Origin of the sequence: Nitrosomonas sp. (assembly GCF_019635155.1) — a bacterium.
In the GTDB taxonomy this organism is placed as follows: Bacteria; Pseudomonadota; Gammaproteobacteria; order Burkholderiales; family Nitrosomonadaceae; genus Nitrosomonas.
In genome coordinates, this window is the sequence record NZ_JAHBZY010000019.1 from 1 (window position 1) to 57,671 (window position 57,671).

The window sequence follows — 57,671 nt, forward strand, 5'->3', positions numbered from 1 at the left end:
GGCCAGTGCCTTCCGGGCAGTCTGACGGCGTTTTTTCATAGCTTCGGCATTGGCTTCATCTGGCCAGACATAGCCGCAAAGCGTGTCCAGTTCCACGCGCCCGGATTTGCCGGGGTCGATCCAGCCGCATAGCCGTTGGTGCATCAGCCGTGCCGGATCAGTCTGTAGCACCCGCACTTCCGCCATGTCGATACGGGCATATGGACGATGCCCCAGGATCGCTTCGGCAATACGCGGATTCAGGGCAACCCATAGCCTGCCGTCCGTCTCGTCAAAAGCATGACTCATCAGGTGGAACGCGGCTTGCCGCCGTCCCTTCGTCACAAGGATGGTGACGTTCGACATGCGCAGCAGGCTGGCTTTGAGCGCCTTGATGTTGTCGCCGCTATCCGTCATGCCCGTTTCTGAGAGCAGTTTGGTCAGGCTCTCACGAACCACCAAGCCGTCTTGCTCAATGGCTTCGAAACGGGGTTCAAGGAATAGCCGTAGCTGTCGCCCCGTCTCACTGGTCGGTTCCGGGGTTAGCAAGATGCCGTTCGGGCCGCCAAGGGCCACGATGCCTTGCAAAAGACGCATATCATCGGCCCCGAGAGGTTCGAATCCGACGAAACGCATGGATTCGTCCTCGCCAAAGGTGTAGGTCACGTCCAGCTTGCAGCGTTTGCGATCGCCACGCTTGAGGCTGCGGAACAGGCCAGGTGCCAAACAGTGCGCGGGATCATGTCGGACGTGGGTCAGGTCATGCTTAGGCTTCTTCACGCTGTCTCCTTTTCACCTTGCACTGCCGCTCCAGTACAGCAGGCTTCAACACGCCGCCGTCGTGCCGTCTAAACCAGAGTTCTTGAAAAGGTGCGCCATAGTTGGCCTTGCTGACGCCAAAGCGGACAAAATACCCACGCTGACAATCATCGACCCCCAGTATCTCGGCCTCGCCTTGCGTCATGCCGGATAGGTACGATTGCCAACGGATGTTATCAACCAGTACGGACGATCCACGACTGGCCTGCTGTTGATCGCCCGACCCCATCATGGCTGCGCTTTTACTCGCGTGGTGCAGAAACACAATGGAGCAGCCTGTATCAGCGGCTATGGCCTCCATGTGCCCAACAACCTGCGCCATCGGCCCGCTAGCGTTCTCCTCCTCAATGTGGAAGCGCCGCAAAGTGTCCAAGATCATCAAGCGACGACCTTCAGCGGCTCGTTTGAGAGCATCGAACCAGCTAGCAGCCATGATGTTTGGGCATTTACCGATCAAGGGTTCAATGAGCAAACCATCAGCCACGGCTTGCCGTTCCGCTGCGCTGAGGTGTGCCCCAAGGGCGTGCAGACGATGGTGAATAGCGGCCGGTGGATCTTCAGCAGGCAGATAGACCACTTGCCCGGTGGGAAACTCGCCTATTTCAAGTAAATCAGGCCCGCCTGCAATCTGTGCAGCCAATTGAAGGGCCAACATGGATTTACCAGCCCCACCAGGCGACACAAGAGCACCAACAGTGCCAGCAACCATATTAGGCAGAACATAATCAATGGGTGGCGGCAATTCCGTGAAAGCCGCCATAAGATCAAGAGCCATATAACTAGCCCTCTATAGGGCCAGGTCGCGCAGCTTGATCACCCGATGATTTACGTGCCTCAATCCACTCTTCGACCTCTGACAAATCCCAGGCGACATTTCTACTGGTTAACGCGATACGGCGTGGAAAATCCCCTCGCTGCTCCAGGTTATAAATTGTTCGTGTCGAAAGCGGGATCATCTCCAGGAGCTTCTTCCTGTTGATGAGGGTCTTTATATTTTGCATGGGTCAATACCTCTCAAATGAATAGTTGCTATTCATCGAGTAGCTGCGCGAAGCAGCTAATCGGTAATTGACCTGCCCGATGCCAATGGCGGCCTTATTTATAAATTCACGGCATCAACTTCAATGCTATCAAAGATAGCAAAAACATCAACCCTTACTGCCTCCCGAAGTCCACTCATCAATCATATCGGCCCAATCCTGCAACATCGCCGCCCGCTGCTCGCGGTACTCAGCCTTGTTGTAGACAGCCCTCACGCCCTTCTGCTCGTGCGCCAGGCACTTCTCGATCCAGTCGGTGTTGTAGCCGGCCTCATGCAACAGCGTGCTGGCTGTGCGCCGCAAATCATGCGGTCCGAACTTGGTAAGTGACTTCCCATCTTTCTGCGCCGCCTTGTAAGTCAGCGTCAGCACCTGGTTAAGTGTGGCAGCGCTCATCGGCGCATCCGAGTCGTACCGTGATGGCAAAACGAAGTCGGAACCACCGGCAAAGGTTTTCATGGCAATGAAAATATCCAGAGCCTGCTGGGACAGAAATACCAGGTGCGGGTTACGGCGTTTCATCCGCTCCTTTGGAATCGTCCACAACGCTTCGCTGAAATTGATCTCGCTCCAGGTCGCATTGGTCAGCTCGCTCTTGCGCACCATCGTCAGCAATAACAGCTTGGCCGCCGCACGGTTTGTTGGGCTTGTGCCCACTCGCTCCATGTACTGGTACATCAGCCCAATTTCTTCTGGCGTCAACGCTCGGTCACGTGGCTCGAATCGAGCGATGCTTGTTGGGCGCACCAGTTCTGCCGGGTTTTCGACCTTCTGCCCACGCTCGATGGCCCAGCGAAATACCTGCAACACGATTTCACGCACATGAACGGCGGTGGCCGGTGCGCCTCGCTCAACAATGGCATCAGCCAGCGCCCGCAAGTCTTCGTGGGTGATCTCCACCAGCTTCTGATTGCTGAATTTCGGCTTCAGCTCACGCTCATAAACCGAGCGGCGCATATCGCGGGTGGAGTCGGCCATCTGGTAGCCACGCAGCCACTTCTCCGCCCAGGCACCGAACGTCTCTGCATCTTTCACCCGCGCCTTGTCTCGGGCTTTCTCCTTGGCCGGCGACTTGCCCGCCGCAACCATCTTCTTGGCGTCACCCAACAGCTCGCGGGCTTCGGCCAGGGTGATGCCACCGACACCATAACGCCCAAAGGTGATGGTCTCCTGCCGACCGTTGATTGAGTAGTTGTAACGGAACGAGATGGAGCCGGCTGGAGTCACTGCCACATAGAGACCTTCCCGGTCATTCACTTTGTAGAGTTTGTCCCTGGGCTTGAGATTGCGCAGCTTGGTATCGGTCAGCATGTACCTTGTCCTTCTTCGTCTCCGATACCATGCTGAAAAAATCTCGAATTTATCGTATTTTTTCTTACGAAACAGTAACTTATAGAATATTAATACCATGAACACACAAAAGAACGCAGCATGGTATCGGCATCAATCATGGCATCGCCAAACCATAATACCAGCTTTAATGCCATGCTCAAACGGTGCTTGGCGCTTCCTCCCGTTGCCAGATCGTGCCAAACACAAACAAAAAAAAGCCCGCAATTACGCGGGCTTAGCGGCATTTCATGCCATCAGGTGCCTGGCTGTGCCAGACGCGGAATCATTCCCACTCAATTGTCGCCGGTGGTTTACCGGAAATATCGTAAACCACGCGATTGATGCCGCGAATTTCGTTGATAATGCGATTAGAAACTTTGCTGAGTAGCGAATACGGCAGCTCGGCCCAGTTAGCGGTCATGAAATCCTGCGTTTGCACCGCCCTCAAAGCGATGACATATTCATAGGTGCGCCCATCCCCCATTACACCCACCGATTTGACCGGCAGAAAGACGGCAAAAGCTTGCGAGGTTTTTTCATACCAGCCGGAATGCTGCAATTCTTCGATAAAGATTTGATCCGCCTGGCGCAATAATTCAGCATATTCATATTTCACTTCACCTAGAATACGCACGCCCAAGCCAGGTCCGGGGAACGGATGACGAAACACCATTTCGCGCGGCAAGCCAAGCACCAATCCCAGTTCGCGTACTTCATCTTTGAATAATTCACGCAACGGTTCGAGTAATTTAAGATGCAGTGTTTCCGGCAATCCGCCGACGTTATGGTGCGACTTGATAGATTGCGCCTTTTTGGTTTTCCCGCCGGCGGATTCGATCACATCGGGATAGATCGTACCTTGCGCGAGCCACTTCGCATCGCTGATTTTTTCCGATTCTCGTTGAAATATCTCAACAAATTCCCGCCCGATAATCTTGCGCTTCATTTCCGGATCGGTAACACCCTTAAGATTCAGAAAAAAATCATAACTCGCATCGACATGAATGACTTTAACCGCAAGATTGCTCGCAAAAGTCTCCATAACTTGCTTCGCTTCGTTGGCTCGCAATAGGCCATTATCGACGAAAACACATGTCAATTGATCGCCGATGGCACGATGAATCAATGCGGCCGTAACCGATGAATCAACGCCGCCGGATAACCCCAAAATCACCTGGTCGTTGCCAACGGTAGCGCGAATCTTGCCGATGGCTTCCTCGACATAATCCGGCATATTCCAGTCGCGCCCCAAATTACAGATATCATGCACGAAACGATCGATCATCGCCTTGCCTTGCAGCGTATGCGTTACTTCAGGATGGAACTGGATACCGTAAAACCGGCGATGATCATCCGCCATTGCTGCAATCGGCGTAGCAGCGTTAAACGCCATAACTTCAAATCCATCGGGCAGTGAAACCACCGCATCGCCATGGCTCATCCACACGTCCAGAATGTTCTCGCCATCCTGGTTCGTGCGGTCTTTCATATCGTTGAATAACGCTCCCTGTTGCGTCGTTTGCAGCTCGGCATAGCCGAATTCACGCACTACAGCATTCTCGACCGTACCGCCTAACTGCGCAGCCATTGTTTGCATACCGTAACAAATACCCAGCACCGGCACACCCAACTCAAAAACGATTGGCGGCGCACGCGGTGTTTCATCTTCGATCACGGAAGCGGGGCCACCGGATAAAATAATGCCTTGTGGCGCAAAAGCTTTGATAAATTCAGAAGCGGTATCATAAGGATGCAGTTCGCAATACACATTGGTTTCGCGAACACGGCGGGCAATCAATTGCGTATACTGGGATCCGAAGTCCAGAATCAGGATTTTCTGATGCATGCGGGTAACTAGTTATTTGACATGATAATTCGGTGCTTCTTTGGTAATCTGCACATCATGCACATGCGATTCGCGAATACCGGCGGAAGTGATTTCGACAAATTCAGCGCGTTCGTGCATCGCTGCAATCGATTCGCAGCCAAGATACCCCATGCTGGAACGCACGCCCCCCATCAATTGATGAATGATTGCCGACATGTTGCCTTTAAATGGCACCCGGCCTTCGACGCCTTCAGGAACCAGCTTGTCGTTGTTCTTTTGCTCTTTGTCCTGAAAATAACGATCGCTCGAACCTTGCTGCATCGCCGACAAGGAGCCCATGCCGCGATAGCTTTTATACGAGCGTCCTTGAAACAATTCGATCTCGCCCGGCGCCTCGGTCGTTCCGGCAAACAAACCGCCGAGCATCACCGAATTGGCTCCTGCCGCCAATGCTTTGGCGATATCACCGGAGTAACGGATACCACCGTCGGCAATCATCGGCACACCGCATCCCTTTAATGCTTCGGAAACGTCGTGAATGGCGGTAATCTGAGGGATACCGACGCCCGCCACAATACGCGTAGTGCAGATTGAACCGGGACCGATCCCGACTTTCACCGCATCCGCACCATGGTCGACCAAAGCTCTGGCAGCGGCGGCCGTGGCAACATTGCCACCGATCACTTGTATCGACGGCAAATTCTTTTTAACCCAGGCAACGCGATCCAATACGCTCTGCGAATGACCGTGCGCCGTATCGACCACAATCACATCAACGCCAGCCTCCGCCAATGCCAGTGCGCGCTCTTCACTGCCTTCGCCGACACCGACCGCCGCACCAACGCACAGTTGTTCTTGCTCATCCTTACAGGCAAGCGGGTATTCCGATGTTTTAATGATGTCTTTAACCGTGATCAACCCGCATAATTCAAATTGATCATTGACCACTAATACCCGCTCCAGTCGATGTTTATGCAACAATGCCAGCACCTCATGGCGCGGCGTATCCTCCTTGACCGTGACCAACCGTTTCTTGGGCGTCATGATATGCTTAATTACTTGATCCAAATTGGTTTCAAAGCGCAAATCGCGGTTAGTAACGATGCCGACAACCTTGTTTCCATTCACCACCGGCAATCCCGAGATTTTGTGCCGCCGTATCAATTCCAACACTTCACGGACCGTCATGTTTTGCTGAATCGTGATCGGATCCTTCACGACACCACTTTCGAATCGTTTAACTTGCGCCACATGCGAAGCTTGCGCTTCAATCGACATGTTTTTATGAATGATGCCAATACCGCCTTCCTGCGCCAGTGCAATCGCCAGCGGCGCTTCGGTGACGGTATCCATTGCTGCGGATACTAGGGGAATATTCAGCGTAATGGTGCGGGTCAATTGCGTTGCCAAGCTGACATCGCGCGGCAAGACCGCTGAATGGGCTGGAATCAACAGAACATCATCAAAGGTGAGTGCTTTTTGAATCAATTGCATGATAACAATCCTTGGCAAAGTGACATTATAGCCAAATTCGACAGCGAATTTCGTGCCAAATCCATTAAGAATACAGCATATTTCCGTAGATTATGATTAAATGTGCAAAATCTTTAAGTTGCATAAATGCGATACCGAAGTACCCGGATGATTCATTTTTGGAGTATGCAATGAAAGTTTTCGCGTGGATAGGATTTATAATATTGTTAAATGCTTCGGCTGCCAATGCGCAGATTTACAAATGGGTCGATGAGTACGGCAAGACGCAATATACTGATCGACCGCCGCCGCCAGACGTAACGGCGGAAGGTAAACGATTGAACATCCAATCTTCACCGGCTGCTGGCGGTCATAATCAATCAAGAAATATATCCGATGAGAGAGAAGAGTTTGATAAACGCCGTCAGGAGCGACGGGAAGAAGAAGCTAAACAGCACGCCAAATCCGCAGAAGACAAGAAAAAGTGCATTGAAGCCCAAACTCAACTGCGTATGTACACGGATTCTCCCCGTTTAACGGTTCCCGATGGCGCCGGTGGTATCGTTTATGTCGATGATGATTTAAGACAAAGAAAAATTGACGATACCAATAAAGCAATCACAAAGTATTGTAGATAACCCTGTAATAACTGACTAGATGACTGTTTCCATCGGCAGATTACTATTTGCCGCTTTCTTTTTATTTGCGAGCTTTTGTGCTGAAGCAACACTTTCCGATTCCGGCAGTAATCGCATCGCACCTCATGCAGGAAAATCTTCCACACAAAACCCGACTAGGCCGGGAATGGTATGGCAAATCCTGCCCGGTGAAGATATTCGTGAAACCGCCCGGCTGATTTATCCTAAAACCCCTGCTGCACGGAACAATCTGATTCGCGCCATCATCCGCTCCAATCCGCAACATTTCCCGGATGGTCGTTACCAGCCACTGGCTGCCGGCACCGTCATTCATTTTCCCGATTTAAGAACCATTGGCGCTCATGCAAAAACAGCAACCTCACCGCGTAAATCATCCACCGTAAAAAAACCACCCAAAAACCAGCCGCAGAGCACATCACCGGTAAAAGTTGTGAAAACTGGCAACGATCTTCAGTTAACACAATTGATTGCGCAGCTCGATCATGAAGCCGAAACGGAGTCACAGGAACTGGGCACATTAATCCAGCACATAGGGTCGCTGGAAGCCCGGCTGAATGAATTCCAAACACTGCTGGAAGCGAAAACCCCGCACACCAGCCACCCGCAGACAGCCGACGATCCGGTGACTACGCAAACCGGAAACTCTGAACCCATGCCGGAGACGATCACGGTTACCAAAGAAACTGCACAACCACTCGAAGAACCCGGTCCACCTACGACACACACTGAAGTTGAGTCGCGACCTGAGGAACTACCGCTCGCAACAGAATCCATCGCAACACCCGAAACATATCAACAAGAACACGTTTCGCACGAAGAGATCTTAGCTTCTCCGCAAGCTGATATCACCCCTCAAGTAGCGAATATCAACACGTTTGATGAAACCACGGATACTTCCCTGGATCTGATCACCCCGGACAACATTTTACTCATTGGAATTCTGCTGACAATTCTGATCGTTCTGGTCATGCTGCGAAGCTATCGTAAGATTCGAGATAGGCACGCGCATGCCTCCGATATTGTCACAATCCTCGACACCGATGAACGTCGGCGTTATGAAGCGCTTTTTCTGCATCAAGACAAAAATGAACCGGAAACACTGGATCATCCACCGACTGTTGACGATCAAGCCATAGCGCAAACACGCACCTTAATCGAACAGGATAAAACCGATGAAGCCATACAAGCCTTGCAGAAACAATTAGCGACCAGTCAGCGAAATATTCCGGGATGGTTGCTGTTGTTTGAATTGCTCTACAAAACCAATAACAAACGCGATTTCAAGAAAAACGCCCGCCGCTTCAAAAGGCTCAACCTATCTCCCGATATCTGGGCGCAGATTCAGGATTTGGGTCACCGTCTCGAACCCAACGAAACGCTTTATTTTAACGAGCAGAAACGAAAAGAAAAATTTTTCCCGGGTGCATCGGCTGCCGAATGATGAACCGGTGCTTGGAATCGCACCGGAAATATCCAAGGAATCCTACGTCATTTCAATGAAAGGCTTTCCAGCGCTTTCTGATGATTCCATTTGCCGTGAAATAATAACCCTTTCTTACCGGGTGTACGATCGCTAGTCCAGGTGATGTAATTACCATCCGGCGTAAAAACCGGCAATCCGTCGAAACCATCTTTGTCGGTCACGCGCACCGGTTCTTTCAAACCGTCGACATCAACGATATACAGTTCAAAATTGCGGTGACCATGCAAATTGGTGGCGAAAATGATGTATTTGCCGGATGGATGATAAAACGGCGCCCAGGACATCGCATTCAAGCGGGTAATCTGCTTCTGATCGCTGCCGTCGATGTTCATCGTAAAAATCTCCGCTTCACGGCCATTGTCCGAGAAACGCCGCCACACGATGCGTTTACCGTCGGGACTGAAGAAAGGGCCACCATCATAGCTTTTAGTATGCGTCAAACGCTTCACGTTGGAACCGTCCGCGTTCATGATGTAAATATCGATCATCGATGCCGGATTGGCTTTGAAAAACGCTTGTTCTTCTTCGGATAATTCGCCGCTATACGCGCGGCGATTGGAAGCAAACGCGATCAATTTCCCGTCCGGCGACCAAGATGCTTCAGCATCGTAACCCAGTGTATTGGTCAGATTCCGCATGTTTTTGCCATCGAAATCGGTTTCATAAATATCGTAATACTCATCGTAATCCCATGCATACGACTTCTGCTCACCGGCCTTACGGCGCTCGATTTCTTCGTTCATTTTGGCTTTGGCTTGCGCATCGTCGTGCGTCGACGAGAACAGTACTTTCTCCTGGGCGGGGTGTACCCACGCACACGTGGTCTTGCCGCTGCCCGGCGATACCTGCGTCACCGCCCCGCTATCGATATTCTTCAGAAAGATCTGATAAAACGGATTGTCATCCGTCACTTCCGCCTGATAAATCATCCACTTCGAATCCGCACGGTAATACGCTTCACCGGCGCGTTTTTCCTTGACGGAAAGCTGCTGCTCATCCGTAATGAAGTCGCTGGCATTCACTGAAGCAGCGGAGAAAAATATCCACGGCATCAACAGACCGCTTAACGCATAAGCTGTAAAATTATGTTGTTTCATAGAATTCAAAAGGGTGTTGTTCAAATGATGTAACGCATTTAAACACACCCGTAAAAGAAAAGTAAACATACGCTATGATAGTGTACAGACTACGATAAATATTGTTTCGATGCAGCGACTCGATAATCAATCTTTCCCCTGGATTACAAAAAGAATGCAACTATCCTTAAAACTAACTACAACGCTTTTTTTGTTTTTCATCATATTATTCGGTATCCGTATCGCCTCCGCCGGCAATTCCATTTTCCACCACACCATGCAAATCCAGTTGTTGCCGGAGTCCTCCGAGATCCGCGTCAAGGATCGGATTCAAATCCCGGAACATTTGCATAATGTCGGCGAGCCGGTGAAACTGAAGTTTTATTTACATGCCGCACTAGCGATCACTGATGTGCAGGATGCGACACTCGAAGCGGATGGCGATGAGATTGCACTGAAATCCCGGCCGATTTCGGTGCGGCAATACGCGATCACGCTGCCACCCGGCCAGAAAGCATTCACGTTGCAATACGGCGGTCAGATCCATCATGCAGTGCAGGGTCCGGGGCAGGAATATTCGCGCAGTTTCGGTTCAACGCCAGGCGTTATTTCGCCGGAAGGTGTGTTTTTGGCAAGCGCCAGCGCATGGTATCCGCATTTCGGCGATGCTTTAGTGTCGTTCCAGTTGGATATTCAGGTGCCTTCCGACTGGGATGTGGTGAGTCAGGGATCGCTCGTGCGCGAAAACAGCACCAGTGAAGCGCAACACATCGTTTGGGAGGAAAAACAGCCGCAGGACGATATCTACTTGATTGCGGCAAAATTCCACCGGTATGCGCAATCCGCCGGCGCGGTGAACGCGATGGTGTATCTACGGAGCGCCGATCAACCGCTGGCGCAGAGGTATCTGGACGCCACCGCGCAATACATCGCGATGTACAACAAGCTGATCGGCCCTTACCCTTACAGCAAGTTCGCGTTGGTCGAGAATTTCTGGGAAAGCGGCTACGGTATGCCATCGTTCACACTGCTCGGCTCCAAGGTGATCCGTCTGCCGTTCATTTTGCATTCGTCGTATCCGCACGAAATTCTGCATAATTACTGGGGAAACGGTGTTTTCGTCGATTACGCCAAAGGCAATTGGGCTGAAGGCTTAACCGCTTACCTGGCCGATCATCTGATCAACGAACAACGTGGCAAAGGCGAAGAATACCGCCGCGACGTACTGCAAAAATACGCGGATTTCGTCAATCACGAAAAAGATTTCCCGATCATTCGCTTCGTGTCACGTCATAGCGCCAGCTCGGAAGCAATCGGTTACGGCAAGACTATGATGTTCTTCCATATGCTGCGGCTGGAATTGGGTAACGATGCCTTCACCAAAGTGCTGCGGCGCTTCTATCAGCAATTCAAATTCCAACAAGCGACGTTTGCCGACTTGCTCACCACGTTCAACACCGTCGCCGGCAAGGATTTGTCACAGCAATTCGAGCAATGGGTGCATCGCGCCGGCGCGCCGGATCTGGTGCTGCGCAGCGCCGAAACCGAACCGCACGACGATGGCTATAAGCTCACACTGACCGTCGAGCAAACCCAAGCGGGTGAACCGTATCGCTTGCAAATGCCATTAGCCATTACATTGCGCGGTGAAGATATGGCCGTCGAATCGCACATCATTCTCGAACAGAAAAAACAAACGTTCGAGTTGGAATTCGCCAGCCGCCCGGTGCGCATCGACCTCGATCCGCATTTCGACGTGTTCCGCCGCCTGGATAGCCGCGAAATTCCCTCGGCATTGTCGCAAGGATTCGGCGCGGAAAAACCGCTGCTGATCTTACCGGCACGGGAGCAGAAAACTATGCTGGAAGCTTACCGCACACTCGCGGCCAATTGGCAGAAAACCCAGGCAAGTCCGCTGGAAATCGTCACCGACGATCAATTGAAAACGCTCCCCGATAATCGTACCGTCTGGATTCTCGGTTGGCAAAACCGGTTTGCGAACAATGTTTTAAAAAACCTTGCCGAGCGCGATGTCTCGTATCAATCCGGCCAATTGCAGCTCAATCATAAACGCTACCCGCAAAATGGTCATGCGATCGTGTTAAGCGCGCGGCAATCCGCCAATCCCGATAAAACTTTGCTGTGGGTCGCCGCCGACACGCCGCAAGCAGTCACCGAACTCGCCATCAAACTGCCGCACTACCGCAAATACAGCTATTTGGTGTTCAAAGGCGATGAGCTGACCAATATCGACAAAGGCCAATGGCCGATTTTGCAGTCACCGCTGTCGCAGCCGGTAGCGCAAAAAGACGGATTTAAGGTCGACGCCGCACACGCGGCGCATGCCGGCATCACCAAGCCGCGCCGGGCATTGGCGGAACTGCCGCCGGTATTTTCCGAAAGCCGCATGATGGCGGATATTCATCACCTGGCGCATGAATCGTACAAAGGCCGCGAACTCGGCACGCCGGAACTGGACGAAGCCGCGACTTACATCGCCAAGCAGTTCCAGCAAATCGGCCTGCTGCCGGGCAGTGATAGCGGCAGTTTTTTCCAGACCTGGCAACAGGATGTCGGTCTGCCGAAAGGCAACATCACCTTGCGTAACGTCGTCGGCATTCTGCCCGGCACCAACCCGCAACTCGCCGGGCAAAGCTTAGTAATCGGCGCGCATTACGATCACCTCGGCACTGGCTGGCCCGACGTGCGCGCCGCGCATCAAGGCAAAATCCATCACGGCGCGGACGACAACGCCAGCGGCATCGCGGTGATGCTGGAACTCGCGCGCCAGATCGTGCCGAAATGGCAACCGGAGCGCACCGTCATCTTCGTCGCATTCACTGGCGAAGAAGCCAACCTGCTCGGCTCCAAACATTATGTCCGCAGCAGCGAAAAATTCCCGGTCGATAAAATCATCGCGATGTTGAATCTGGACACCGTCGGGCGGCTGGAAAACAATCCCGTTACGGTATTCGGCACCGGCACTGCGCGTGAGCTGGTGCACATCTTCCGCGGCGCGAGCTTCGTCACCGGCATTCCGGTCAACCCCGTGCAAGACGACTTCGGCTCCAGCGACCAAGCGGCGTTCATCCAAGCTGGCATTCCGGCGGTGCAATTCTTCGCCAGCGCGCACGAGGACTACCACGCTCCCGGCGACACCGTCGATAAAATCGACTCCGCCGGATTGGTCAAAGTCGCCGCGATCCTGAAGGAAGCCAGCGAATACCTCGCCAACCGCATCGAACCGCTCACGGTCACACTATCGGCAGCGTCCGCCGAATCCACCGAACCGAGGGAAATGCTGAGTAATTCGGCGAACGAGAGGAAGCACGAGGCGCACGGAACGCAGCAACCAAGACATATCAACAAGATAGGCAAGGATGCGAGTACCGCGCAACGAAGTGATTCGCTCGTGCAGTCAATTAATCAGGATTTCCCTAAAGAAAAACGCACAGCCAGTCTAGGCACGGTGCCTGATTTCTCCTATCAAGGCGAAGGCGTGCGCATCGACAACACCCTCCCCGGCTCCCCGGCACAACAAGCAGGACTGCAACAAGGCGACATTTTGATTCAACTGGCCGGGCAACCGGTTAGCGACTTGGCGTCGTATGCGGCGATTTTGCGATCGTTAAAGGCGGGAGAGAAAGTGGAATTGAAATATCGAAGGAATGATGCGGTTATGGAAGCTGAGGCGGTGCTGGTGGAACGGTAGCAAATGGTTGCTGATTCCGGATTGCTTCGATTGCTGGAGCATTATTCGATTAGCCAAAGGAAGCTTGCCATCAAAAATAATAGAGTGTTACTCTATGAAATGCTTGTTTTTCATGTTGAAACGATCGTGCTCGCATCTTTCAAGGATAGATCGAGTAAATTGTTAATTGAGCCACTTGTTCATTCACACGAATTAACCGAACCTCCTTCACAAGAATCAAACAAACAGAAATCTTGAAACGAATAAATATCCAATCGCTACTACAAGCAAAAGATTCATTGAAAGAAGGTAGTTTCAAGGAGTTCTTGAAGCACTATGGCATAGAAATCAAAGGTGCAGAAATTGAGGATCTAAGAATTCTAGCCAAAGCCCTGAGCGGCATTGGGTGCAGCATAGGAGCTTTAGATAGGTTTTATGTGGGTTACAAAATTCCGCAGATAGGCAAAGAGTTTGACTTGCTACGTTTTGGCCGAAAGTGCATTATAAACGTAGAACTCAAGAATAACTGCTCGGAAGACAAAATTAAGAAGCAACTAATACGAAACAAATACTACTTGAGCTTCATTGGAAGGAAAGTTTACGCCTTCACTTTTATATCCGAATCCCAAGAGCTGCACTTTCTACGAGATGACGAACAACTAGAAAAAACCAAAGTTGACCACTTAGCGGAATTACTCACCAATCAGGATATAGATGATGCGGAAGTTCCGGATGCATTATTCAATCCATCTGACTACCTAGTTTCACCTTTCAACTCCACGAAAAAGTTCTTAGCTGGGGAATATTTCCTAACACATCAGCAAGAAGATGTGAGAAATCAAATCATTGATTCCCTGAAGCTACCCAAAGCAGCGAAATTCATTTCAATCATTGGCAGCGCGGGAACAGGAAAGACCCTATTAACATACGATATCGCAAAGCATCTTATAGGCAACAAGAAAAGTCCGCTCATCATCCACTGCGGACTACTAAATAACGGTCACGCAGAGTTGATAAAAAATGGCTGGGTGATTACTCCAATAAAAAACTACAGCAACCACGATCTTGCAAATTATGATTTAGTTATCATCGATGAGGCTCAAAGAATCTATCCCAAACAACTAGACACTATCATCGAGAAAGCAAGGCTAGCAAACTGCTGCTGCATCTTCTCACACGACAAACTTCAAACGCTAGCAAACTGGGAAAAAAAGAGCGATATTAGCGCGAAGATTGGCTCAATCAATCCAATTACCCAATACAAACTATCGGAGAAGATAAGAACAAACAAAGAAATAGCCACATTCATAAAAATGCTCTTCAACAACAAGAAATCTCTGCCCATTTCAAGTAATGGCAACATCGAATTAAATTATTTCAACACCACAATAGACGCAAAAAGTTACCTAGACGCACTCGATGAAAGCAGATGGGAAATTTTGCGATTCACCCCATCACAGTACAATAATGAACATCACAAGAAATACTCGGAAGTATCGAACAGAACATCACATCAAGTAATCGGGCAAGAATTTGACGGCGTTGCTGTAACGATTGATCAGTTTTTCTCCTACGATGACAATGGCGATCTGATTTATAAAGGTGGCGCATACTACGACCTACCCAAGATGTTATTCCAAAACATCACAAGAGCCAGAAAGAAATTGAATCTAGTAATTATAGGCAATGAAGAATTGCTAAATAGATGTATCACCATCCTACAATAGCCATTAAACAAAAAACAAAGGGTCAGACTCGATAGATTATGCTTCGCACAAGGGGTCAGATCTTGAATTTTCCTTAACAAGAATACCAAGAAATGAAGATCATTCTAAAAACAACACTTTCCAAAAAAGACCAAGTAATCCTGGATTCGCTGCAAAAAGCCGTGCCCCAGGCACTTGAAAGGAAACGCCGCTTGGGCCATTACGCCGTAGTCTGGCGGAATGGCAAACCAGTGATGATCGGTGAGGATGCACCGAAGATATCTGAAGATTCCGCCAGTTATGAAGCTGGTAAAGGCTTTTAGAGCAATGAAGTCTGACCCCCATCGATTTTCAGATTCCCTCCGTGTTACGCACTGCGACACCGGTTATTTCAAACATTAATAACCGCATGCGATACCACCACCTTTTACTCTTGGTTTTTCTATTTCAGTCAATTCCTGCCCTCCCAGCATCGAGCACATGCCCGGAAGTTTCAAATTACGAATGTTTGGTAAAAAATTCGATGCAGGTGTATCAAGAAGATGCTGAGCAATGGTGGAAAATTTACCATCACACCGCCGCCAAAGCCAAGAAATGCGAGAATTTCATCGACGTTACGCTTTTCTTGCGACTGTGGTCTGGCGGCACTGACGGAGAAATGGCCGAGGGTCTTACCACCGATACCGAGGAAATTCTGATCACGAACAGTCCGTGTTTTTTTGAAGGATTATTGGAGCTATCAAAGGTAGAAATAGCTGCGTTCATTACGCACTATTGCCCACTGACAGAACCGGGGCTCATTGTCAAAGCACTCAAGCAAGCCTTGGAAAATGCACGCTACCGGCACATAGCAGCGCAATTACTGCATGAAACTTGCATTCAAGCCACAGATTGACGAAATTATATCCATCATTCACGGCGCATCCTCACAATCCACATGAAAGCCAAGATCATTCAACTTAAACGAATACAAAAAAATCACAGGGAGATTGTGTAATGCCTACCTGCTGGATCATTGCCGGTCCCAACGGCGGAGGCAAAACCACCTTCGCACTGGAATATCTATCCAAGGTGGCGGACTGTTCTCATTTTGTTAATGCCGATCTGATCGCGGCGGGTCTTTCCCCGCTGGCACCGGAACGCGAACTGATTGCGGCAAGCCGTATCTTTTTGAACGAAATCGAAGAAAACATCAATCGCCGCGAGAATTTTGCATTCGAAACCACGCTTTCAGGCCGTAGTTATCTGCGTCTGATTGATCGGCTGCAACGTGATGGCTGGCGAGTAGAGTTGATCTATCTTGCTTTGCCCAGCGCCAGAATATCGGAAATGCGTGTCGCGGAAAGGGTTGCGCATGGCGGCCATAATATTCCGTTGCACGACATCGAGCGGCGTTTCCCGCGCAGCCTAGCTAATTTGCTCAATATATTTAGCCACAAAGTTGATCGCTGCACTTGTTTCATGAATGATGGTGAAAGTCCCATTTTAGTGTTTGAACAAAAAGGCGGCAGTCGTGATATTCTTCACGAAGGATATTATCACCAGTTATTAACAAGCATCACCAAATGAAAATTACACTAAAAACAACGCCTTCCAAAGAAAGTCAAGTGATCCTGGATGCGCTGCAAAAGGCCGTGTCCCAGACGCTTGAAAGGAAACGCCGCTTGGGGCATTACGCCGTCGTCTGTCGTGATGGCAAGCCGGTGATGATCGGTGAGGATGCGCCGAAGGTATCGGAAAATCCTGCCAGTTATGAGACTGACAAAAACTTTTAAATTAAAACACCCTGCCGCAAGCTCTCATTAAAAATTACATTCTGTTTTTATTCAATTTACGTTAGGCGCTTATGAGCATGCTCTCTTCATTGAAGACTCAGGCCAAGCAGCTTAAGCAGCACATCCTCACGGTGTATTTCGCTGCGCGTGATCCACGCACGCCCCTTCTTGTCCGCGCTCTGGCGGTATTCGTGGCTGCATATGCCCTCAGTCCCATTGACCTCATTCCAGATTTCATTCCGGTCATTGGCTACCTTGATGATCTATTGCTGATTCCGCTTGGTTTGGCCTTGGTTGTCCGGCTTACGCCACCAGAGGTTTTAGAGTCCGCCCGGGCGCGAGCGAAACAGGCCGCCAGCAAGCCAATCAGCTATACCGCCGCAGCATTCTTCGTAGCGTTATGGCTTGTCGTGGCATGGGTTGCTGTCAGTTGGGTCGTCAGTGTTGTTCGCACCTAACATGATGTTCGAGAGAGACGCGCCAAAAGCGATGTTTTCCTCAACTTTACATAAGGGAAGCGCTGATTAATTCAACGAACGTGATGAAGGGCGAGGCGCACGGAACGCAACAACCGAGACATATCAATCTGGTAGGCGAGGGAGTGAGTACCGCGCAACGAAGCAATTCGCTCGTGCAGTCAATTAATCAGCGCTTCCTTAGGAGCAATATGAAACGAAGCATTGTTACCATCCTCCTGCTGCTAGCTGCCTTACCTATTGCTGCCTGGCAGTACAAATCACTTTCCGGCCAATACCGCATCGCGGGTAAAACCATTATTGATCCGCCACTATCCGAAGCTAATGACACACACTTACACCTCACGTTGTCCGGCGCTGCCGCGCGAGATTTATACAACGCAATGAAAGTCGCCCCAAAACCTGACGAGTGTGCCGGCAACGGAACCATGATAAAGACCGTCGGAGAAATGCAGTGCCTTCGCTCCGGGGATGGAAAAAAGTATGAATGTTCATTCGCAATCGACATTGCAAACCAAACGATAACGGGAGCCAGCGTGTGTTAATAGTTTTCCACCCGCCCCTAACCCGCAGTGAACCGGATGTCGGAACAGTATGTTGTTGGGATTTCTTCCGCGCTTCGCACCCCGGCGATTACTTCAAACGTTAACTCTATGTGATTCCCCCGCTTTTTTCTCTTGGCTTTTCTAATTCAGTCAATTTCCGCCCTCCCAGCATCGAGCTCATGCCCGGAAGTTTCTGACTGTGCGAGTTTGTTAAAAAACTCGCTTCAGTTGTATCAAGAGGATTTTGAGCAATGGTGGTAAGCCTCCAACCCCACCACCAACTCACACTCTTTCACTAATATTTCAATAATGCAGATTTCTCGGGAAATCTTTCATCACATTTTACAAAGACTTTACATTGTCTCAACAATTGAGGGGGATTGTTATTTTATAGTTTCACCATCGCAGCTTTGCTCAACGATTAAATGAAACTTAAACAAATTTGAATGAAATATTAAGGAGACAATCATGACAACCATCACTTTTTTAGTTAATGGCAACACCGCAGCAGACAAACAATCCAAAGTACGCGTCGATGTAACCGAGCGGCAGGACGGTTCACTGTTCTTTGAAGTCAAGCAGCATGGTTTTTCAATCAACCAACTGTACGGTGTTTATTTCGATGTGACTGATAAATCTCTACTCAATACCCTCAGAGTCAACGAAGATTCCAATATCAAGTATGTCAGCAGCGAATCGGCTGCTGCGACGGGTACACACGGCACCGATCATGCGGTCACACGTAATGGCATCGGTCACAGTTTCATCCGCACTTACAATTTTATTCTCACAAGCGTCCAACGCAGACTTACTTTAGCTGATTTTGCAAATATCAAACTCGACTGCGCTAACGACAATACTGCATTCCAAGACGACGAGGATAGTCATCGCTGGTTGTACATGAGCTTGGCTTAACAGCCTGTTAATGGCAGCGGATTATTTGAACTGAATATTAATAGAACTCAACAAGGGAGGCATTATCATGAGAATCAACGAACCCGTAACCCAGCGTGATATGGGCATGAACAATGAAACCGAAATTATTTCAACGACCAACCTGAAGGGCATTCTGACATCCGCCAATGATGACTTCATCCGTATGAGCGGTTTTACCTGGGATGAACTGAACGGCAAGAATCATAACATCATCCGTCATCCCGACATGCCGCCTGAAGCATTTGCCAACCTATGGGAAACTTTGAACAGTGACAAGCCGTGGATGGGCATCGTCAAAAACCGCAACAAATGCGGCGACCATTACTGGGTGGATGCTTTCGCCAGCGCACAATACGAAGACGGTCAAGTGATCGGTTACCAATCGGTCCGGGTCAAACCGAAACAAGAATGGGTCGACCGTGCTGAGGCGCTGTATGCCAAAATCATGTCGAAAAAAACGGATTCCGACAAACGCCGTTCGACGCTGAGCAGCGTAAAGCTGACACGTTTTCCACTGTCATTTACCAACCGGGTCGGTTTGAGCGTATCGAGCCTTTTCATCATACTGTTCACGATCCTGGCCGCTGCCGGGCAAATCGCGTGGACACCGGCATTGATGGGCGCCATCGCGGGAGCGGCGGTCAGTTATGCCACTGTATACACCTTATTGTCCGGACTACGCAAAATGGCCGCACGCTCCGAGAAAATCGCCAACGATGCGCTGACACGTTATATCTATACCGGCAGAACCGACGAAATCGGTCAAATAGAATACGCACTGATCTTTATGAACGCTAAACTGCGCACCGCAATCGGGCGCGTCAAAGAATCATCATCCGTGCTAAATCATGTCGCATCTGAAATCGCAACCGGCAACATGCACTTATCCGAACGCACCGAAAATCAGGCATCGAGTCTGGAAGAAACAGCATCCAGCATGGAGGAAATCACCTCTACCGTACAGCATAATGCCGACAATGCACGCCAAGCCAATCAACTAGTACGTGATTCGCAACATTATGCGGAAAAAAGCGGTGCGGTGGTTACCAGTGCCATGCATGCGATGGCTGAGATCCACGACAGCAGCAAAGAAATTGCAGAGATCATCAATGTCATTGATGGCATTGCGTTCCAGACCAATCTGCTGGCACTCAATGCAGCCGTTGAAGCAGCCCGGGCAGGTGAACAAGGGCGCGGATTTGCGGTAGTCGCGAATGAAGTACGTAACCTGGCTGGCCGCAGCTCAGATTCTGCCAAACAGATCAAAGTATTGATTAACGACAGCGTGGCCAAAGTGGAGAAAGGTACTAGCTTGGTTAACGAATCCGGTGAAGCACTCAGAATGATCACCGAGAGCGTCAAAAAGGTTTCCGATATCGTGGCCGAAATCTCCGAATCCTGCCAAGAGCAAGCCAACGGCATCGGGCAGATCAATCAGGCGGTATCGCAGATCGATGAAACCACGCAACAAAATGCCGCACTGGTCGAAGAATCAGCCGCTGCAAGTGAAGCAATGTCACAAAAAGTCAAATTGCTTGCCGGTTTGGCGTATCAGTTCAAGCAAGAGAATGCCCATTAAATTAGAAAAGATTCAACCGGGCTAACATAGCAGGCTTTTGGCAAGTCAACAGCGCTTGTCAAAAGCCTGTTCCTCCTGTTGATAGAAGTATCACTCAGCGTATAAAACTAATTGAAGAGAAGCAGTGCCAGTAGCATCGTTATGCTCCTCGGCTAGCCAGGTACTTCGATCAATTTGATAGCCTGGTGGAATTTTCCATCACCTACCACAACGGATAAAACCAAAATATTTTGCCACATCAAAATACTATCGGATCAATTTGATAGTATTTTTTGAGATACAGTGTGAAATGTCACATTGTCGCTCGGTTAATTCTGTTAAGCTAATTTTGCAGTGGTTGGTAAATACGACAATCAACTGCGTTTCAATCTGTCATTTGCTCCAAATTCTGATTCTCTACAGGCTATTAATCGATAGCCTGCCCACATTATTCTGATAAGGAGAACATCATGGCCATAAAAGACAATCCCAGATTCTACGATCTTGCCGTCATTACCGAATTAGTTGACGTTACAAGCGACAGCAAACCACCGGAAGTTTTTGCGTATGCATTCTCGGCGGATGGGCGGATGCTGACATCCGCGCCGGTTAAAGATGGCAGTAAAGCGTCATTGCGCGTGCCCGTGATGGCAAATAAAGACCGGGTGCGCATCCTGATCGGTCCGGCATCCGAAGAAAAAGAAGTCGGGTACGATGATTTGATGCGCCGCGGTGCACAGCAACAGTTTTTATTGGTCGACCCCAAAACTCCAATCAAGGAAGTAAGGTTCCGCGTATTCCCGGATATTTGGCGTTGCTGGTTACTTCATGCTTGTTTCGTGCGCGGAAAATTGATGAAACGAATTACCGTTGGCGGTACCGTCGTCGAGTATCCGGTGTGCAATGCGACCGTCGAGGTTTTTGAAGTCGATCCATTGCATATCCTGATTCCAAAGCTGCCGGATGCCGTGATCGACCGGTTGCGCGATGTGATCGTTCATCCGCGCCCATGGCCGTCAGTTGCCGATCTCCCTCGAATTCCCGAGCCATTCCCGTGGCCAGGCCCAGGACCCGATCCGGCACCGTTTGAGCGGCGCATGATGATGGCGGCCGCCGGCCCTGTGCAAGCAACCGTTCCGGCGGAAGATACCGCCGATGCCTTCGATCAAATCGCAAATGCGACGGAATTGAAATATATCGCCCAAGCCGGCAGCCGGCTGCAATTTCAGCAAGCATTGATCGACAATGCGTTCATTATCCGCCCTCTGCTCTGCCGATTTTTTCCACTGTTGGTTACCAAGCAGAAAGTCGCTACTGCGACCACGGACGCTTGCGGGAATTTTCAAACGGTGTTTTTCCGGGGCTGCAACGATACCGACATTCCCGATCTCTATTTCAAAGCGCGCCAGCGTTTATTCGGCTTCTTGGACGTGACGATTTACGAACCCAAACCGGTCTCGTGCCATACGCATTGGGATTACGTCTGCGGCACCGAAGTCACGTTGTACACCACGCATCCTTTGGCGCAAATTTGTTCACCTTGTCCGCCGGTGATCGGTCCCGCCAATTGGGTGGCGTTTCTTGCCATCGGCGCGCATGCGTTAAGCCACATTTACGGAACCGCACCGGCGCTGCAAGGCAGTACCGACGACAGTAATCGCGGCTTGACCGATAGCGGCGCGCCGTGGGGTGGATTACTGCGGCCGCGGCTGGAGTTTTCCAATGCATTGGAAGCACTCGGCGTGAAGTATTACCGGATTTTCTGGCGCAAGGGCGATAGCGGTGATTTCGCGCCGCTGAGCAGCGCGGTTTATCATTACTACCGCCACGATGTGAATACGCCGACCGGACCGATGCCCGCATGGACACCGTATCTGCTCGGACCTAAAAATGCCGATGACGGCGCCGGCCATATGGTGCCCGATTTGTTTGAAATCCCCTATCCATCGGTTGCGCCCGAAGGCGTTTGGGATGCGCCGCCGCATATCAGCGAGATCGTCGAGCATTTCACCAATGCAAAATTCCCGACGCAGGAATTGGCGGCGGGTATGACGTACGATGACAATGGCAATACCATAGGAACGGATAACAGCGGCAAGTATCAACTCAAGCTGGATTTGTTCAATGCTAATGGTCAACAGGTCAACATTGCAGCATTAGGTATCCAGTATGTGGTGCCGGATGTACCCGATCTTACCGGCACCATTTATACCACCGCCGCAGCACCGCTCGGTTTGGTCGTTGGCAACAGTATGATTGTTGCGTTACACGTCGATAATAATCACTGCTTTGCCAATATTGATGCGCCAACCATCGGGGCTTTAGCAGCGGATCCATGCTGCGGTGTGTTAAGTTATACCGCCAGCGACTCTGTGACGATGACATGGCAGGCCAAGCATCCGCATGGATTCGCACGCTACCACTTCGGCGTGGTTCGCGGTGTTAATTCCGTGTTGCAGTTGCCTTCCCCCGGCGGTTGGGATCCAGTCGGCGGCGGTTCGTTCTCAATCTCCCGGACAGTATCGAATTTGCTGAACGACAACTTGCCGCCGGGCTGCCCGGTCGATGGTTGCCCGGTCGCCGGCTTCAGCGAAAATCTTTATGTGGATGCGATGGCAACCGATGGCTGGAGCAGCGAACTCGGCTATGATGCCAGCGCGGTTCGCGCGTTTGTGCTGTCGAAAGCACCGGTTTAACACAAAAAATAAGGGGCTGTAGTAAACTCGCTACAGCCCCGAATTGTAGACAATTCGAGAAAAATAATAGGAAAGTTGCGGCAAACTTACACACTCCAACAAACAATCAATAAAGCCTGAAGAAAGAAGGTTTATTGCCCCGCGCTGTGTGGCGAGGCTGTTTATTGAAATACTAGGACTTAAGAGAAATTAAGCAACTGCTTTATTGCCTAGGAAAAATACATCGACACAAAAATCAAAGCCACTGCTACCGCACCAATGACTACTAAATTAATACCTAATTTTTTAAACGCTACAACATCGACTTCCTCTAACATATTCATAATTTCCTCCAATAAAAAGCTCTAGTGGAGTATGAATTCTGAATCAAAACAAACCTAAATTTATTGATATAGATCAAAAAATATCAAATTGATTCTGATGGTTATTTTCGTATACCTCACATACGCAACTTCGATGCCCTGTACCATTAAACCGCAGTTACTTCAGATTCCGGCTTTTCTTGATTAAATCGTAGGCGATTTGAACTTCCTGGGCTCGCTCGGTTGCGACCGCGACCATGTCTTCCGGCACCCCCTGCCCCATCAATTTGTCCGGGTGATATTGGCTCATCAATTTGCGGTAGGCGCGTTTAACTTCTTCGTCAGTGCTGTCGCTACCAACCCCCAGCGCCCGGTAAGCATCCTCCAGCGCATTCACGGAATCGGCACCGCCACCGGCAGCGAAATGCATTTGATTCAACACCATGTCGAGCAGTTGCTCGAACGCTCCCGGGGGATAACCCAGGCGACTGGCGATGATTCGCAGCAATTCCTCTTCCTCAGCATTTAAGTGACCGTCGGATAATGCCATGATGATCAGATACACGAGCAGCATTTGCTTCAGATCCGGCGAATGCCCGCAAGCCGCTAAAAATTGGCTGAGTTGCGGCTGAAGATCGTAATCCTTGGCTGCGCCTTGCTTGAATAACGCGATCGCTTGCAGCCGGTGTTCACGTGTCATGCGCAGCTTTTGCATAAACTGTTCGACATGCGAAACTTCGCTTTCGGAAACACGGCCATCCGCCTTGGCCAATTTTCCCATCAGAATAAATACTGTTTCCAGAAAAACCGATTGGCGGCGCGCCGCATTGAATGGATTGACTCCGCCGGGACCATAAGCCAATAGCCGGTCGATGAAACTGCCGCCGATCAGGCCGAGAATCAAGCCTATAAAACCCAGCACCAGAAATCCGGAAAGTGCGCCCAGTATCTTAAACACGATTAACCCGGATTAGCGATAAAGCGATCATAGTAAATTGACTACAAAATCAATATACGAGCTTGTACTTTCGGCTGCAGCAAATGCGATCATTGTGTTTGTTCCGCCCATTGTTCCGGGGTCAGTGTTTTCATTGACAGTGCGTGAATCTCCTGCTTCATCCGGTCTCCCAATGACTTGTAAACCAATTGATGCTGCTGAATCATGCTCTTTCCTTGAAAGTGCGTGCTGACAATCAGTGCGTGAAAGTGATGACCGTCGTCGCCTTCGACCTGTACGTGTTCACAAGGCAACGAAGATTCGATATAGGTTTTTACATTCTCTGCGGTCAGCATGGTTGTTCTCCTTTTGTGTGGTTTGCAGGCAAAATGACCCGCCGGTTAATGTCGTAATTTGTAGCCGGTTCTAAGCATCCGTATCGCCAGCATGGAAATGATCATCAGGCATGATGCCACAATCAACAAACTAATATAAGGTGAGATATCCGAAACGCCCAGGAAACCGTAACGGAAACCGTCGATCATATAAAAGAACGGATTGAGATGCGACAAGTATTGCCAGCCGGATGGCAATGAATGGATGGTATAAAACACCCCCGATAGAAATGTCAGCGGCATGATGATGAAATTTTGGAAAGCAGCCAGTTGATCGAATTTATCCGCCCAGATTCCTGCGATCAATCCGAGCACGGCAAGAATCCCGCTGCCAAGCAACACGAAAATGATTGACCAAATTGGAAGTTGCAGCGGAATATCAAAAAACACCCAGGTAACGATATATACACCCAAGCCGACCAGAATGCCTCTGACCACCGAAGCGAGAACATAGGCTAGAAAAATCGTGTGATACGACAGCGGCGACAACAGGATAAACACGATATTACCGCTGATTTTCGATTGAATCATGCTGGACGATGAATTGGCAAAGGCATTCTGAATAATTGCCATCATCACTAAACCGGGAATCAGAAAATGCGTGTAGGCAATGTCCGGATATACTTCCACATGCGCTTCCAATACGTGAAAGAACACCAGCAAATACAATAGTGTCGACACCATCGGAGCAAGGATGGTCTGGAAGCCGACTTTCCAGAAGCGCAATAACTCCTTGTAAAACAGTGTGAAAAATCCCGTCATTTCGTTAAATTATTATTCTTCATGATGTTGATAAACACATCTTCGAGATCCGGCTGTTGCAAGTGCATTTCGACGATTTCGATATTCGCGGCACGTAACGCCGCCAACACGGATTCGATGTGCACGTAATGATCGATGCGCAATTCATGAATCCCATCCTCATGTTTCGACAAGCGATCTTGCAATCCTTCCGGCAAAGTATCCGGTGACAATCGCAATCGCAACGAGTTGCCGGCTGTCATTTGGCCAATCAAATTATGCGTGTTATCGAGCGCCACAATCCGGCCTTGCTTCAGCATCGCCACCCGGTTGCATAATGTTTCCGCTTCTTCCAGATAATGCGTAGTCAATACGATGGTATGCCCATCACGGTTGAGCTGCTTGATGAATTCCCACAATGTCTGACGCAATTCCACGTCGACACCGGCGGTCGGCTCGTCCAGAATGATCACCGGTGGTTTATGCACCAACGCTTGCGCCACCAGCACACGGCGTTTCATACCGCCGGACAAAGCACGCATATTGGCATGCGCTTTATCGCTCAGATCAAGGCGTTCGATAATCTCATCGACCCACCGGCCATTATTGCGAAGTCCATAATAACCGGATTGAATCAGCAAAATTTCTCGTACCGTAAAAAACGGATCGAACACCAATTCCTGTGGGACGATCCCCAGATTCAATCGTGCTTGCTGGTAATCGCTCAATACATCATGCCCCATGACTTGCACAACCCCGTTATCTGCCAGCGACAAACCGGCAATGATATTGATCAGCGTAGTTTTTCCGGCACCGTTAGGGCCCAGTAATGCAAAAAACTCTCCGGGGTAAATGCTTAGACTAACGTCAGCTAGCGCATGAATTTGGCCGAAATGCTTGCTGACATGTTGAACTTCAAGTGCGGGTAACATCAGAATCAGTCGAAGAAGCTTTTTACTAAGAATCGTAACCGGCGGTTACGTGATCAGGCTGCACCGAATTCCGAGGCGTGATCGCGTGAAACCGGAAACAGCTCCATGACTCCGTATAGTTGAATGAGGCTTTTGAGACTCTCGGACATATGAATAAACTGCAGTGACCGCTTTGTTTTTTGGGCGGCTCGTTGCCATTCCAACAGCATGCTGATGATCGTGGAATCTACATCGGTCACTCCCTCTAAATCAACCATGAGCGATTGATTCCCAAATAATGCAACCCCTTGGCGGGTCAACCGCACGACATGATCAATCGTAACCGGTCCCTGCAAAACGATGCAATCACCTTCGCGCATAATGGTAGGAACCGGCATTTTCAAGTCGTTCATCGGCATTAATTTACTTTTTACCTTCCAGCGATTTGTTCTTATCAGACAACGCCTTCAACAATCCCTCGACACCGCCTTTGCGGACCTGGCTATTGAACGTACCACGATAATTAGTTACCAGACTCACACCGGCAACCGTGACATCGTACACTTTCCAGCCATCCGGTTTTTTCTCCATACTGTAATCGATCGGTACCGGTTCTTTACCATTGCCTTGAATTACCATCGTGCGCACCGTCGTTTCGACTCGATCACCTAATGCCGGCAATGGTTTGACTTTGATGGTTTCATCCTGATAGCTCGTTAGCGCATTGGAATAAGTGCGCACCAGCAGCGTACGGAATTCGTCCACCAATTTGTTTTGTTGTTCCGGTGCCGCTTTTGACCAATGCTGCCCCATCGCCAGTTGCGTCATACGCGTAAAATTAAAATGCGGCAGAATCTTGGTTTCGATCAAATGCAGCATTTTGTCTTTATTGCCATTTTTCAATTCGGCATCTTTATTAATAATTTCAAGAACTTCTTTAACAGTTTGATCGACAAGCCTATCCGGCGCCAACTCCATCGACCATGCTGGAGATATCAACAGACAGGAAAATATCAATCCAATTGTTCCAATTATTCTTTTCATTGTTACCTCACCAAGTTTTAAGTTGTTTGCAATACTAAACCAATCAGAATAAAAAAAATATCCGTTCGCTGATCAGACGACTAGAAAGAATCATCGTCCGCCGCTTTATTAAATAGGAAACGTCCGATTAATTCTTCCAGAACCATGGCCGAATTGGTTTTCATGATTTTATCACCTTCTTTGAGCATCACTTCGTCACCGCCCGCTGCCAGGCCGATATATTGCTCACCCAGTAAGCCCGACGTCAGAATGCTCGCAAACGTATCTTTTGGAAATTGAAAGCGACTGTCCATATCCATGGTTACGACAGCGTCGTAAGTTTGTGTGCTGAACTGAATATCGGTGACACGCCCAACCACAACCCCCGCGCTTTTGACCGGTGCGCGTACTTTTAGGCCGCCGATGTTTTCAAAATTTCCGGAAATGGTATAGCTGTGCGAGGGATTATAAACATTCAGGTTTCCGACTTTGAGACTCAGGATCATGAGCGCAACGACACCCATAACGACAAACAATCCCACCCACAAATCCATTGTTGTCCGCTGCATTAACTGACTCCTCTAAACATGAAAGCGGTCAATATAAAATCAAGTCCTAAAATTACTAACGACGATGTCACCACCGTGCGCGTAGTGGCCCCGGATACGCCTTCCGCTGTCGGCGGCGCATCATAACCCTCAAACACCGCAATGGCAGTCACCGCGACACCAAAAAAACAGCTTTTAATAAATCCGTTTAAAATATCGATGCGAAAATCGACCGCACTTTGCATTTGCGACCAATAGGAGCCTTCGTCCACGCCGATGAATACAACGGTCACCAGATAACCGCCGTAAACACCCATCACGGAAAAAATAGCCGCCAGCAACGGCATCGAAATCACACCCGCCCAAAACCGCGGCGCCACCACCCGCGCAACCGGATCGACCGCCATCATCCCCATCGCCGCCAACTGCTCGGTGGCTTTCATCAGGCCGATCTCCGCAGTAATAGCGGAACCCGCGCGACTGGCAAAAAGCAGCGCTGCCACTACCGGCCCCAGCTCTCGAACCAGCGACAATGCCACCAAAGTGCCAACCGCGGATTCCGAACCATACTTCTGCAATGTTTCATAGCCTTGCAATCCCAGCACCATGCCGACAAACAAGCCGGACACGACGATAATGATGAGCGATAACACCCCGGTAAAGTACAATTCCCGGATCACTAAATTGAACCGGCGGAAACTGGTTCCGGATTTTAGCAGCACCAGCAAGAAAAAACGGCTGGCAATGCCAAGACGCCAGACGCTTTCGATCGTCCGATGACCGATGTTCCGGATGTTGGAAACAATCCGTTTAGGCAAGATCGTTCTCCAGATTCAAATCCTTCCGGTACGGCTGCGCCGGGTAATGAAACGGTACCGGTCCGTCTTCCTCGCCGTGCACAAACTGATGCACGAATGGCGCGACCGACGCGCGCACTTCTTTCGGCGTACCTTCCGCTGCGATCACGCCATCCGCAATAAAATAAACATAATCAACAATTTTTAACGATTCCTGCACATCGTGCGTCACCACGATCGAAGTCATCCCCAGCGCGTCGGTCAAACGGCGGATCAGATTACCGATCACGCTCAACGATATCGGATCGAGACCGGTGAACGGCTCATCGTACATGATCAACATCGGATCCAATGCGATCGAACGCGCCAATGCCACCCGCCGCGCCATGCCGCCGGACAGCTCGTTCGGCATCAAATGGTGCGCGCCGCGTAAACCGACGGCATTCAATTTCATCAACACTAAATCGCGAATCATCGACTCCGGTAAGTTGGTATGCTCGCGCATTTGAAATGCGACATTATCGAACACCGATAAGTCGGTGAACAACGCGCCAAACTGAAACAGCATGCCCATCTTGCGGCGCAATTTAAACAGCGCATCACGATCCAGTTCATGCACCACTTGATTGGCAAATTTGACATATCCCGACGATGGTTGCATTACACCGCCGATCAGTCGCAACAAAGTCGTTTTACCGGATCCGCTCCCACCCATGATAGCGACCACCTGTCCGCGCTTCATGGTCATATCAATGCCTTTCAGAATCGCGCGGGTATCGTAAGAAAAATTCAACCCGTTGATCTCGATTAAGTTTTCAGATGACATGATGCTGCACAGTAAAATTGATTTTCCGGAAGATGCAGGTGATTAATACGATTGCTTTGAGTTTAAGATCAGCGCTGGAATCGATGGCCTGGCATAAATTACGATAAATGACATTAATGCCAATTTTAATCCAGTTTCAGTGAAAATATCGCGCTATATTCATCCTTCAGGTGATTTTTGTGTTTTTTGCTTCAATTGTTGTAAATATCGTTTCAAATCATTTTTGATTTCCGGTGCAAGCATGTATAAACCGATAATATTCGGAACCGCCATAGCAAATATCATAGCGTCGGTAAACAGAATAATATTCGACAGTTGCGCCGATGCACCGATAATAATGAATATACAGAACAATAACTTGTAAATCCATTCGATAGACAATCGCTCACCGAACAAATAGGTCGTACATACCAAACCGTAGTAAGACCACGAAATCATGGTCGAATAAGCAAAAAGGAAAACTGTTAGCGATAGCACGTATGGAAACCACGAAATACCGGATGCAAAAGCACGCGAAGTCAATTCCACTCCTTCGATGCCGCTTCCTTCAACATAAGATCCGGAAATAATGATCACCAAAGCGGTCACCATGCAAATAATCACAGTGTCGATAAACGGTCCTAACATACCCACCATGCCTTGACTGACCGGTTCACTGGTTTTTACCGCGCAATGCGCAATGGCCGAGGATCCGAGCCCCGCTTCATTGGAAAACGTAGCGCGTTGCACCCCCATCAGCAATGCGCCCATCAGAGCGCCCAATCCCGCTTCCGGGTATAGCGCCATGGCAATAATGGTGCTTAACGCGCCGGGAATCGCCTGATAGTGAATTCCTATTACAATGATTCCGGCGACAATATAAATGACTGCCATGAGTGGAACAATACGTCCCGCTACAGCCGCAATCCAACGAATACCGCCGATGATCACCATTCCAACCAAAATTGCCATGAACAAGCCGAAGAGCCAACCTCTATCCGCCAAAAACCCGGCTTCGCCGCCAGTGACAATTAATGCTTGCTGGTACGCTTGATTTGCCTGGAATAAGCCCCCGGCTCCGATGGTACCGCCAATGCAACAAACTGCAAACAATCCTGCCATGAATTTTCCCAACTGCGGTTTTTTCAAGCGCTCGAAGGCACTGTATAAATAATGCATGGGGCCGCCTGAAATCATATTCTTGTTGTCGCACTGGCGGTATTTGATACCGAGCGTCACTTCGACAAATTTGGTCGACATACTGAATATGCCCATAACCGCCATCCAAAACGCCGCGCCCGGCCCGCCGACGGAAATAGCAACCGCCACGCCGGCAATATTACCCAAGCCGACCGTTGCGGAAAGCGAAGTCATCAATGCTTGAAACCGGCTAATCTGACCGGTTAAATTACCACTATCGTGTTTTCCTCGTAACACTTCGATCGCATGACCAAAGCAGCGAATATTTATAAAACCCAGGTAAAGCGTAAAAAATACAGCAGCGATCACCAACCAGATTAAGATCAATTTGATCTCAAGATCCAATAACTGAATGCTGTAAAAAATTACGGAAGCCACCGCATTTGAAACGGGTTCAAACGCGGAATCAATTAACTTATCAATTTCCATGGATTAAAGCATTCTCCAGTTACAAAAACTGTCTGTGTTCCGGCATGGCTCATGCAATAATTTATACAACCAGACTGAGTTCAAATGCGGTTAATGTTGTGAAATAGGAATCATGATACCGTTTAATCCTATTTATTCGGACTTTAATTTAACTGATAGTATTCCATTTTCTGCTTAGCGCTATTGCACCATCATGCCGCAATCGCCCGGCAGAAAATTATTCATTTTGCCATAATTTCCGGTGATACGCATACCATACAAAGAGTTATTAAACTTACTTAACTTCACGAAGGAAGACGCCTGCATGAGATTTTGTAATAAACTCGCATGGTTACATTGCATCATCCTGGTAACACTGCCAGCAGCATTGGAAGCGGGTGAGATTTACCGCAGCATTGACAGCCAGGGACGAGTCACCTACTCGGATCAACCTTCAGCCGATGCGCGACAGCTCGCCCTCACCAATCAACCAAGCCGTCATTTATATTCCGTTGTCAGAGTTTACGATGGCGATACCATTATCTTGGAAGATAAAAAGCAAATCCGGTTACTCGGTATCAACACGCCTGAAATTCAAAGTCGCGTACGCGACAAGGAGCCGGGCGGCATTGAAGCCAAACAGTGGCTGCAAAAACAGATACAGGGTAAGAAAGTGTATTTGGAATTTGATCAAGTGCGGCAAGATAAATATAAACGCTCGCTTGCACATGTATTCACCCCGGATGGCAAGCACTTAAACTTGATGCTGTTGGAAAACGGTCTGGCGGCGGTTAGCATCATTCCGCCCAATGGCCGGTACGCCGGGAAACTGATTCGTGCGCAAGAGAAAGCCGAGAAACAAAAACTGGGCATCTGGTCCATGCCAGAATATCAACCCCGTCCGATTGCACAAATCGCCCATCACAACAAAGGTTGGCAACGATTTACCGGAATCCCCGTAGCCATCAAGAAAAACCGCAAATATACGCGCCTGATATTTGATGATAAAACCGACATCCGCATCTCCAATGCGAATCTGAATCTATTCCCATCGCTCGATACCTATGTGGGAAAATTGCTGGAGATCCGGGGCTGGGTGTCGCGCAAAAAAGATAACTATACGATGTTGATACAGCACCCCAGTGCATTAGTGCCGCGATAATCCTGCAGGTATTGCCGCCGCCACGCTATCTGATTCGTAAGCTGTCAGTATTTAAACTTTTATCGTAACTTCAAATCAATAATAGTTATTCACATTTGCTAAATCTTATGCCGATGCAGAAAGCGCATTTAACAACGGCCACTGAAAATAACCAACCCTTATGGCACCATACCGCCATTGATCAAGTGCTGGAATCCCTTGACACCGTACCGGCAGGCTTAAGCGATCAGGAAGCCGAATCACGTCTGCATACCTTCGGCGCCAACCGGCTGCCGGATCCTCCCGAACGCAGCGCCATCATCCGCTTTCTCTCACAGTTTCGTAATATTTTGATTTATGTTTTGCTCGGTTGCGCTTTGATCACATTAATACTGGCGCATTGGGCGGATACGACGGTGATTCTGGCGGTGGTATTCGCCAATGCCATCATCGGCTTTGTACAAGAAGGTAAAGCGGAAAAAGCGATGGGCGCTATCCGGCAAATGCTGGCACCTACTGCGGCTGTACTGCGTAACGGTGTGCGCCGCAGTATCGCCGGAGAAAAGCTTGTACCCGGCGATATCGTGCTACTGGAAGCCGGTGATAAAGTGCCTGCTGACTTGCGGTTATTCAAAACCCATGGATTGCAATTGCAGGAAGCGATTCTCACGGGCGAATCCATGCCGGTGCAAAAACAAGTCGCCGCGGTTGCCGGCCATGCATTGCTCGGGGATCGTTCCTGCATGGCTTATTCAGGCACTCTTGTAACGGCTGGTCAGGCTAAAGGCATCGTAGTTGCCACCGGTGCTGCAACTGAGATAGGCCGGATCAACAATTTGTTATCGGAAGTGGAGGTTTTAACTACACCGTTGGTAAAACAAATGGCGGTGTTTTCCCAATGGATCACCATTTTTATATTAATTTTGGCAGCATTATTGCTGACCTATGGTTATTTTTCCGAGCATTATGAATTTTCCGAACTGTTCATGATCGTGGTTGGATTATCGGTTGCAGCCATTCCTGAAGGTCTGCCTGCGGTGCTGACCATCACGCTTGCAGTCGGCGTGCAATCAATGGCAAAGCATAATGCCATTGTGCGGCGTTTACCCGCGATTGAAACCATAGGCTCGGTTTCGGTTATCTGCACCGATAAAACCGGGACTTTGACCCGCAATGAAATGATGGTTGCATCGGTGCTAACTCATCAACATTTATTTACGTTGCAAGGCAACGGCTATGAACCACAAGGCGCTTTATTGCTGGAAAACACCAAGGTTTCATTAGCCGAACACGCCGTTCTGGATGAACTCGCACGCGCCGCTGCCTTATGCAACGATGCCTCGTTGCATAGCCATAGCGGCACATGGGCAGTCGAAGGCGATCCTATGGAAGGTGCTTTGCTGGCATTTGCCTGTAAACTCGGTATCGATATTTATCAGACGCAAACGGCATGGACTCGTACCGACGCCATCCCATTCGACGCAAAACACCGCTTCATGGCAACTCTGAATCACGATCACGAACGTCATGCCTGCATTTTTATAAAAGGCGCGCCTGAACAAATTCTCACCATGTGCTCGCTGCAAAGCATCAGTCACGGCACGGAACAATTAAATAAAAACTATTGGCTGGAACAAGCCGACAAAATTGCGACGCTTGGCCAACGAGTATTGGCGTTCGCCGTCAAAACAGTAAAAGCGGAACATACCGTTCTTGAATTTTCCGATACTGAAAGTGATTTCGTGTTACTCGGAATGACGGGCATGATCGATCCGCCTCGCACCGAAGCAATCGCTGCAATCGCCGATTGTCATACCGCAGGCATTCGCGTCAAAATGATTACCGGCGATCACGCTAAAACAGCAGCAGCCATTGGCGAACAAATCGGATTGCAAAATCCGGCGACAGTTCTGACCGGCGCCGATTTGGATAAAATGGACGACAACGCATTGAAATCGGCGGTAATGGCCTGCGATATATTCGCCCGTACCAGTCCGGAGCACAAATTACGCCTGGTGATGGCGTTACAATCACACGGATTATCGGTCGCTATGACTGGCGATGGTGTTAACGACGCGCCGGCGCTCAAGCGCGCCGATGCGGGCATCGCAATGGGTAAGAAAGGTAGCGAAGCTGCCAAGGAAGCCGCCGAATTGGTGCTGGCTGACGATAATTTCGCTTCCATCGCCAACGCAGTACGGGAAGGCCGGACTGTTTACGACAATATTAAAAAAGTCATCACCTGGACTCTGCCGACCAATGCCGGAGAAGCGATGATAATCATTGCCGCATTACTCTTCGGGCTCGTATTGCCGATCACCCCCATTCAAATTTTATGGATTAATCTGATCACTGCTGCAACCTTGGGAATCGCGCTTGCTTTTGAACCGACCGAAGAAAACACCATGCATCGTCCACCGCGAACCCGCGGGGAGCCACTGCTCAATGGTGGTTTAATATGGCAGATTTTTATGGTATCCATTCTGTTTCTTTGCGGTGTTTATGGCGTTTACACATACGCCATCGCCCAAGGATATCCGATTGAACTGGTGCGGACACTTACTGTAAATACGATCGTGGTATTGGAAATTTTCTATTTATTTTTTATCCGCAATATCTACGGAACTTCGTTCACCTGGAAAGCCATTCGCGGCACCAAGGTCGTATGGCTGATGCTCCTGATCGTCACCACCGGACAATTCGCCATCACCTATCTGCCACCGCTGCAAGCAATATTCGGTACTGCCGCGGTCCCGTTTCTCGACGGATTGCTGGTAATCGGTTGCGGCATTGCGCTATTTGTCGTCATCGAAATCGAAAAACAAATCCGCTTGCGTATTAAGGTTTCAAAATCTTGAGAATTGAAACAGTATCATGAGCGGCAAATATTAATTCGCTCAAATAAGAGATCTTGCGAGTGTTTACAAAAAGACAAATAATGCTTTACTTTTGATTCAATTGATCGCTGATCAGATCGACTAATATTCCCCTAGATTGCAGCCCGTGCTGTCAGCGATTTTTCAATTGTTTCAATCCAAGCCAGTAACTCCCCCCGTTTTCTCCAGGTATCAATCAGCAATCTCAGATTCCGCACAGTTGTTTCAGGTTCCCACGATTCCCGGACAGCAGCGAGTGCGGAACTTAGCGCATAGGTTGCACTCTCTTCGTCCTTCGCGAGCACCGCGAGTTCTAAGCGTGTTGCATAATCCCAATAATCCGGCCTTCCCGAGGCGATACGCCGTTCAACCGCATAAGCTACCACCGGTAATACTTTTAAACGTCTCGGATCAGGTGGATCGGCAAGCTCCATTAATGTCACCGCGTTAATCCCCGGATAAGCATCGCGCCAATCCGCTTCAAAACCTTGCAAATACGCATCAATTGCCTTTTTAAGTAATCCCTTGGCGAGAAACTTGTCACCGTTTTTGCAAGCATTCTCCCAGCGATCTTTAAACACCCGCCCGAGTATGCCGTAGGTTTTGCTTGGACCACGTTTGGCGATGACATCCAATAACACTTTTTCAGCTTCATCGCTGCGACCGGCACGGTTCAAAGCCAAGCCCAATTGCTCTTGCACCATCACGGTAGCCGCGAGCGGCAGAGACATTTTTGCCACCAAATCAATCATTTCCTGCCACCCGCGCACGGCACGATACGACAAAAACAAATCAATCACGATACCGGATTCTATATCCGCCACTTTCGCATTTTGTGTAAGATCGCGCTCAACCGCACTAACGGCTGCCAATCCTTGCTTACGAGCATTTGCCAATGTTTGCTTGATCTGCTCCGAATAATTCACTCGGTTACGAAATACATCTGTTTTTAACCGTTGAATATCGGGAAATCCCTCTACTAACTGGAATACCGGGCTGTCGGCGAGTTGCTGACGTGCTTCCTGGAGCTTGGTTGTCAAACTCGCAACAACAATTTCAGGGTCTTTGGGCTTGCCGTCAGCGCCAAGATCATAGGGCAAACTGCGCAGCGGCGCCACATCAAACGGAAGCTGACCGGTATCCTTCGCAAACAGCAGCAGGGTCGAAGAAGGGCGAATCGCATGGCGCAAACCCAATTCATAAAACACATTCGCATTGGCCGTGGTTAAATCGGCAATAGCATATTCACATAAAATCAAGCGTTCGAACATCGGCTTGTGAATAATGCCACCCGCCATTTCCTCATCGGCCCGTAACGGTTCAAGTCCCGCAGCACGAATAGCCGGAGCAATTAATTCCTGATAAACCGCATCGAAATCCACCAAAATGCCGGAAATTGCGGGTTTCTTGCCAAAAGGCATTAATACAAAGCAGAGCGGCTTCATTTTGATCCTTCGGTACGAAAAAGCGCAGCCAACATTTTATATATTTAAGACTATGAGTATCAATTTCATCTTGAAAAGCAGGATTCTGATCTCCAATTTTGGCAAGGTGATCTTTCTTTTATTGTTTAGTTTCTTCAACAATCGCATAAAGCGTACTAAGTTCGCTAAAAACTTTATCGATTCTATCAATATCCATGAATTCACATTTAACTAGAAAGATTCTTCTTTTCTACAAGAAGAATCTAAATTTAAACATAAAATCTACTCTTTGCATTTTAGCGATTTAAATAATCTCTATTACAAACACTCTCACATAAATATGCAGTTTAATTTTTAGTGCTGACAAACACCCAGGATCTTTAATAAGTCCTAGCTTTCGGTGGAAACGATTCGACTGTAATCGGTTTCAAGCGCACCGGCTTGTAATCCAGCCGGTTGCCTTCGCTGAAAAATAGCGTGTGCTTTAACCATTTGACGTCGTCACGTTCAGGGAAATCGTTGCGGGCGTGGGCGCCGCGGCTTTCGCGGCGGGCTTCGGCGGAGATCATGGTGGCGATCGCGACTTCTTTCAGATTATCGAGTTCCAATGCTTCGATACGCGCGGTATTGAAGACTTTGCTTTTATCCTTGATTTCCGTTTGTTCGACACGTTTGCCCACTTCCAGGATCTTCTCCACGCCTTTCATCAGCATATCCTCAAATCGGAACACGCCGCAGTAGGTTTGCATGGTTTTGGCCAATGCTGCGTGCACTTGTGCGACACTTTCGCCATCTTTTTGATTTTCCAAGCGCGCCAATCGCGCCAGCGTTTTATCGGCAGCATCCTCCGGTAACGGTTTATGGTGTGGTTTAGTTTTTAAATCTTCGATGACTTGATGAGCCGCGGCACGGCCAAACACGACGAGATCAAGCAGTGAATTCGTCCCCAAACGATTGGCGCCGTGCACCGATACGCAGGCGCACTCACCGATCGCATAGAAACCGGATACGATCTCTTCCGGGCCGGTTTTGTACGGTGCTACCACTTGCCCAAAATAATTGGTCGGGATACCGCCCATCATGTAATGCGCCGTCGGAACTACCGGAATCGGTTCGTTGATCGGATCGACATGTGCAAATTTCATCGCCAGTTCACGGATTCCCGGCAGGCGCGTCTTGATGATTTCCGCGCCGAGATGATCGAGTTTCAACAACAAATGATCGCTTTCCTCGCCGCAACCACGACCGTCTTTAATTTCCGTCGTCATCGCCCGGGATACCACGTCACGGCTCGCCAGATCTTTGGCATTCGGCGCATAGCGCTCCATAAAGCGCTCGCCGCCGCGGTTCAACAAATAACCGCCCTCGCCGCGCACCGCCTCGCTGATCAACACGCCGACCCCATACACACCGGTTGGGTGAAATTGCCAGAACTCCATATCTTCCAGCGGAATCCCGGCACGCGCCGCCATACCCAGTCCGTCACCGGTATTGATCAAGGCATTGGTGCTGGCTTGAAAAATGCGCCCACCGCCGCCGGTTGCGAATAAGGTCGCTCGCGCTTGCAAGATCGACACTTCACCGGTTTCCATCTCGAGCGCGGTTACACCTAACACGTCGCCTTGCTCGTCGCGAATCAGATCCAACGCCATCCATTCGACAAAAAATTGCGTATTGGCACTGACATTGCGCTGGTATAGCGTGTGCAACAGCGCATGACCGGTGCGATCCGCCGCCGCGCATGAGCGCGTGGCCTGCGCACCGCCAAAATTTTGCGATTGTCCGCCAAACGGGCGCTGGTAAATTTTGCCGTTTTCCAAACGATCGAACGGCATACCGAAATGTTCCAATTCGTACACCACTTCATTGGCCTGGCGGCACATAAATTCAATGGCGTCTTGATCGCCAAGATAGTCCGAGCCTTTGACGGTATCGTACATGTGCCAATGCCAATTATCTTCGGTGACATTACCCAGCGATGCGGCAATGCCGCCTTGAGCCGATACCGTATGCGAACGCGTGGGAAAAACTTTGGATAGTACTGCGACTTTTAAGCCCGCCTCCGATAGCTGCAACGCCGCGCGCATGCCGGCGCCACCCGCGCCGACGATGACTACATCGAATTTTCTTTTGGTTATCGCCACATCAACCCCATAAAATATCCGCCGTCCACACCAAATAAAATAGCAATGCGGTAATCACCGCGATTTGCGCGAGCAAGCGAATCGCCACCGGATGCACATAATCCATCAAAATATTACGCATACCGATCCAAGCATGCCAGAACAAGCAAATGAAAAACACCAATGTCGCAATGCGCATCCCATGATGGCTGAATAAGGTTTTCCATCCAACATAGTCTTGCGGAGCCGCAACAAACAGCACTACAATCAATCCGGCTAAATAGAGTGCCATCAGCACAGCCGTCACGCGTTGCGCCAGCCAATCCTTTAAACCGTAATGCGCACCGGTGACCGCTAATTTGGCTGGTTTCACCATATTAATACTCCCGCTATCACCGTCAACGAAAATCCGGCTATTAAAACCACAACGCTGCTGGCTCGCGCTGGCGATAATGCGACACCAATATGCAAATCCAGTAGCACATGACGAATACCGGCACACAGATGATGCAGAAAGAACCACAGCGATAACAGCAGTAGCCCCTTGATCGCCGGCATCTGCCAGTAACCGATTAATATTTCGTAACTTTCCGGCGATTGCAGCAATAGCTGCATGCCGCATAATACCAAGGGTATACCGGGAAAAAACAGCAAGGCACCGCTGATTCGATGCAGTATGGAAACCACCGCGGGTAACGGTTGCTTGATCTTGAACAGATTCAGATGCTTGGGACGTTTAGGGTGTATTTTCGCTTCCATGCGGGAAATTCTAACGTAGAAAATTCAGTCACCAACCTTACAACGGAGTTTAGTCGGTTATGCTGCATGTTACAAGCGCTAACTGGGAGTTAAAATAACCCGGCCTTAGCTTGCCGGGGGGTTTTTAGATTAACAACTTCAATTACAGAGTGCGGCGGCTATCCAAACTATAGCTTCCGGCGTCCTGTACCGCCAGTGACAATTCACCTGACTTACCTACCTGCATAATTTATCATCGCCATCTCAAGACAACCATTGCTCCGAAGCCAAGCAGGAAGCAGGCATTGCCGTCACACCTTCCGACATTGGCCAAGGCTCACCTTCACTATGACATATCACATACAAATGATCCAACTTTAATATTTCTGTTGCAGAACGCATTGATACAGTCATTTGCGGCGATTTGGTTAATTTAATCTCAAACCCCAAGCGCCGCCCGTCCTGAATTATCAACAAATCAAGCTCACCCCCTGAATGCACGCCCCAGAAAAAAGCTTCACCCCGTTTAACATTCATGCGATGAATAATCTCTCGCAGAATAAATCCTTCCCAAGAAGCACCGCACTTGGGATGCGCCAACAAGGCATCTTCATCGCCTATACCTAGCAAGCTATGCAGCAAACCGCTATCCGTCACATAAACCTTAGGCGATTTAATTTCCCGCTTACCTACGTTGGCATGCCAAGGCATCAACCGGTAAGCCATAAAAGTTCCTTCCAGAATATCCAGATAACGTGATACCGTTTTGTCACTGACCCCCAACGACCGTGCCAACTCACTCCCGTTCCAGGTTTGCCCGTGATAATGGGCTAGCATTGTCCAGAAGCGGCGTAGCGTTAATGCAGGAAGGTTGATGCCGAGTTGCGGCAAGTCGCGTTCAAGATATGTGCGAATAAAAGCATCACGCCATTCCCGGCTGAGTTGCATGGTATCCACCAGCAAAGCCCTCGGAAAACCGCCACGCAGCCAGCGATTGTTCAGCCAAGCGGAGGAAGTATCCGCTTGTGCAATCTCACGCAATGACAATCCATCCAGTTCATGAAAAATCACCCTCCCCGCCAAACTTTCCGCTGCGTGCTTAAGCAACTCAGGAGCCGCGCTCCCCAGAATCAGAAAACGCGCCGGCAAATCCGGCCGGTCAGCCAGTACTCTCAGCAACGAGAAAATATCCGGACGCAGTTGAATTTCGTCGAGCACCACCAATCCTTTAAGTTCACGCAAAACAAACGCAGGATCAGCAAGCCGCGCTTGATCATCCGGATCTTCCAGATCGAAATGCCGCTTGGGGCCATCCCAATCACTTTCTAATTGGCGAGCAAGCGTTGTTTTCCCTACCTGACGCGCACCCAGAATAGCGACAATGGGGAAGTTTGCAAGTTGCCACTTAAGCGATTCAAGATGATGAGCTCGTTGAATCATCAGCACCTTATCTATGAAAATCCGGAATTATACTCCGATATTTCATAATAAAAAGAATGCTAGAATTAGAAAAAAAGCGTTTCTAGTAAATGCAGTTTGTGGAGGAACTACATGGATTCCACTATGTTTACGCTGATCGCACTGAATTAGCTTGTTGATACCAGCGATAAGTATCTTCCAAACCATCCTTGAGATTAATTTTTGCAGACCATCCCATCTGTTTTAGCCGTGAAACGTCCATTAATTTCCTCGGCGTGCCATCCGGCTTAGTTGAATCAAATATAATCTTTCCAGTAAAGCCGGTTACCTGGGCAATTGATTCTGCAAGTTGGGCAATGGAAACTTCCTGGCCTGTTCCCACGTTAATGTGAGACAGCATCGGCTGTGTATTGGCTTCGTATGTTTGTTTTGGTAAATCAAGTACAAAGAGTGATGCTTCCGCCATGTCATCGACGTGCAGAAATTCGCGATAAGGCTTACCACTGCCCCAGATGGCAACTTCAGGCGCATCTGAAATTACTGCTTCATGAAAACGCCGTATCAAAGCTGGTACCACGTGGCTGTTTTCAGGATGAAAATTATCTCCGGGCCCATACAGATTAGTCGGCATTACACTACGATAATCCACGCCATGCATTGCTCCGTATTGCCGGTTATAGCTCTCACACAACTTGATACCTGCAATCTTCGCAATCGCATAAGGTTCGTTGGTCGATTCCAGCGTTCCTGTTAGCAAAGTATCTTCTCGCATCGGTTGCGGCGCTAATTTGGGATAAATGCATGAACTTCCCAGAAACAACAAACGCTCCACACCGGCCATCCATGCTTGATGTACAACATTGCATTCCATCATCATGTTTTGGTAAATAAAATCTGCTGGATACGTATTATTGGCATATATTCCACCCACCTTCGCTGCAGCCAGTATAACCACATCTGGTTTTGCTTCCGAAAAAAAATCCCTGACAGAAGCTTGTTCGGTTAAATCCAGCTCAGCATGTGTGCGGGTAACCAGTTCAATCGCTTCGCCTTTCTCCTGCCTCGCTCTCAAGAGCCGGACAATTGCGGATCCGACCATGCCACTATGCCCAGCCACATAAATCTTTGTCATCACTTACCCTCTAAAAATCCAGAAAAAAACCTTTCATTGGTAAACATCAGAATGACTCTGAAGAAAACCATTTGTCATTCCGAATGTAGTGAGGAATCTTCAGGAATCAACAATCCGGTTTTATCTGACCACTAACTACACAACACGAGCGCCCTTAATCCGTCTATCTTTCATCTGTAGCACATCACTTAAGCTTTTAGCCAAAAAACTGCCTCAACTTGCTCACATTCTTCCAAAGCAGAGCTCCCATTCCGCCAACCCCAGTACGGCGCAGGGCGTCGTAATCCTCACGCGATTTGTGGATGATATTTTTCAGCGAACGGTTACTGGCTCCCCCGAGGCGCATCTTCACCATCACTTGCGGCAGATAAACTGCCTTGAAACCTGGCTGGGAGAACAAGCTCAAAATACTAAAGTAATCTGCTGCGATCCGATAGCGGGTTTCGAAACCGCCGATGCGCTCGTACCACTCACGCCGTACATAAAGCGTTGGATGCGGGGGCATCCAGCCCCAAGCCAGTAGCCACCTGCTGTACGGATTTGACTTCCAATACCGCACCACTCGGCTGACATCATCCTTCTTCACGTACTGCAAATCACCATAGACCGCGCATACAGCCGGGTCTGCAAATGCATCGGCCACCCACGTCAGTACGTCCGGAGAACCATAGATGTCATCCGCATGGAGGAACCCCACTACCTCGCCAGTTGATCGTGCGATACCCTTGTTCAATGCGTCGTAAATCCCCTTATCCGGCTCACTCACCAGTACTGCCAAGCGATTAATACGCGACTCCAGTAGCTCCACGGTACCGTCCCAACTGGCACCGTCGATCACCACATGCTCTTTGTTCGAATAAGCTTGTGCTTCCACCGAATCAAGGCAGTCACTTACCGTTTCCACGCAATTCCGAGTGACAGTGACCACCGAAATCCTTACTGATTTAAAGTTGAGCATAGATGTTGATCAATGAATTAACGACTATCAATTATTCCGAGCTATCTCTGTGTTTTGTTGCTACTACTCTTTTTTCATAGGCCTGGACGTGAATTGAGAATGCCGATTACTTAAGCACATCATACCGATGAACATGAAGAATAATAGAAACAACAATGGGTAAAACTTACCGAACGTGAAATCTCTCAATGAAATAAACATAATCGCATTCAGCATGGCAGCCACCAGTATGCGATTCAAGCTGATAAAGGGGCGGTTCGTCATCATTCGATCAAATAGCCTCCAAAGTAGACCAAAAATCAGGCCGATCTGGATGACGCCGGGGAGACCGTAATTAATATAGTATCGCCCAGGTATTGTGGGCGTGATATTAGATGATGCACCAAAACCGGTATGCCCCGTGCGTAACTCGTTGTATGGACCAAAGCTCGGATCTACAGGTTTGTTAGTCCAGAATTTGCGCGGAATTGGGTTAGAAATGAATACCGCAAATGTTTCGAACAGGGGCAGCACGATGCGTGGAATCACATCGGGACCATGTATAAAGGGTATCCTCTCCCCATAGGCATCAACTATGAAGGCGATCTCGCGATTCAAAGCGTAGCCGCGGAAAGGAGAGTGTTCATAGGAGTCCATGTCAATCTCGCCCATATCCCGAAAGTTGGCCTGTAAGCCGAGAATAACTATGGACAGCAATCCAAACAAAACCATGCGCAATATCTTAGGCCGTGCACTCAGACGCACGATTTGGTATAAAACAATAGTTAACAACACGAAAATTACGCCACTGCGCCCACCCAGAAGAATGTAGAGAATAAATAGGAAGAGTCCCATCAGTACAGCAAGGACAGACCAGCGCCACCGCTGCCAGTTAATCGAAATCAGCCACAGGATCACCACAGTCGGAATGGCTTGTCCAAACAAAGCAATCAAAGGGTCATCTGTGCCCAATCCTGAGCTTGAGAAAGCCACGTAGCCTCGTGCTCTCGCAGTCAAAGTATTTATTAGGTTTTCTAGCCCAAAACCGCCTCCGTTCATAAGGAATGCGAGAAGAGAAATTAATGTCCCAAGCATTAGGATTAGAGGTGTCGTAATCTTGAGCGCCATTGTAGGATCCATCACTACGTGGCTCTGCGTACAGGATGTGCGAACCAACACTCGTCCGAGATAGAAACACAAACAGAAAACAGTAATCACCAGTCCAGCCATGTTGCCTACTGAGTTGCCAGAATAGAAGGATTCATCCACCCCTGGAAAATCCGTACCCATCCAGACCGCGAAGATCGGATCCGCCACGGTGAAGACTAACATGCCCAGGCTAAATAACAGTGCATCGAAAACGTAGAAGCGCGCACTGAGGTCATGTAGGCTCTGGAACAATTCTAGCGAGAGTGCAACAAACAGAAGACACCAATTGATCTGCCAAGGCAAATCTAGTGCGATACTTAGGGTAAAAGACATTAACGCAACACCCAGCAGAATAATGGAGACCGGTCGTGTAGCGCCCCACCGAGAGCGGCGTAACTGGCTCATACTATATCCTCCCGACCTCGTTGTTAAGCTGCTGACGGTTGTTCCACCTCTGGCGAGTCCACATCAGAATTGCTTCTGGACGTAATAACTCAGTGAAACGTGGTCTAGGCCAACCTGCCACGGATGGGTCGATCAATGCGCGCGCCACCAAGCGGCAGCCCTTTTCCGTCAATCGACCCGAGAAGAGCTTTAAAGCTGCGGCCAGGCTTGCTTTCGCTTCATGACCCGCCAGACGCTTATGGTAACGCGAGCGGATACGCCCGTAGGCGAACAACTCCTTCGCAGCAATTAACAGCAACTCATGTAGCGGATCAGGGATGCAGAAGAGCGGATGGATTTGTCTACGCGCGGCAAGGATGATCTCGGAATCTGCATAAGTAATCCAGGCCTTGCTCATTGCAGTGTAAAAATCGATCTGAAGTTCACGATCGACACAAGGCAGATTGATTGACCAGAAATTCAGCCGCTCCATCATACGGGCGGCGGGAAGATGGGGACTGCGCCGGAGTATGCCGAGGGTAATCTCGCGCGCAGCGGGTAGATCAGAGGGATGGATCAGAATATCCACATCATTCCCCCAGGTTTCGGGCAACCCTTCGTAGTTGCGCAGGATAACGAAGGGCAAAGCCAAACCGAGTGCTTCAAGAAGTGCAATCAGCACTTGAGGGGCGGTATCGAGAAGCACGTTATCAGTCATTGGATGGGGTCTTTAGATTGAGGAGTGCGGCGCAAGTAGTTCACCACTAAGGCTGTGACAGGAAGCAGAGCAAAGAGCGCGATCATCACAAGGGTCCAGCCTGTCCACCCCAGCAGCACCAGCGCAGGTAATACCGCGACGATCAGGAGTTGACTGTAGAGGTTCAAGGCTCCTGTATCCCCTGCCAATCGCCAATTGACAAAGATCGGCCGGGTCAGCGCATGGGCCAGTGAAGCCATGAGCAGCAGCGGTAACAATACCCAGTACTTTGCGAGATCTTCACTGAATAACAGATCCACTATTAGGGGTCCCAGAAACGTGGTCAGCAATAGGAGCACAATGGATGCTATTAAAGCAAAGCGCATCGCATAACCTATACTATTAGTCAAACTGCGGCCTGAGCGCGCCAGATCGGCACTGAGGTGATTATCGATCACTTGGCTTAACAACCCAATCGGATTGGTGGCCGAGCGAAGTGCCTGGAAGGCCGCTAGTCCGGCGCCACCAAGACCTCGGTCCACCAGCGCCACCGTTGCGAAATTTGTCAGGAAATTAGCCACTGCGGTACCAAAGTTTGAAAGATGATGGATGGCAGTCCTATCCGGCAGTACAACGCGTATCTCGTGAAATAGCGCGCGTGAAGTAAAGATGAAGCCGATCATTGCTATGACATTTACTGCGACTTGCGCGATGACAAAGCTCAATGCGTCAAGATGATCTGCCCCAATCAAAAGGATGCCAGAAAAAAAAAGTGCGAAACGCGTTAATGTCACAACAAAGGCTGCGCGCGCGCCCTTGAGCCGAATGGTTAACCAGCGTGTAGCCTCGTACATGCATTGTGAGGCAAAAAAGCCGAACGATAGCAGCCAGAGTTGCTGAGTGATCCGCCCCTCGAAACTGGCGAAGAAATGCATCACCAGAGGACTGACGAGCGCAAAGCCTAATAGCAAGACTCCCAGCAGAACAATAGAAATACCGAGTTGCTTTCCCGCGTTCACCCCTGTGCTGGAAGCCATAGGTAGTAACACTAATCCGAAGAGAAAGAAGCTGAAAGATTGATTGAGGCTAAAAAGTGCTGTGTAGAGTTCCAGCGCAGGCTGGTCGAGCAATCGCACCGCTGCTAAAAAAAGGCAAAACGTGAAACCGCTGGCAAAAGCCTGCTCACACAACGGAAGCACCGCCTTCGGTAGCTTCACAATTTCGTCCTTTTACGGATTTGACGCACCGTATCCTCAACCCCTGCAGATGCATCGATGCATGTGAAATAGCAGTAGCACTCCAGTTCGTCAGTGATACGATGGTATTGCTCGCTGATCTCTTCGATCGTCAATTCAGGCTTGGCATGGTGGACGGCGACGGCATCTCGTACAGGCAAGGCGACGAGGTCAGGTTTGGGGCCAAGTGCAAGAAACAAGCGTGGTACGGCGCGGTGAAGGTTCAGATAGGCACGCTGATACAGGAAGTCATGATAGGAGCGGGCGAAGATGATCACTTCACCCGGTTTCGTGCGGTGCAGGGTAATGCGGCCCAGCACGTGATCGATCCCGTACCAGATACCCAGAAATACTGATTTGGCACTTCGCAAGGGTTTGACCATACCGGCGTTGCGCAGCCCCTCCGGAGCGGCTTTCTGCGGAGCACGGCCAAGCACACGCGACACGGATGGCATGATTCCGAAGGAGAAGTTCATGCGCCGTACAGAATAGTTTTCGGCTAGAACCTCGGCTAGGCGATCGGCGACTGTCGTTTTGCCGCTGCCATCCGGGCCGACTACTACAATATAGCGAGCACGATTCATTGATGATGCCCCTGTGTCTTTTTGTCTGCTGTACGGACTTCGTCAAGCTTCAGGTTGATGAGGAACTCATAAAAGGCTCGTAGTAGTGCGAATCGCAGTCCTGCCTTGCCATCAAGGAATCCACCATTGAATACGTAGAGATAAAGAAATCCCGCCAACGGGCGAAAGGGTAGCCGCATGTATAGCTGTTTAAGACCCTTCCGCCTCAGACCTGGGTCACGGGAAAAGATCAGCTTCGACTCCCCCTTCACACCTTTCGCTTTTTCTTCGGCTTCTGCGGTAGAATACCGATTGTGTCGGTCAATCCAGTATGCAAGGCCTTTAGCAAAAGGGTAATGTAACAGATGGCCTGAAAGTCGCATTGTTTGAAGATCGCAATGATATTCCTCATTGATTTCCCGCTCCACTCGTACTGATGGTGCATGACATAATCTTCCAAACCATGTAGGGTAACCCGAAGAACGGCGGATCCATTGCCCCATAAAGAAATCTTTTCGGCGCATATAAGCCATACCAAAACCTTCAGTAACAAGACGTTTAAAAACTTGATGCAATTCAAGAACAAGCTCCTCGGAGATTGCCTCGTCGGCATCAAGAAAAAAGACCCACTCATTTACTTTGGGCATTTCCTTAAGTGCAAAATTGCGCTGGCTAGCATATCCAACAAAGGTGTTCTGGAATACTTTAGCACTGTTCAATAGCGCTAACTCAACTGTAGAATCATCGCTAAAGCTATCGAGTACAATAATCTCAGAAAAATGATGTATCGCTGATTTTATTGCGTTTGCAATCACTTCCTCTTCATTTTTTGTGAGAATTACAACAGTGATAGGAAGTTTTTCACCGTTTATTGAATTCATTATATATCTCAGCTAAACGTTGTACTGAATTATCCCAACTGAACAAATTTGAACGTTCTTGAATACGAGCACGTTCAGTTAGTGCCGTTGTATTATCAAAACCAAGCGCTAGAACACGCAAAATTTCATCTTTACGATTTAAATCAAAGGAATATTCAGTCTCCCCCACAATTTCGTCTAGAGCCGATCCTCTGGCTGCCAGAACAAGAGCACCACAACGAGCTGCTTCCAATGCTGGTAAACCGAATCCCTCATAAATAGAAGGAATCAAAAGTGCTGTACAATTACTATAAAGCTGGCGCAGCGAAATATTATTAATCCCGTATAAATGAAGAAACGTATTGGTCGACAATCCGAGTGAAGTTGCGTAAGCATACTCGTCGGCAGAGAGCGAATTACTTCCCACTATAACAAGCCGGTTCTCTAAACCTTGTTTACGTGCTTCTGCCATAAATGACAGTACATATGGAAAATTCTTACAATATCCACGAGTACCTACATAGAGAAAATAACCTTGTGGTTCGATAAGTTCCTCACCAATTACAAAAGGAGCAGTAAAAGGTTCTGGAAAAAATTCCTCATCAACACCGTTATAAACTACTTCAACAATGCCAGAATTTATGTCAGGGTAGTGACGCAATAAGTCTTGCTTCGTTCTTTCAGAAACTACAATTATCCGATCAGCAAAGTTACATGCACGCTTTTTGATATATGCTAGTAGCGGATCACGGAAGTTAGAAGGAAATAATTCATTCATAAAGTCGTGGATAGTAACTACGTTGAACCGTGCCTTCTTAGATATACGATAGTAACTTGAATGAAATATATCTGATTCTATTTGTGAACCGAGGAATCTACGCACATAAGTTGGGCTACTTTCTGAAATTATTGGGTGTGTAAGTGTAAGCTCTCGACGAAAAACATTATTTTTTGCTCCGGATCCTTCAAGAAAGTATAAATCCAATGCTATTTTATCTAGGCGTTCAATGTTTTTCGCCCATACTCTGCTCACACCACCAACAGTCTGCAATTCGAAAATGAAATTATCACAAAGAATCACTTTACTATACCGCAAACGCGTTCGGCCAAATCATTTCCTTGATGCAAGAGTGCAAGAAGTGCAAGAACTGCTGCAGCCTCTCCACCAGGAGTGTTTCTGAATTCATTAAGAAAGTAGATCGCAGATTCTCTAGCATTCCAGGAGCCGAATTCACGTTTAAAATTGCGATGATGTTGACCTAGCCAATATGCAACACGATCCGTCATAGCTGGTGCAAATTCAGTGAAGAATTCCCAATCAATTATTGCAAAAATTGATTTATCAAAATCTGTTTCTAATTTACTAAAAACATTTTCTGATCCAAGATCACAATGAGCAGCACATACTGCAAAAAAGTTATCTGAAGCAATCTGCTGCACAACTTCAATAATTGCTGGATTAGTAATTCTTTTTTTTATGGAAGAAAACCATCCAAAAGCGCTTATTGGTTGTGATATGGGAGCATCTGATGAACGCAATGAAGCAATTGCATTAAAAATATAATCAGGTATTCCTTTTGATTTCTCGTGGATACTCAAATTATCATTAATAGCACTCATACTTAAAGCACAAATACCATTTGAATCAATAAAATTCACAGCTCGAGGAATATCGAAGGGTAATTCAACATGCTCTAGCTGCTTTAAAATTTCACGTTCACGTACTATTCCTGAGCGTGCAGCCTCGGTTAACGCAATCTTGGTAACAGTTAATGGCTTACCTTTCCCATCAAGTTCGAATACATAGACACGGCCATTTTGTGCAATTTTGTGCAATAAGATGGCTAAAGCTCCATCCGGTGCTTTGACTGGTATCTTTGATACTACATCTGAAATTAGTTTCAATCTTCGTGGAACTCTTCGAAAAATCAGAAGGTTTATAGCATTCATTAAATATGCAATTTTTCTTTTTAAAGAATAACGTGGATAAAACCTATGTAATGCAGCCAAGGAATCGATTATGTTCGCTCCTGAATAATAAAAATCTATAAGATACATCATCCTCATAATTCAAATTATTTCATCAAAATAGCATGTGTTGATTTCTATAAAGAATCAAAGATTCTATTTTAACTATCACCACATAATTTGTTGTAAACATTCAAGGCATTCCTAAAAAGTTCCAAGAAAATCCTAAATAATTTCGTATTGAATACTCCAAAGCTTCATCCATTCATTCGCATTTGCCACTTTTCCGAGCTGTTTATAACCTATTACCTCGTCAAGAGCCGCCATGAACAAAAGTCCTCAATATGAGGTACCACCAAGCATGGCTAGTATAAATTCACCCCCTAAATCATCCTTTAATCAATTATGCAAATTAACCAACTAGATAGATTACTAAAATCGTTCTTGCTCCAAACAAATTCTTTAATTCTAAAACTGAAAATTAACATTGATTCTTTTATAGCACCCACGATACATCGACCTATTCCTTGTAGTCATATGCCTGATAACCATTTTGTTTGATCAGGGCATATTTCTCAGCAGATTTCAAATCCTCTCGCATCATTTCCGCAACCAATTCCTCAAAACTGATTTTGGGTGTCCACCCCAATTTTTCTTTAGCTTTGGCCGGATTGCCTAGCAATGTTTCGACTTCCGCCGGACGGAAGTAACGAGGATCGACACACACAATTACATTCCCTTTCTGGTCGATGCCGGTTTCATTGATACCTTCCCCTTGCCAGGTTATTTCGAGCCCTACTTCTTTTGCTGCAATGGTTACAAAATCTCGAACTGAGTATTGCACACCGGTTGCAATGACAAAATCTTCCGGTTCTTCCTGCTGCAACATCATCCATTGCATACGCACATAATCCTTGGCATGCCCCCAATCCCGTTTGGCGTTCATATTCCCGAGATACAAACAATTCTGCATCCCTAACTTGATACGTGCCAATGCCCGTGTAATTTTGCGGGTTACAAAAGTTTCTCCTCGAATGGGAGATTCATGATTAAACAAAATACCATTGCAGGCATACATACCATAAGATTCCCGGTAGTTTACTGTTATCCAGTAGGCGTATAACTTGGCAACGCCGTATGGTGAGCGAGGATAAAACGGAGTCGTTTCCGATTGAGGTATCTCTTGAACTTTTCCATATAATTCGGATGTAGAAGCCTGATAAAAACGAGTCTTTTTTTCCAAACCAAGAATGCGTATGGCTTCCAACAAGCGTAATGTGCCAATGGCATCCGAATCAGCGGTATATTCCGGTTCTTCAAAAGAAACCGCAACGTGTGATTGCGCCGCGAGATTGTAAATCTCATCCGGCTGCACCTGTTGAATGATACGAGTCAAGCTGGAAGAATCGGTCATGTCACCGTGATGCAAAATAAAACGCACATGCTTTTCGTGCGGATCTTGATAGAGATGATCGATACGATCGGTATTAAATAGCGACGTGCGGCGTTTGATACCGTGTACTTCATAGTCTTTATCAAGAAGAAACTCAGCCAAATAGGCACCATCCTGGCCAGTCACTCCAGTAATCAATGCTTTTTTATTCACAACTTATTGTTTTCCTCTGTTTTTTTAAATTCAACGCACAACTTCGAATGACAATGCTTGTGGCCCTAGTCTACGGCGGCTCTTGACTTTAGATTCCCCAAAGGCCCCGCCTGCAGCATCAATGGCAGAATCAAAATCGGTTTTGCGATTGGAGAAACGATGCAGGTGAATACCCTGTCGATCAATAAGCTGCCGCTGAAGAGATGCTATATATAATCTCACCATGTCCTTTGAAGCACGATCTTTCTTATCAAGCCAAATATGGAGTGTTATTGCAAATTTTTTCCCGGAATCGCCTGGCTCCGGTGATTTTTTGAACACCCTCAACCAATAATCCAATTCGGGTCCAAGCTCATCACTGACCGTCTTGGCAATAACTTCTGTTTCATTCTTAGTGTAGTTACCGATCAGAACTTTGTTATTCGAGACAGGTGCAAACCCTAGCCGGGTATTCAGCAGGATATGAAAATTCCGCAGCAAAGCGATAAAACGTAGCGGTTTATACGTTAAGTAGAAATATCCGGTTGATACAATAATAAAACCTAGCAGCATGGTAAATTCCGGAACACCCAGATACATACCGGTAAGTCCAATTATTCCAAGTAAACAGTGTAAAAAAACCATGGTAAAAACGATTTCCGTAACCCTGAGACCGGATCTCATCAGTAAATGGTGCAAGTGTTGCCGATCCGCAGCAAAAGGAGATTGCCCGGCACTCATCCGGCGCAGCATGACTCCGAACATATCCATCAGTGGAACAGAAAAGAGCCAAATTGCCGTTACCGGCGTAATTGCAGGATTGGGATTTTGAGAAAGATCAACCAGCAACCAGGCAAACATCAATCCCAGCAACATACTGCCATTATCACCAAGAAAAACCCGTGCACGGTGTTGATAAAAATGCCGGAGGTTATAATATAAAAAACCAATTACTCCTCCTGCAAGCGCACAGATCAATATTAGATTATGATGATCTTCTGCTAAATACGCTGTCACACCAATTAACAACAAACTCGTAAGAGCAATGGAACCAGACAGTCCATCAATACCGTCGATCATGTTCAGTGCGTTGATTCCACCAATAGTAGCAATCAAAGTAAAAGCAATACCAAAGACTCCAAGTTGCAAAGGAAATCCAAATAACAACCCGCCGAGTTCGTGCAGTACTACTCCTCCAAATATGATCATGAGAAGCGCAACAATTGTCTGAATTACGAAACGTAATTTGTAGCCGAGCTTAATTGCATCATCAACAAAGCCGGTGATATAAATAAGAATGGAACAAGCCGCCAAAACAATACATTTTTGCAAATGTTCAGGATAATGATTAATCAAAATAGTGAGCGCGTAACATAGCGCTGCTAATACGCCAATTCCCCCTACAAACGGCGTATGCATATCATGCAATTTATGCGCATCGTCTGGTTCATCCGCCAAACTAAAGACGTACATTAAGGAAACAGTTACTCGAATAATAAGTATTGACAAAAAAATACTGATTAAGAACACAACAACTAAGTTGATATCCATGATTATGACTACCTTGGTTTATGGTAACTATATTGATAAACATACTTGCCATAGCGATAGCCATATCCGTAGCGGGAAGAGGATTGCGGCATATCATTAAATACGATGCCCTTAATCGGAATACCCGACTGAGAGAATCTTCTAATACTTTGTTCCAATTCACGTTTGGTATGTGATCCAGCTTTTATGACCATAAATACCGCACCTGCCAATCGGCTGATAATTGCGGCATCGGTCACTGCCAAGATAGGCGGGGAATCGATAATGATCAGATCATATTGTTTGGTCAATCCATCCAGAAGCAAACCAAAACGTTCATGAAGTAATAATTCGGATGGATTGGGCGGAATAGTTCCGGTAGGAATAAAATTGATATTGGCTGACGGTATTTCACGCGTGGCATCTTGAACAGATCGTGTATTAAGTATAACTTCGGATAAGCCATTTTCACGATTTGTCCCTAATGATTTATTGATCTCGCCTTTGCGCATATCGGCATCGATCAATAATATTTTCTTGCCTGCATCGGCCATTACTATCGCGAAATTCATAGCAACGAATGATTTACCGACACCCGGACTTGGTCCGGTAATGACAATAATATTGTTCTGCGCTTCCAATAAAGAAAAATGAATCGTCGTACGCAAACTCCGCAGACTTTCAACGGCCACGTCTTCTTTGTTACGAAGCGATAGAACAGCCGGCCTGTTATGTCTGATTGATTTGCTCGGTTTACTCAATTCCTTATCGAGTAGTTCTTGATCCTTACTATGGTGAATAGTGGCGTACACAGGAATGTGCAATTGCTTTTCGACCAGATCCGGATCCTCGATCCCGCGCAACAGCGATTTACGGACAAAAACTGCTACGATTCCAAGGAATAAGCCCAGAATAAAAGCTACGCCGATAATCAACAATTTATTCGGCTTAATCGCCTTATCCGGTAATACCGCGTAATCGATGACTCTGACATCTCCCACCGTACCTGCTTTTGCCACACGCAATGTCTGCGCATTATTCAGCAAGGTGGTATAAAGGTTAGTGCTCACCTTGACATCGCCCGATAATTCCAAGACGACTTGCTGGGTTTCCGGCAATGCTTTGATCATTTGATTATGTGATTGCAGTTGTGCTTGCAGCCGTGCAATCTGTTTATCCACTGCAATTACATTCGGATGAGATTCGGTAAATTTTTGCCGCAATTCATCGCGCTTCTGCTGCAAAAGGGTAATTTGTGTTTTTATTTCGACGACCCCGGTCAAGGTATTTTGTGTCTCAATATCCAGATTGACAGAGCCTTTCTGATTTTTATATTCATTCAGAGCAGCTATCGAAGCTTCCATCTGTTCTTTGAGAATTGGCAATTGTTTATCAAGAAATTCCAATGTTTTTTGCGACTCGGCAGATTTATGCTCAACGTTCTGCTGCACATAAATATTGGCAATCTCATTTAGTACCCGGACAGCATGTGCAGCATTTGCCGATTCCAGCGTCAACTCCAAGATTCCCGTGCTTTTCCCTTTTTCAGACACGGTCAAATTATTTCTAAGTTGCCGTATTGCGTTATGTGCAGATTGCCGCATCAGGGTAAATTGCGTTCCGGGGCGTGCTTTTAATAACGATATGAATAAGCTGATAGGTTGCTGATGATTTCCAATTTGCTGATTTAACAGTTTTCCTACCTCACCCTCAGCAATCAATTCATCATGATAAAAAAGTTGGAACTGACCTTGATGACCTGCTAGCAAGACGAATTCCTTATCCCTAAACGCATCCGGCATCGTCAGCGTGTTAACCTGGATCGCTTCTCCGCCCCAGGCATATCCAGTTTGCCCAAAGAGCGGACTGGACACTGCATTCTCCGGATTATTGCGTCCAAACCTTCTCGCAATTGCTTCACCAACAAAAGGGAAAGTCTTTGGTTTGGCAATAACTTCCAGATCCAGATTATTAATGACGGCCCCAAGCACCTTTCTGGATTTGATCAGCTCGATTTCAGCCATTACCGGAAGTTTACCTCCAAACATATCGGTTAATGGCTCCACACCGATCATTGATTGTGATTTCTCATTCACTTGCAGCATCGCATCGACTTTATAAATCGGTGTATCGATAAAGGCTTTACCAATGCCCAGCAGGAAAACAATAAGCGTTATTATCAGGATTAGCCATTTGCCATCCATCACAATACTTAACAACTCACCCAAATTGATTACATCGTTCTCGTTATCTGGACCGAACTGGGTTAAGTGACTCGAATTATCCGGGTGCGAATTAGGCATGGGCGATATGCAAGTAAATTATCAAGGGATGGTTCTGAATGGCTGGACACGTAAGGATCCGTCAAACAAATTCAGCAAATCGACGGTCGGTTGAATTTGTCCGATGATCTGATTCCAGCGGATACCTTCCGCCCGGTCTACAAAAACCACGTCACGCGGTTGTAAAGGGAAGCGTTCCGCTAAAATAAACGCATCGGGCGATTTCGCATCCAAATGGTATATGGCGGATTTTCCCAGAGCGCTTCTAAACACGAAGACTCTCGCTGCGTCCGATGTTTCTTGATCAATCCCAGCCGCTTCGGTCAGCGCTTCGGTCAAAGTCATGCGTGCTTTATTCATCACGACACTCCGCGGCCGAACACCAAAACCGCGCCCCAGGTTGGTCTCACCCAATACAAAAACCTTATTAAATTCGTTATCCGGCACGTTAAGAACATCACCATGCCTGAGCAATACGTTTTGCTTAACATCACCACCTTCGTAAAGGCTTAATAGATTGATGCTGTAGGTTTGATCATTCCGCGTTAAAGTGATATTGCGTAGATCCGCTCTCGGCGTTACGCCGCCAGCACTATTGATCGCTTCCAGAACGGTTAGCGGTATATCTCTAACTAAATGAATTCCAGGCTGCGCAACCTCGCCCACCACATAAACCCGTTGACTGCGATAGCCGGCCACGCGAACATCAAGCTGAACATTCTCAATATACTTGGAAAGTTTGAACGTTAATTCATCGCGAATTTCTTCAACTGTTCTACCTGCCGCTCGAATGACACCGGCGTAAGGGTAAAAAAAAGTACCGTCTTCGCCTACTACATTGCCAGCCATTTCCGCGCTTCTAAATTCACCTGCAGGAATCGTTAATTCCGGATGTCCCCAAACCGTGATATTCAGAATATCCCGTGGCCCCACCCGGTATTGATCATAAGGCTCTACTTCTGGAGTACCTTTTATAGTTTTGGAACCAATACGGTAATCGAAATAATGATTGGCAACATTGTCAGGTCCGAGGCTGCGATTATTGATATCCTTTTCCATATCAATAATTAGCTGCGCATTAATCGTTTGAATATTGAGTCTTTTTAGAATTGTTTCATTATCCTCGTCAACTGGCATTTCCACGCTTGATTTGGTCGCAAATGCCCTCATATGTTGCCCTGGAATCAGAGTGCAGGCAGCCAAATGACTCAATATGATTGGAATGAAAATAATAATTACCCACTTGAGAATTACTTCATCGATATGCAGTAATTTATATAACTTCAACCTGAAATCCTTTTGTGTTGTAACGAAAAAATAACCTTTAAAAGATTAGCTACCAGATCAAGAATGGAAAAACCTTCTCATCTTTGCCAATATCTCTCTTCACAAACCATTGGAATCGAAATGCTCAAATATTTTATTCTGATGTAAATTATGCAATTGCTTTAAAACGAGGCTAAGGTTAGATGTATTTGATCTTTTAGGGCTTTTATCACATTCTCTATATATTTAATTAAAATTATGATCTCGAATAGAAATCAGCTTGATTCGACTGTATTTATTCAACTGTCACCGCTTTAGCTAGATTCCTTGGTTTGTCGACATCAGTACCTTTTACGAGAGCAGCATGATAAGCAAGTAATTGCAATGGGATAGTATGCAAAATCGGGCTTAATAATCCAGTATGCTCGGATAGACGGATGACATGCAAATGATCGCTTGGTACGATTTGAGAATCAGCATCGGCAAATACATATAATTCACCCCCACGCGCTTGCACCTCCTGCAAATTGGATTTAAGTTTTCCGAGTAGCTGATCATTTGGAGCAATGGCAATCACCGGCATTTCATTATCCACCAGGGCGAGCGGGCCGTGCTTTAATTCGCCAGCTGCATAAGCTTCAGCGTGGATATATGAAATCTCTTTAATCTTGAGCGCACCTTCCAGTGCTATCGGGTAATGCACGCCACGACCTAGAAATAATGCATGGTGCTTCTGAGCAAAACTTTGCGCCCAGATTTTGACTTGTTCCTCTACTTGCAGCGCATGTTGTAATGCATTTGGTAAGTGGCGCATAGCTGCAATCATTTCACACTCGGCTTGTTCAGTCAGCTTGCGTTGCACCTTAGCCAATGTAACAGTCAGCAACAATAGTGAAGCGAGCTGTGTAGTAAATGCTTTGGTCGATGCTACACCGATTTCCGGGCCAGCACGGGTCAGGAAGCGCAAATTAGTTTGTCGCATCAATGCACTTTCGGGTACATTGCAGATCGCAAGACTATAGCTGTGACCAAGTCTTTTGGCATAATCAAGCGCTGCTAGCGTATCGGCAGTTTCGCCTGATTGCGAAATGGCAACAACCAATGTCGCCGGACTAACAACCGGGGTTCGGTACCGGTATTCACTGGCAATCTCAACATTGCATGGAAGACCGGCAACCGTTTCCAGCCAATAACGAGCGACCAATCCGGCATGATAGCTGGTA

At 48.0% G+C, this 57,671-nt stretch carries 52 protein-coding genes (1 of these 52 running past the window's edge); 15 read left to right on the plus strand and 37 right to left on the minus strand.

What is annotated here, in order from left to right; genetic code table 11:
• From repC to guaB, 7 genes are all read right to left on the minus strand, one after another.
• Window positions 1–759 (minus strand): replication protein C, IncQ-type (gene repC, locus KF839_RS12185; protein ID WP_292918120.1); only part of this gene is annotated, 759 nt, incomplete at its 3' end.
• Window positions 746–1,573 carry a helicase RepA family protein gene (locus KF839_RS12190; RefSeq protein ID WP_001162384.1) on the minus strand — a complete coding sequence of 276 codons (828 nt, stop codon included), beginning with the start codon at window positions 1,571–1,573 and terminating at the stop codon, window positions 746–748. The genes KF839_RS12190 and repC, both read right to left, overlap by 14 nt.
• Before the next feature lie 4 nt (window positions 1,574–1,577).
• Window positions 1,578–1,799, minus strand: coding sequence for a helix-turn-helix transcriptional regulator (locus tag KF839_RS12195; RefSeq protein ID WP_001179606.1), 222 nt, complete (start codon window positions 1,797–1,799; stop codon window positions 1,578–1,580).
• A 147-nt stretch (window positions 1,800–1,946) separates the two neighbouring features.
• Window positions 1,947–3,149, minus strand: a complete 1,203-nt coding sequence (locus tag KF839_RS12200) for a tyrosine-type recombinase/integrase (protein ID WP_000954590.1) — start codon at window positions 3,147–3,149, stop codon at window positions 1,947–1,949.
• An 89-nt stretch (window positions 3,150–3,238) separates the two neighbouring features.
• Window positions 3,239–3,415 (minus strand): hypothetical protein, encoded by a 177-nt coding sequence (locus KF839_RS12205; protein WP_001131288.1) that lies wholly within the window; start codon window positions 3,413–3,415, stop codon window positions 3,239–3,241.
• A gap of 38 nt (window positions 3,416–3,453) precedes the next feature.
• Window positions 3,454–5,016 (minus strand): glutamine-hydrolyzing GMP synthase, encoded by a 1,563-nt coding sequence (gene guaA, locus KF839_RS12210; RefSeq protein WP_292918121.1) that lies wholly within the window; start codon window positions 5,014–5,016, stop codon window positions 3,454–3,456.
• Between the two features lie 12 nt (window positions 5,017–5,028).
• On the minus strand, window positions 5,029–6,492 hold the full coding sequence (guaB, locus tag KF839_RS12215; RefSeq protein ID WP_292918122.1) for an IMP dehydrogenase: 1,464 nt from the start codon (window positions 6,490–6,492) through the stop codon (window positions 5,029–5,031).
• Window positions 6,493–6,662: 170 nt separating this feature from the next.
• On the opposite strand from guaB, the gene KF839_RS12220 reads away from it, so the two are divergent.
• Both KF839_RS12220 and KF839_RS12225 read left to right on the plus strand, forming a co-directional pair.
• Window positions 6,663–7,109 carry a DUF4124 domain-containing protein gene (locus tag KF839_RS12220; protein ID WP_292918123.1) on the plus strand — a complete coding sequence of 149 codons (447 nt, stop codon included), beginning with the start codon at window positions 6,663–6,665 and terminating at the stop codon, window positions 7,107–7,109.
• Between the two features lie 19 nt (window positions 7,110–7,128).
• The gene (locus KF839_RS12225; protein ID WP_292918124.1) at window positions 7,129–8,571 is read left to right on the plus strand and encodes a type IV pilus assembly protein FimV; all 1,443 of its coding nucleotides are present in this window, start codon (window positions 7,129–7,131) and stop codon (window positions 8,569–8,571) included.
• Window positions 8,572–8,618: 47 nt separating this feature from the next.
• Here the strand turns inward: KF839_RS12225 and KF839_RS12230 are convergent, their stop codons facing one another.
• Window positions 8,619–9,710 carry a TolB family protein gene (locus KF839_RS12230; RefSeq protein ID WP_292918125.1) on the minus strand — a complete coding sequence of 364 codons (1,092 nt, stop codon included), beginning with the start codon at window positions 9,708–9,710 and terminating at the stop codon, window positions 8,619–8,621.
• 154 nt (window positions 9,711–9,864) lie between these two features.
• Here KF839_RS12230 and KF839_RS12235 point away from each other — a divergent pair, with 154 nt between their 5' ends.
• The 11 genes from KF839_RS12235 (at window position 9,865) to KF839_RS12285 (ending at window position 23,072) form a co-directional block, all read left to right on the plus strand.
• Window positions 9,865–13,401, plus strand: coding sequence for a M20/M25/M40 family metallo-hydrolase (locus KF839_RS12235; protein WP_292918126.1), 3,537 nt, complete (start codon window positions 9,865–9,867; stop codon window positions 13,399–13,401).
• 233 nt (window positions 13,402–13,634) lie between these two features.
• On the plus strand, window positions 13,635–15,107 hold the full coding sequence (locus KF839_RS12240; protein WP_292918127.1) for an ATP-binding protein: 1,473 nt from the start codon (window positions 13,635–13,637) through the stop codon (window positions 15,105–15,107).
• Window positions 15,108–15,199: 92 nt separating this feature from the next.
• Window positions 15,200–15,409: a hypothetical protein gene (locus KF839_RS12245; RefSeq protein ID WP_292918128.1), complete on the plus strand. Its 210-nt coding sequence runs from the start codon at window positions 15,200–15,202 to the stop codon at window positions 15,407–15,409.
• A gap of 200 nt (window positions 15,410–15,609) precedes the next feature.
• Window positions 15,610–15,981, plus strand: a complete 372-nt coding sequence (locus KF839_RS12250) for a hypothetical protein (protein WP_292918129.1) — start codon at window positions 15,610–15,612, stop codon at window positions 15,979–15,981.
• A 101-nt stretch (window positions 15,982–16,082) separates the two neighbouring features.
• Window positions 16,083–16,655 (plus strand): ATPase, encoded by a 573-nt coding sequence (locus KF839_RS12255; protein ID WP_292918130.1) that lies wholly within the window; start codon window positions 16,083–16,085, stop codon window positions 16,653–16,655.
• Window positions 16,652–16,861 carry a hypothetical protein gene (locus KF839_RS12260; RefSeq protein WP_292918131.1) on the plus strand — a complete coding sequence of 70 codons (210 nt, stop codon included), beginning with the start codon at window positions 16,652–16,654 and terminating at the stop codon, window positions 16,859–16,861. The genes KF839_RS12255 and KF839_RS12260 overlap by 4 nt, the downstream gene beginning before the upstream one ends.
• 77 nt (window positions 16,862–16,938) lie before the next feature.
• Window positions 16,939–17,319, plus strand: coding sequence for a YkvA family protein (locus tag KF839_RS12265; protein ID WP_292918186.1), 381 nt, complete (start codon window positions 16,939–16,941; stop codon window positions 17,317–17,319).
• A gap of 209 nt (window positions 17,320–17,528) precedes the next feature.
• Window positions 17,529–17,882, plus strand: coding sequence for a hypothetical protein (locus KF839_RS12270; protein ID WP_292918132.1), 354 nt, complete (start codon window positions 17,529–17,531; stop codon window positions 17,880–17,882).
• Between the two features lie 468 nt (window positions 17,883–18,350).
• On the plus strand, window positions 18,351–18,797 hold the full coding sequence (locus KF839_RS12275) for a hypothetical protein (RefSeq protein WP_292918133.1): 447 nt from the start codon (window positions 18,351–18,353) through the stop codon (window positions 18,795–18,797).
• Window positions 18,798–18,864: 67 nt separating this feature from the next.
• Window positions 18,865–20,397, plus strand: coding sequence for a methyl-accepting chemotaxis protein (locus tag KF839_RS12280; protein WP_292918134.1), 1,533 nt, complete (start codon window positions 18,865–18,867; stop codon window positions 20,395–20,397).
• A 449-nt stretch (window positions 20,398–20,846) separates the two neighbouring features.
• Window positions 20,847–23,072, plus strand: a complete 2,226-nt coding sequence (locus tag KF839_RS12285) for a hypothetical protein (protein ID WP_292918135.1) — start codon at window positions 20,847–20,849, stop codon at window positions 23,070–23,072.
• A 480-nt stretch (window positions 23,073–23,552) separates the two neighbouring features.
• On the opposite strand, the gene djlA is transcribed toward KF839_RS12285, so the two are convergent.
• From djlA to KF839_RS12335, 10 genes are all read right to left on the minus strand, one after another.
• Entirely contained in the window at window positions 23,553–24,332 is a 780-nt protein-coding gene (gene djlA, locus KF839_RS12290) for a co-chaperone DjlA (protein WP_292918136.1), read from the minus strand.
• Window positions 24,333–24,421: 89 nt separating this feature from the next.
• Window positions 24,422–24,667, minus strand: coding sequence for a BolA family protein (locus KF839_RS12295; RefSeq protein ID WP_292918137.1), 246 nt, complete (start codon window positions 24,665–24,667; stop codon window positions 24,422–24,424).
• A 45-nt stretch (window positions 24,668–24,712) separates the two neighbouring features.
• A complete protein-coding gene (locus KF839_RS12300; protein WP_292918138.1) occupies window positions 24,713–25,468 on the minus strand; it encodes an ABC transporter permease in 756 nt (251 codons plus the stop codon).
• Window positions 25,465–26,379: an ABC transporter ATP-binding protein gene (locus KF839_RS12305; protein WP_292918139.1), complete on the minus strand. Its 915-nt coding sequence runs from the start codon at window positions 26,377–26,379 to the stop codon at window positions 25,465–25,467. The genes KF839_RS12300 and KF839_RS12305 overlap by 4 nt, the downstream gene beginning before the upstream one ends.
• A 53-nt stretch (window positions 26,380–26,432) precedes the next feature.
• Window positions 26,433–26,771: an STAS domain-containing protein gene (locus KF839_RS12310; RefSeq protein WP_292918140.1), complete on the minus strand. Its 339-nt coding sequence runs from the start codon at window positions 26,769–26,771 to the stop codon at window positions 26,433–26,435.
• Window positions 26,772–26,781: 10 nt separating this feature from the next.
• Window positions 26,782–27,402: an MlaC/ttg2D family ABC transporter substrate-binding protein gene (locus KF839_RS12315; protein ID WP_292918141.1), complete on the minus strand. Its 621-nt coding sequence runs from the start codon at window positions 27,400–27,402 to the stop codon at window positions 26,782–26,784.
• Window positions 27,403–27,482: 80 nt separating this feature from the next.
• Window positions 27,483–27,950: an outer membrane lipid asymmetry maintenance protein MlaD gene (gene mlaD, locus KF839_RS12320; RefSeq protein WP_292918142.1), complete on the minus strand. Its 468-nt coding sequence runs from the start codon at window positions 27,948–27,950 to the stop codon at window positions 27,483–27,485.
• Window positions 27,950–28,747: a lipid asymmetry maintenance ABC transporter permease subunit MlaE gene (gene mlaE / locus KF839_RS12325; protein WP_292918143.1), complete on the minus strand. Its 798-nt coding sequence runs from the start codon at window positions 28,745–28,747 to the stop codon at window positions 27,950–27,952. Before mlaE ends, mlaD begins: the two co-directional genes overlap by 1 nt.
• A complete protein-coding gene (locus KF839_RS12330; RefSeq protein ID WP_292918144.1) occupies window positions 28,740–29,552 on the minus strand; it encodes an ABC transporter ATP-binding protein in 813 nt (270 codons plus the stop codon). The genes mlaE and KF839_RS12330 overlap by 8 nt, the downstream gene beginning before the upstream one ends.
• 159 nt (window positions 29,553–29,711) lie before the next feature.
• A complete protein-coding gene (locus KF839_RS12335) occupies window positions 29,712–31,160 on the minus strand; it encodes an alanine/glycine:cation symporter family protein (protein ID WP_292918145.1) in 1,449 nt (482 codons plus the stop codon).
• A 304-nt stretch (window positions 31,161–31,464) separates the two neighbouring features.
• Here KF839_RS12335 and KF839_RS12340 point away from each other — a divergent pair, with 304 nt between their 5' ends.
• A complete protein-coding gene (locus KF839_RS12340; RefSeq protein ID WP_292918146.1) occupies window positions 31,465–32,301 on the plus strand; it encodes a thermonuclease family protein in 837 nt (278 codons plus the stop codon).
• Between the two features lie 107 nt (window positions 32,302–32,408).
• A complete protein-coding gene (locus KF839_RS12345; protein ID WP_292918147.1) occupies window positions 32,409–35,138 on the plus strand; it encodes a cation-transporting P-type ATPase in 2,730 nt (909 codons plus the stop codon).
• Window positions 35,139–35,269: 131 nt separating this feature from the next.
• Here the strand turns inward: KF839_RS12345 and KF839_RS12350 are convergent, their stop codons facing one another.
• From KF839_RS12350 to glmS, 19 genes are all read right to left on the minus strand, one after another.
• Window positions 35,270–36,601 carry a TRAFs-binding domain-containing protein gene (locus tag KF839_RS12350; protein ID WP_292918148.1) on the minus strand — a complete coding sequence of 444 codons (1,332 nt, stop codon included), beginning with the start codon at window positions 36,599–36,601 and terminating at the stop codon, window positions 35,270–35,272.
• Between the two features lie 359 nt (window positions 36,602–36,960).
• Window positions 36,961–38,724, minus strand: a complete 1,764-nt coding sequence (gene sdhA, locus KF839_RS12355) for a succinate dehydrogenase flavoprotein subunit (RefSeq protein ID WP_292918149.1) — start codon at window positions 38,722–38,724, stop codon at window positions 36,961–36,963.
• Between the two features lies 1 nt (window position 38,725).
• Window positions 38,726–39,079, minus strand: coding sequence for a succinate dehydrogenase, hydrophobic membrane anchor protein (gene sdhD, locus KF839_RS12360; protein ID WP_292918150.1), 354 nt, complete (start codon window positions 39,077–39,079; stop codon window positions 38,726–38,728).
• Window positions 39,073–39,462 (minus strand): succinate dehydrogenase, cytochrome b556 subunit, encoded by a 390-nt coding sequence (sdhC, locus tag KF839_RS12365; protein ID WP_292918151.1) that lies wholly within the window; start codon window positions 39,460–39,462, stop codon window positions 39,073–39,075. Before sdhC ends, sdhD begins: the two co-directional genes overlap by 7 nt.
• A gap of 243 nt (window positions 39,463–39,705) precedes the next feature.
• Complete coding sequence (locus KF839_RS12370; protein WP_292918152.1) at window positions 39,706–40,881, minus strand: ATP-binding protein; 1,176 nt, start codon at window positions 40,879–40,881, stop codon at window positions 39,706–39,708.
• Window positions 40,882–41,008: 127 nt separating this feature from the next.
• Window positions 41,009–41,992 carry a GDP-L-fucose synthase gene (fcl, locus tag KF839_RS12375; protein WP_292918153.1) on the minus strand — a complete coding sequence of 328 codons (984 nt, stop codon included), beginning with the start codon at window positions 41,990–41,992 and terminating at the stop codon, window positions 41,009–41,011.
• 196 nt (window positions 41,993–42,188) lie between these two features.
• The gene (locus KF839_RS12380) at window positions 42,189–42,950 is read right to left on the minus strand and encodes a glycosyltransferase family 2 protein (RefSeq protein WP_292918154.1); all 762 of its coding nucleotides are present in this window, start codon (window positions 42,948–42,950) and stop codon (window positions 42,189–42,191) included.
• 63 nt (window positions 42,951–43,013) lie between these two features.
• Window positions 43,014–44,483 carry an O-antigen polymerase gene (locus KF839_RS12385; RefSeq protein ID WP_292918155.1) on the minus strand — a complete coding sequence of 490 codons (1,470 nt, stop codon included), beginning with the start codon at window positions 44,481–44,483 and terminating at the stop codon, window positions 43,014–43,016.
• 1 nt (window position 44,484) lies between these two features.
• Window positions 44,485–45,180, minus strand: a complete 696-nt coding sequence (locus KF839_RS12390; RefSeq protein ID WP_292918156.1) for a hypothetical protein — start codon at window positions 45,178–45,180, stop codon at window positions 44,485–44,487.
• Window positions 45,177–46,376, minus strand: a complete 1,200-nt coding sequence (locus KF839_RS12395) for a hypothetical protein (RefSeq protein ID WP_292918157.1) — start codon at window positions 46,374–46,376, stop codon at window positions 45,177–45,179. The genes KF839_RS12390 and KF839_RS12395 overlap by 4 nt, the downstream gene beginning before the upstream one ends.
• Complete coding sequence (locus KF839_RS12400) at window positions 46,373–46,978, minus strand: hypothetical protein (RefSeq protein ID WP_292918158.1); 606 nt, start codon at window positions 46,976–46,978, stop codon at window positions 46,373–46,375. Before KF839_RS12400 ends, KF839_RS12395 begins: the two co-directional genes overlap by 4 nt.
• Entirely contained in the window at window positions 46,975–47,838 is an 864-nt protein-coding gene (locus KF839_RS12405) for a glycosyltransferase family 2 protein (protein ID WP_292918159.1), read from the minus strand. Before KF839_RS12405 ends, KF839_RS12400 begins: the two co-directional genes overlap by 4 nt.
• Window positions 47,819–48,850, minus strand: coding sequence for a glycosyltransferase family 4 protein (locus KF839_RS12410; protein ID WP_292918160.1), 1,032 nt, complete (start codon window positions 48,848–48,850; stop codon window positions 47,819–47,821). Before KF839_RS12410 ends, KF839_RS12405 begins: the two co-directional genes overlap by 20 nt.
• Window positions 48,851–48,894: 44 nt before the next feature.
• The gene (locus KF839_RS12415) at window positions 48,895–49,827 is read right to left on the minus strand and encodes a hypothetical protein (protein WP_292918161.1); all 933 of its coding nucleotides are present in this window, start codon (window positions 49,825–49,827) and stop codon (window positions 48,895–48,897) included.
• A gap of 478 nt (window positions 49,828–50,305) precedes the next feature.
• Complete coding sequence (gmd, locus tag KF839_RS12420) at window positions 50,306–51,391, minus strand: GDP-mannose 4,6-dehydratase (protein WP_292918162.1); 1,086 nt, start codon at window positions 51,389–51,391, stop codon at window positions 50,306–50,308.
• Window positions 51,392–51,421: 30 nt separating this feature from the next.
• On the minus strand, window positions 51,422–52,921 hold the full coding sequence (locus KF839_RS12425; protein ID WP_292918163.1) for an MraY family glycosyltransferase: 1,500 nt from the start codon (window positions 52,919–52,921) through the stop codon (window positions 51,422–51,424).
• An 8-nt stretch (window positions 52,922–52,929) separates the two neighbouring features.
• Window positions 52,930–55,203, minus strand: a complete 2,274-nt coding sequence (locus KF839_RS12430) for a polysaccharide biosynthesis tyrosine autokinase (RefSeq protein WP_292918164.1) — start codon at window positions 55,201–55,203, stop codon at window positions 52,930–52,932.
• A 21-nt stretch (window positions 55,204–55,224) separates the two neighbouring features.
• Window positions 55,225–56,469 (minus strand): polysaccharide export protein, encoded by a 1,245-nt coding sequence (locus KF839_RS12435; RefSeq protein ID WP_292918165.1) that lies wholly within the window; start codon window positions 56,467–56,469, stop codon window positions 55,225–55,227.
• 274 nt (window positions 56,470–56,743) lie between these two features.
• A protein-coding gene (gene glmS / locus KF839_RS12440) for a glutamine--fructose-6-phosphate transaminase (isomerizing) (RefSeq protein ID WP_292918166.1) crosses the window boundary here: on the minus strand, window positions 56,744–57,671 show its 3' portion. 920 nt of this gene lie beyond the right edge of the window; the window shows 928 of its 1,848 coding nt (coding positions 921–1,848); its start codon lies off the right edge, out of view; it ends in the stop codon at window positions 56,744–56,746.

Excerpts from the sequence above, each read along its gene's own strand:
- sdhC (WP_292918151.1), bottom strand. The coding sequence starts at position 39,462 with ATGGAAGCGAAAATACACCCTAAACGTCCCAAGCATCTGAATCTGTTC.
- KF839_RS12330 (WP_292918144.1), bottom strand. The coding sequence starts at position 29,552 with ATGTCATCTGAAAACTTAATCGAGATCAACGGGTTGAATTTTTCTTAC.
- KF839_RS12310 (WP_292918140.1), bottom strand. The coding sequence starts at position 26,771 with ATGAACGACTTGAAAATGCCGGTTCCTACCATTATGCGCGAAGGTGAT.
- KF839_RS12340 (WP_292918146.1), top strand. The coding sequence starts at position 31,465 with ATGAGATTTTGTAATAAACTCGCATGGTTACATTGCATCATCCTGGTA.
- guaA (WP_292918121.1), bottom strand. The coding sequence starts at position 5,016 with ATGCATCAGAAAATCCTGATTCTGGACTTCGGATCCCAGTATACGCAA.
- KF839_RS12295 (WP_292918137.1), bottom strand. The coding sequence starts at position 24,667 with ATGCTGACCGCAGAGAATGTAAAAACCTATATCGAATCTTCGTTGCCT.
- guaB (WP_292918122.1), bottom strand. The coding sequence starts at position 6,492 with ATGCAATTGATTCAAAAAGCACTCACCTTTGATGATGTTCTGTTGATT.
- KF839_RS12275 (WP_292918133.1), top strand. The coding sequence starts at position 18,351 with ATGACAACCATCACTTTTTTAGTTAATGGCAACACCGCAGCAGACAAA.
- KF839_RS12335 (WP_292918145.1), bottom strand. The coding sequence starts at position 31,160 with ATGGAAATTGATAAGTTAATTGATTCCGCGTTTGAACCCGTTTCAAAT.
- KF839_RS12400 (WP_292918158.1), bottom strand. The coding sequence starts at position 46,978 with ATGAATCGTGCTCGCTATATTGTAGTAGTCGGCCCGGATGGCAGCGGC.
- KF839_RS12385 (WP_292918155.1), bottom strand. The coding sequence starts at position 44,483 with ATGAGCCAGTTACGCCGCTCTCGGTGGGGCGCTACACGACCGGTCTCC.
- KF839_RS12380 (WP_292918154.1), bottom strand. The coding sequence starts at position 42,950 with ATGCTCAACTTTAAATCAGTAAGGATTTCGGTGGTCACTGTCACTCGG.
- KF839_RS12225 (WP_292918124.1), top strand. The coding sequence starts at position 7,129 with ATGACTGTTTCCATCGGCAGATTACTATTTGCCGCTTTCTTTTTATTT.
- KF839_RS12195 (WP_001179606.1), bottom strand. The coding sequence starts at position 1,799 with ATGCAAAATATAAAGACCCTCATCAACAGGAAGAAGCTCCTGGAGATG.
- KF839_RS12425 (WP_292918163.1), bottom strand. The coding sequence starts at position 52,921 with ATGGATATCAACTTAGTTGTTGTGTTCTTAATCAGTATTTTTTTGTCA.
- KF839_RS12270 (WP_292918132.1), top strand. The coding sequence starts at position 17,529 with ATGAAACGAAGCATTGTTACCATCCTCCTGCTGCTAGCTGCCTTACCT.
- KF839_RS12305 (WP_292918139.1), bottom strand. The coding sequence starts at position 26,379 with ATGTTACCCGCACTTGAAGTTCAACATGTCAGCAAGCATTTCGGCCAA.
- KF839_RS12390 (WP_292918156.1), bottom strand. The coding sequence starts at position 45,180 with ATGACTGATAACGTGCTTCTCGATACCGCCCCTCAAGTGCTGATTGCA.
- KF839_RS12250 (WP_292918129.1), top strand. The coding sequence starts at position 15,610 with ATGCAGGTGTATCAAGAAGATGCTGAGCAATGGTGGAAAATTTACCAT.
- KF839_RS12315 (WP_292918141.1), bottom strand. The coding sequence starts at position 27,402 with ATGAAAAGAATAATTGGAACAATTGGATTGATATTTTCCTGTCTGTTG.
- KF839_RS12300 (WP_292918138.1), bottom strand. The coding sequence starts at position 25,468 with ATGACGGGATTTTTCACACTGTTTTACAAGGAGTTATTGCGCTTCTGG.
- KF839_RS12350 (WP_292918148.1), bottom strand. The coding sequence starts at position 36,601 with ATGAAGCCGCTCTGCTTTGTATTAATGCCTTTTGGCAAGAAACCCGCA.
- KF839_RS12235 (WP_292918126.1), top strand. The coding sequence starts at position 9,865 with ATGCAACTATCCTTAAAACTAACTACAACGCTTTTTTTGTTTTTCATC.
- KF839_RS12190 (WP_001162384.1), bottom strand. The coding sequence starts at position 1,573 with ATGGCTCTTGATCTTATGGCGGCTTTCACGGAATTGCCGCCACCCATT.
- KF839_RS12245 (WP_292918128.1), top strand. The coding sequence starts at position 15,200 with ATGAAGATCATTCTAAAAACAACACTTTCCAAAAAAGACCAAGTAATC.
- KF839_RS12405 (WP_292918159.1), bottom strand. The coding sequence starts at position 47,838 with ATGAATTCAATAAACGGTGAAAAACTTCCTATCACTGTTGTAATTCTC.
- KF839_RS12265 (WP_292918186.1), top strand. The coding sequence starts at position 16,939 with ATGCTCTCTTCATTGAAGACTCAGGCCAAGCAGCTTAAGCAGCACATC.
- KF839_RS12430 (WP_292918164.1), bottom strand. The coding sequence starts at position 55,203 with ATGCCTAATTCGCACCCGGATAATTCGAGTCACTTAACCCAGTTCGGT.
- KF839_RS12255 (WP_292918130.1), top strand. The coding sequence starts at position 16,083 with ATGCCTACCTGCTGGATCATTGCCGGTCCCAACGGCGGAGGCAAAACC.
- mlaD (WP_292918142.1), bottom strand. The coding sequence starts at position 27,950 with ATGCAGCGGACAACAATGGATTTGTGGGTGGGATTGTTTGTCGTTATG.
- KF839_RS12285 (WP_292918135.1), top strand. The coding sequence starts at position 20,847 with ATGGCCATAAAAGACAATCCCAGATTCTACGATCTTGCCGTCATTACC.
- KF839_RS12280 (WP_292918134.1), top strand. The coding sequence starts at position 18,865 with ATGAGAATCAACGAACCCGTAACCCAGCGTGATATGGGCATGAACAAT.
- KF839_RS12345 (WP_292918147.1), top strand. The coding sequence starts at position 32,409 with ATGCCGATGCAGAAAGCGCATTTAACAACGGCCACTGAAAATAACCAA.
- KF839_RS12205 (WP_001131288.1), bottom strand. The coding sequence starts at position 3,415 with ATGCCGCTAAGCCCGCGTAATTGCGGGCTTTTTTTTGTTTGTGTTTGG.
- KF839_RS12220 (WP_292918123.1), top strand. The coding sequence starts at position 6,663 with ATGAAAGTTTTCGCGTGGATAGGATTTATAATATTGTTAAATGCTTCG.
- KF839_RS12370 (WP_292918152.1), bottom strand. The coding sequence starts at position 40,881 with ATGATTCAACGAGCTCATCATCTTGAATCGCTTAAGTGGCAACTTGCA.
- sdhD (WP_292918150.1), bottom strand. The coding sequence starts at position 39,079 with ATGGTGAAACCAGCCAAATTAGCGGTCACCGGTGCGCATTACGGTTTA.
- fcl (WP_292918153.1), bottom strand. The coding sequence starts at position 41,992 with ATGACAAAGATTTATGTGGCTGGGCATAGTGGCATGGTCGGATCCGCA.
- KF839_RS12200 (WP_000954590.1), bottom strand. The coding sequence starts at position 3,149 with ATGCTGACCGATACCAAGCTGCGCAATCTCAAGCCCAGGGACAAACTC.
- KF839_RS12260 (WP_292918131.1), top strand. The coding sequence starts at position 16,652 with ATGAAAATTACACTAAAAACAACGCCTTCCAAAGAAAGTCAAGTGATC.
- KF839_RS12230 (WP_292918125.1), bottom strand. The coding sequence starts at position 9,710 with ATGAAACAACATAATTTTACAGCTTATGCGTTAAGCGGTCTGTTGATG.